Origin of the sequence: Microbacterium sp. NPDC091676, from assembly GCF_044756645.1 — a bacterium.
Taxonomy (GTDB): domain Bacteria; phylum Actinomycetota; class Actinomycetes; order Actinomycetales; family Microbacteriaceae; genus Microbacterium; species Microbacterium paraoxydans_D.
In genome coordinates, this window is record NZ_JBIVTI010000001.1 from 2,101,077 (window position 1) to 2,157,111 (window position 56,035).

Here is a 56,035-nt window from a genome sequence, read left to right on the forward strand (position 1 = left end):
GCTCGTCGTCGACACCACCGCGAGCATCGTGGCCGAGGACTGGGACGACGGCTCTCCGAGGCTCGACGGTGTGCGCGCCGACGTGCGCGCGCTCGTGGAGGAGTACCCCGGAGCCCGCTTCGCCCTCCTCACCTCGGATGCGGCAGCCCAGCTGCGGATCCCGCTCACCACCGACACCACCGCCCTGCTCGGCTCGCTCGACGTGCTGCGCCCCGAGGTCACGAGCCAGTCGCGCGGCAGCTCGATCGGCGTGGCCGCTCCGCTGCTGAGCGAGACCCTCGCCGCCGCGGCGGAGTCGTCGCCGGACCGTTCGCGCATGGTCTTCTACTTCGGCGACGGCGAGCAGACCACGGGGTCCGCCCCGGAGTCCTTCGCCGACAGCGCTCGCTACACCGACGCGGGTGCCGTCTTCGGGTACGGCACGGCGGAGGGCGGTCCCATGCGCGTCACGACGGGCGGGCTCGACCAGAACGGCTCCGAGTACATCCAGTACCAGGGCGCCGATGCACTCTCCGTCATCGACGAGGGGAACCTCGAGACGATCGCCGGGCAGCTCGGCGTCGGGTACGAGCACCGGGAGGCGGACGCCGCCCCGACCCTCCCCGCCGCACCGTCGAGCACCACCGCCTACGCCGACGCCGGCGAGGTGGGGAACGTGATCGAGTTGTACTGGATCGCCGCGCTGGTCATCCTCGCCGCGCTCGGCGTGGAGCTCACCCGCGCGACGATCCTGGTCGCCCGGCTCCGCGGGCTGCGCGCTCCCCGCTCGGCACGGCCCGCTCCCCTCGACACCCCCTGACAGCCTCCGAGACCCCGGGCATCCGTGCGGGTACGGCGTGTGCTCCGCGCCCGGCGATGGTATTGTGTTACCCGCCGGAGGCTTCTGTGCCTCCGGCGGGGGTTCGTCGGAACGAACCGCCGCGGTCCGAGCATCTCTGGGGGAGCTCTCGCGGTCGATCGTCCGGCGATGTCGTGCCGACGTGGGGTCGGCCATCGAATGACTGGGGAACACACATGGGGAACAGTGCTGTCTGGAAGCGCGCGCGCATGAGCGTGGCCGGAGTGATCGCGGGGGTGATGGTCACAGCGGGGCTGGTCGCCCTCGGTGGCGGCGCTGCCGCAGCGGCCGAGGGCGACGGCCTGCCTCCGCTGCTGCAGCGGGACGAGAACGTCGTCACGTCCGATCCGATCCCGACCGTGCAGATCGACAACGGGTACGTCTGGGCGCAGACGACGATCGGCTCGATCGTGTACGCGGTCGGCAAGTTCGACAACGCCCGGGAGCCGAAGGCCGCCCCCGGCACCGCACTGACGGCACGCTCGAACGTGCTCGCCTACGACATCGACACCGGTGCGCTGCTGCCGTTCGCCCCGCAGGTCAACGGCGTGATCAAGGCCGTCGCCGCCTCGCCCGACGGCTCCCGCATCTACATCGGCGGCTCGTTCACCAAGGTCAACGGCAAGGACCGGTGGAACATCGCCGCGATCGACGCGAAGACCGGCGAGCTCGTCCCGGGCTTCGTGCCCTCCATCGGCGGATCCGGCGTCTACGCGCTGGCGACGTCGGGGACGACCGTCTACGCCGGCGGCCTGTTCACCCAGGCCAACGGCACGCCGCGGAAGAACCTGGCCGCCTTCGACACCACCAACGGCGCCCTCCGTCCCTGGGCTCCGCAGACCGACCTCCAGGTCGATGCCATGGTCATGGACCCTGCCGGCGCGGACACGATCGTGGGCGGACGCTTCTCCCAGGTCAACGGCAACACCGAGATGCGGGGCAGCGCCTCCGTCGACAAGACCACCGGCGCCCTGAACACCGAGTGGGAGCTGGCGAAGACGGTCAAGAACGGCGCCGGATCCGGCATCTACGCCGGCAAGGCCGGGACGTTCGGTCTCGCCGCCGACGCCACCGGGGTGTACGGCACCGGCTGGGGCTTCGCCGACGCCGCGACCGGCAGTCTCGAGGGCACCTTCGCCGCCGAGGCCGGTACCGGCAAGGTGCGCTGGATCGCCGACTGCATCGGCGACCACTACGGCGTCTACTCCACCGGCAAGGTCGTTTACACGACCAGCCACACCCACACCTGCGAGACGTTGGGTCTCCACCCCGAGCAGGCACCGCGCGTGCACCGGTACTCCGAGGCGTACACCGCCGACGCCCGCGGCACGCTGGCCCCCCAGCCCGCCGCGCCCGGCCGGAAGGACTGGGGCGGTACGGCGGCGCCCTCGCCGTACGCCTGGTCTCCGGACTGGGCGGTCGGCGTGACGACCGGTCTGGGTCAGGCCGGTCTCTCCATCACCGGCACGGGGAACATGATCTCCATCGGCGGCGAGTTCCGCTCGGTCAACAACGGCCAGTTCGAGGGCCTCGTGCGGTTCTCGACGACTCCTCCCGGTGGCGCGAAGGACGGCCCCCGCCTTTCCGGGGACAAGTGGGCGCCGACGGCGACCGCGCTCCCCTCGGGTGCCGTGAAGGTCTCGATCCCGGCCAACTGGGACCGAGACGACCTCACGCTCACCTACGAGCTGCGCCGCGCCGGCTCGACCACTCCGCTGTTCACCACGAAGGCAGACTCCACCTGGTGGAACCTGCCCGCCGTCACGTTCGAGGACACGACGGCTCCGGCCGGCTCGCAGCAGACGTACACCTTCACGGCCACCGACAGCAACGGCAACACGGTCACGAGCAGGACCGCGACCGCCACCGTGGGCGCGGCGACACCCGCCTACTCCCGGGCCGTGCTCGCCGACGACCCTCAGCTGTACTACCCGTTGGGAACAGTGGCCCAGGACCTCGCCGGCACGAACAGCCCGATCTTCCGCTCGGGAACGAAGCCGCTGTCGTCGGACGGGGGCGCTACGGCGCTCGACGGCACCGAGACCGGACGCGTGGACACCACCACGAAGATGCCCGCGCCGACCACGTACTCGGCCGAGATGTGGTTCCAGACGTCGACGACCACCGGCGGGCTGCTCTTCGACTTCGAGAGCTCGGCCGCGGGCTTCTCGAGGAACCACGATCGGAACGTCTACCTGTCGAACGACGGGCGCCTGAACTTCGGGGTGTACGACGGCGGCACGAGGGTCATCACGACAAAGGCCGCGTACAACGACGACAAGTGGCACCACGTCGTCGCGTCCGTGAGCCCCGAGGGGATGAAGCTCTTCGTCGACGGGCAGCTCAACGACCAGATCACCGGTGTGACCAAGGGTCAGGACTACCAGGGCTTCTGGAAGATCGGCAGCGGGAAGCTCGCCAACTGGCCCAACGCCCCGAAGTCCGTGTCCCTGACGGGCAACGTCGACGAGTTCGCCGTCTACCCGTACGGGCTGAGCGCCGCGCAGGTCAAGACGCACTACAGCGTGGGCAACGGCTCCACCGCCCCCGTCGCCGCCTTCACCGCCACCGTGAATGGCGTCGATGCGGCCTTCGACGCGAGCACGTCCGTGCCGCCCGGCTCCACCACGATCTCGGACTACCTCTGGGACTTCGGCGACGGTTCCACGCGCACCGGCAAGACGCCCGCGCACACGTACGCGAAGCCCGGCACATACGCGGTCAAGCTCACGGTCACCGACAGCCAGAGCCTCATGGGATCGGTCACGAAATCGGTCGTCGTCCAGGGCGCCAACACGCCGCCCACGGCCTCGTTCCCCCTGTCGGCCTCGGGACTCACGGTGTCGGCCGACGCGTCGGCATCGACGGATGCCGATGGCACCATCCGCAGCTACCGCTGGGACTGGGGCGACGGCACGACCGGTGAAGGCGCGTCGACGACGCACACGTACGCGACGCCCGGGACGCGGACGGTCACCCTCACGGTGACGGACGACGTCGGCGGCTCGACGACCACCACGCGGGAAGCCGTGATGGCGGAGCCCGCGCCGCTCGCGAGCGACGAGTTCGACCGCACGGCCGGTCCCGGCTGGGGCGAAGCCCTCGCCGGCGGCGCCTGGAAGATCGCCGGCGGGTCCGCGGCCGCGGCCAGCGTCGCCGACGGCTCCGGGCAGCTGAAGCTGGCCGCGGGAGACACCCGCCACGCGACGCTGAACGCCCCGTCGGTGCTGAACCCGGCGCTGGAGACGACCTTCCGCGTCGATCAGCCGTCGAGCACGGGAGGCTCCTACATCGGGGTCATCGCCCGCGACTCGTCCGCCGGTCGGTATCTCGTCCGCGCGTGGCTCCGCCCGGACGGCACGGTCTGGCTCGTGGCACACCGCGACGGCACCGTCCTCGCGACCCGGGCACTGAACGGCGTCACGATCACCCCGGGCACCACCTACACGCTCAAGGCAGCCGTGACGGGGACGGACAAGGCCTCCCTCGTCGCGAAGCTCTGGGCGACCGATGCCGCGGAGCCCGCCGACTGGCAACTGCGGGCGACCGACGCCGCCCCGCTGCCGGCGGGTGGCGTGGGTCTCAGCGGCAGCCGCTCTGCGAGCGCGACCGCACCGCTCGGCGTGTCCTTCGACACGTTCCGCGTCAAGGCTGCGCAGTAACCGGACCGCACAAGCGACGGACGCCGACCTCGATCAGCCGGGGTCGGCGTCCGTCGCATCGCCGTATCCGTCGCGCCCGATCGTCGCGGATAGGATGTTCAGACGCCGACGACAGGGGAGGAGGTGCGTCGTGACGCCTGCGCAGGACGACACCGCCGCAGCCCTCCTCCGCTCGAACCGCCGGCGCCGGCTCATCCGCCGCTGGGTCGCGATCGGCACGATCCCGCTCACCCTCGCCGCGCTGCTCTTCGTGGGCAAGCTGCTGAGCATGTACGCGTTCGCCCATCAGGCCATCACCGCCTACGTCGTCGACGACTTCGCGGGCTCCGAAGCCTCGGCGCGCGGACAGGACGTCCTGAACTGGTTCGAGCCGTACAAGGCCCCCTACAACATCGGCACCGCACTGGCTGGGGCCGACGAGCTCCCCGCGTCCCGCGCAGAGCTGGAGCGGGCCCTCGACCTCGCCACCGGGCTCGAGGTCTGCCCGGTCCGGATCAACCTCGCCCTCGTCATCGAGCGGATGGGCGACGCCGCCAGGGCCGAGGGCGACGGCGCCGGGGCGACCGCCCTCTACGGCGAGGCGCTGACGATCACCGTCGAGACCCCGGAGGAGTGCCACAGCGAGGAGGCGCAGCAGCAGTCGCCCGATCCCGAGCGCGACATGTCCGACACCCTCGACAACACCGAGGACCGCCTCAAGCAGAAACAGCAGGAGCAGGAACAGCAGCCCCAGGAGGAGCAGGAGCAGCAGGAGGAACCCCAGCCGTCCGAGGACAAGCTGCAAGACCTCCAGGACAAGCTCGAGCAGGGGACGCAGGAACGCGATCAGCAGCAGGGCGACGAACCCGGCGGCACCGGGACGGACAAGCCATGGTGAGCGACCACGAGCGACAGCGCGCCCGTTATGTCGGCGGTACCGAGGGTGCCCCGCCGGTCCCGCCGCCCGGGGGCTATCGTGGCGCGCGGCGACAGCAGCAGGTCGGTCCCACGCCGCCCGTCCTCTCCCCGCTGCCGCCCGAGGAGAAGAAGCCCTCGGCGAATGCCCTGGGCTGGATCGCGCTGGTCTCCGCGATCCTCTTCGTCCTGATCCTGTTCGGCACGCTCGTGGTCGGCGGCACCGACCTGCTGTACGGCGTGACGATGATCACGCTGCAGCTCCTGGTGCTGGGAGTGATCGTGGCCGCGCTCTTCACCCCGGGAGGACGGCGGCTCGGGATCATCGCGCTCGTCCTCACCATCCTGTTCAACGTCGCGACCGTCGGGGCGCTCAGCGCGCTGCGCACCTCGGCATCCGGCGACTACGAAGGCGTGAAGACCGCGGAACAGCGGCACGCGGAGGCCTACCCGGGCATCAAGGGCACGGCCCCGCAGGAGGCGCTGACCCAGCAGTCCCTGGAGGAGGTGCGCGCCGAGGCCGACGCGCTCTTCACCGACATCCGCGACCGGCTCACTGCGGACTTCGGGCTCACGTGGGTCCGGGTGGGAGACGAGGACCTGCGGCCGGAGCGCAACGGCTACGGCGGCGAGTCCATGCTGTCGGAGTACACGTCGGCAGCCTGGGCGACCGAGCAGCCCGTCCAGGGGTACGCCCTCAAGCTCGAGGTGATGGCCGCGATCGACGAGGTGGTGGCGGCCCACGGCCTCTGGAACCTCTACTCGTTCAACGACCCCGCGAACTCCGGCATCGACCCGTCCATGATCGCCAAGCTCTACGGCAGCGACGACCCGCAGACGCAGACGACGTGGGAGTACTACACCGAGAACTACCCCGACCCGCTGCGCTTCTACGCGAACATCTACGATCTGTCGAACGATACCGACGGCGGCTTCCGCACCTCACGGGAGGCGCAGAGTGCGCGCACCGGCGAACCGATCGAGGGGCTCCAGCTCGTGGTCATCGCCGGCAAGGTGTTGAGCGAGGCCGACCGCGCGGAGTTCGAGAAGCGGCTGCAGGACTACCCCGGCTTCGAGTGACCGCCCGCCCGGTGCGAGGATGACGGCATGAAGTAGGGTGCGGTCGGCGCGGTGCGGCTCGTCGAGCGCGGCGGACGCCGACTCGTCGAGAAGCGCCTCTCCGATCCGGCGCGGCACGACAACGAGCTGCGGGCCCTCCGCGGACTCGTCGGCTCCGGGCTCCCCGTACCCGAGGTCGTCGAGGAACGGCCGGGGGCGATCCTCATGACGGCGCTCCCCGGCTCCCGCCTCGACGACGGCGACGCCGACACCCGGATCGCCGGCCTCGGGTCGTCGGCACCGCTGCTCCGTGCCCTGCATCGGCTCGACCCTCCGGACGATCTTCTTCCGGCACCCGACGACGCCACGATCGTCGAGCGGTACCGCGCCGCCGGCGCGCCTCGTCTCCCGCTGCGCATCCCGCCGTCGTCCGGGGTCGTCTTCTGCCACGGCGACTGGACCGACGGCAACCTGCTCGCGCAGCACCGCCGCGTCTCCGGGATCGTCGACTGGGAGGCCGCGCACCGTGGCGATCCACTGCGGGAGCTGGCCCGAGCGGCGTGGGGAGCCTCCCGGAAGGACCCGCGGTCCGAGCGGGCGCTCATCGACGGCTACGGCGCCGATCCCGCCCGTGTCCGTGCGTGGTATCCGATCATCGCCGCGGAGCTGTGGCTGTGGTTCGCGGAGGCCGGCCCTCCCGAGTACCTCGCCGCTCTCCGCGTCGAGCTGGAGGCGTGGTCGCCCTGACCTCACCGGGTGATTCCCGGTCGGCACCCTCGATGATCCGCGGCGCCGTGGCTACACTGGCGGCACACGGGGAGGGAGTGTCCGCATGATCCACGAGCTCGATGAGCAGCAGTCCTACGAGTTGCTGGCGACCACCACGGTGGGCCGGATCGGATTCGTCGACGACGGCCGGGTGGAGATCCATCCGATGAACTTCGTCGTCTCGGGGCACGACCTGCTGCTGCGCACGTCACCGGACGGTCACCTGGCCGCGCTCTCCCGCGAGTCGGCCGAGGTCTCGTTCGAGGTCGACTACCACGATCCGATCGGCGGCCTGGGGTGGAGCGTGCTGATGCACGGCACGCTGTCACGGGTCCCGGAGGAGGAGGCGGCCGGCGCCGCCGCGCGGGTGCATCCGTGGGCCGGCGACGACCGGGATCTGCCGCTGACGTTCCGGATCGAGCGCATCACGGGGCGCAGCGTCCGTCGCGACGCCCGCAACAGCGGCCTCTGAGCGGACGCGCCGCCGATCCTTTCAGGAGGCGAAGGCGAGACCCGCGGCGAGCGCGAATCCGAGGACGGTCGCCAGCCCCGTGGACTCCTTCGCCTTCGACTGCGCCTCCGGGACCATCGAGTCCACCAGCATGACGAGCAGGGCGCCCGCGGCGAAACCGCTCGCCCCGGAGCGGAAGACCTCGCCGGTCACGCTGGCCAGCGCGAATCCGGCGACGGTGGCGAGCGCGCACACCACGGCGACCCCGGCCCACAGCAGCAGCACCCTGCTCCGTCGCATGCCGCCGTCGAGCAGGTCGGCGGCGGAGCCGATGGACTCCGGGAGGTTCGAGACGAGGATGGCGACGACGAGCGCGATGCTCACCGGCTCCCCCGAGGCGAGACCGATGCCGAGCACGAGCTGCTCCGGGATCCCGTCGAGGAGGGCCCCCACCGCGAGCTGACCTCCCCCGGCCTCGCCCTTCTTCCTCGCGGCTCTGGCGTCGAGGATGCGGGCGGCGATGTAGTAGCTGAGGGCTCCGAGTGCGACGCCGGTGACGAGCGGGATCGGACCGCCGCGGTCGAGTCCCTCCTCCCAGAGCTCGAAGGCGATCGAGGCCATCAGCGCACCGGCGCCGAACCCCAGGACGATGCCCAGCCACCGCGGCGGCCAGGTGCGCAGCATCGCGAGCACCGCGCCGACGAACAGCGGAGCCGCCGCGACGGCTCCCCACAGAATCGCTCCACCCATGCGCCCATCTTCCCGTCGACCCACCCCTTTTCGCGCGAGCCACCCCTCTGCGTGCGTGCGAAAGGGGCCGGAACACACGAAAGGGGGTGGGTCGCGCGCCGATAGACTGGGAGCCATGTCCAAGGTCCTCCAGTCCCTGCCCGTCGGCGAGCGCGTCGGCATCGCCTTCTCCGGAGGACTCGACACCTCCGTCGCCGTCGCCTGGATGCGCGACAAGGGCGCCGTCCCCTTCACCTACACGGGCGACCTCGGCCAGTACGACGAGGACGACATCGCCTCGATCCCCGGGCGCGCGCTGGAGTACGGCGCCGAGGCCTCGCGTCTCATCGACTGCAAGACGGCGCTGGTCGAGGAGGGCTTCGTCGCGCTCTCCTGCGGCGCCTTCCACATCCGCTCGGGCGGCAAGACCTACTTCAACACCACGCCGCTCGGCCGCGCGGTCACCGGCACCCTGCTCGTGCGCGCGATGCGCGAGGACGGGGTCGACATCTGGGGCGACGGCTCGACCTACAAGGGCAACGACATCGAGCGGTTCTACCGCTACGGTCTGCTCGCCAACCCCCGCCTGCGCATCTACAAGCCCTGGCTCGACGCGGACTTCGTCACCGAGCTCGGCGGTCGCCAGGAGATGAGCGAGTGGCTCGTCGCGCACGGCTTCCCGTACCGCGACTCGGCCGAGAAGGCGTACTCGACGGACGCGAACATCTGGGGTGCGACCCACGAGGCGAAGACGCTCGAGCACCTCGACGTCTCGCTGGAGACCGTCGACCCGATCATGGGCGTGAAGTTCTGGGACCCGTCCGTCGCCATCGAGACCGAGGACGTCTCGGTGACGTTCGAGGGCGGCCGTCCGGTCGCGATCAACGGCGTCGAGTTCAGCGACCCGGTGGCCCTGGTGCAGGAGGCGAACGCGATCGGCGGGCGCCACGGCCTCGGCATGAGCGACCAGATCGAGAACCGCATCATCGAGGCGAAGTCGCGCGGCATCTACGAGGCCCCGGCCATGGCGCTGCTCTTCATCGCGTACGAGCGGCTCGTCAACGGCATCCTCAACGAGGACACCCTCGCCACGTACCACGAGCAGGGTCGCCGCCTCGGCCGCCTCATGTACGAGGGCCGCTGGCTCGAGCCGCAGTCGCTCATGCTCCGCGAGTCCATCCAGCGCTGGGTCGGCTCGACGATCTCGGGCACCGTGACGATCCGCCTGCGCCGCGGTGACGACTGGACGATCCTCGACACGGTCTCCCCGAACCTGTCGTACGGGCCGGAGAAGCTGTCGATGGAGCGCGTCGGCGACGCTGCGTTCGGCCCCGTGGACCGGATCGGTCAGCTCACGATGCGCAACCTCGACATCGCCGACTCGCGCGCCCGCCTGGAGCAGTACGCGGGCCTCGGCCTGGTCGGCGGCGCGACGGGCGAGCTCGTCGGCCGGGTGACCGCGGGCGAGTCGGCCGAGATCACCGAGTCGGTGCACGGCTCGATCTCGGAGGCCGACGAGAACCTCGCGGACGCGGTCGACACCGCCTCCGAGCGCGCGGCCTTCGACTCCGGCACCGACTGAGAGCACCGGGCGGCGGGCGTGGCGGACCACCGCGCCCCCGTCCCGCGGTGCGCCCTCAGGACGCCGCGGCCAGCGGACGCGCCGGCGTCACCGCGCGGTCGACGATTCCCGGCAGCACGTCGTCGAACAGGACGATGAGGGCGCCGCGCATCGCCGTGGCATCGCGGCTCGGGAGCGCGACGGCGATCCGTGCGACCGCGCTCCGCACATCCGACCAGTCGAAGACGCTCCCCGCGCGCCGGGCGACGCACTCGAGGAGCGCTCCCAGGCTCCCGAGGAGCTCGGCCCGATCCGCATTGCCCTCGATCCGGGCGAACGCGATGGCGAGGGCGCGCAGGCCGACGCCGAACGCGGACCCGTCGCGCATCCGCACCGCCAGCGCCACATCGTCGACGAGCTCGGCCAGGTAGGCGAGGTCGTCGGCATCGAGCCGAGCGATGGTGTGCCGGACCGCGCCGATCCAGACGTCGCCGAACATCGCCACCACGTCCCGCGCACGATCGCCGTCGAGGGCCGTCACCCGGCGCGAACCGTCGCGGCGCACCGCGATGAGGCCGGCGTCGGCGAGGGCGGCGAGGGCACGACGGACCTCTGTCGCCTCCGCGCCGAGCGCGGCGGCGAGCCAGCGCTCGTCCACGCGCTCCCCCGGAGCGAGCGCCCCCGTGAGGATCGCGTCCGTCAGCCTGCCCTGCAGCCCGCGGCTTCGATCGTGCTCCGCCGCAGCCCCGGTCTCCGCGTGCACATCGTCGTTCTTCTCGATCATGGCGCCCCCCGCCGTTGCCTGGACCGATCGCACCGGAGCCTCCGGTCCGGACCGGTCTCTCCCCTGAGTGCGCGCCGAAGCGCGACGCGTAACATAACACGGTAGGTCCGTGAGAAACCTCCACACCGCGATCGCGAAAGCCCTCGCTGCGAGGTTGCTGAATATCTTGCACAGCGCTGTGCATGTTATTACCATGGAGGGATGACCACCCGCGCCCTCCGTCGAGACGCCGTGGAGAACCGCGCCGGCATCCTCGCCGCGGCCCGCGCCGCCCTCGCCTCCGATCCGCACGCGTCCGTCGACGCGATCGCCCGCGCCGCCGGCCTCTCCCGCCGCACCCTCTACGGCCACTTCGAGGATCGGGACGCCCTGATCCGCGAACTCGTCTCCACCGGCGCCCAGCGCTTCAACGCGATCGCCGCCACGATCGACGACCCGGACTCCCGCCTGGCCCTCGCCCGCCTCGTCTCCCGGCTCTGGGAGGAGGCGGCGCACATCCAGGTCGCCGCCGCCCTCGCCCTCGACGAGGCCCACGTGGAGCACACGGCCGCCGCGCTCGCCCCGTTGCGCCGGAGCGTCGCCGCCCTCGTGCGAAGAGGACAGGAGGACGGCAGCTTCCGCACCGACCTCGCGGGCCCCGCCCTCGCGCGCCTCATCGAGGAGATCGCGCGCACCGTCGTCTCCCGCACGGACGCGCAGAGCAGCGGCGCCGCCAACCTCGCCGTCCGCGCCGTGCTCAGCATCGCCGGCCTGTCCTGGCGGGAAGCCGACGAGCTTCTCGCCCTCCACCCGGACATCGTCGCCGACGACCAGGAGGTCCGCGCATGAGGATCACGCTGCACGACGTCAGCAAGGGCCGCGCCGGCGAGGCGCTCCCCTCCATGAGTCTCGAGTTCCACACCGGTGCCGTCCGCTATGCGCTCGCGGAGACCGAACAGCGGCCGACCGTGCTCGGCCTCATCGCGAGCGGGCGGATGCGTCCGGACACGGGCCGCGTCACGATCGATGCGGCAGCGAGCCCGAAGGAGCTGCGTCGCCGCGTCGCCCTCGTGGACGCGCCGGACGTCAGCGACCCGCACCCGGACATCACCCTCGCCGGGGTGGTGGGCGAGGAGCTGATGTTCGCCGGACGTGGCGCGACCCCGCTCCACGCCCGCCGCTGGCTCGGCCGGGTGGGGTACCAGGAGCTCGCCTCCGTCCCCATCGGCTCGGTCGACCCGGCCGCCCGCGTGCGCATCCTGTGCGAGCTCGCCGTGCTCCGCGAGGGCGTCGAGGGCATCGTCCTCGTCGCCCCGGATCGTCACGGCGGCAGCCCGGACGGATGGTGGCGCATCGCGGCCGAGTTCGCGGACCGCGGGTACGCGATGCTCGTGATCGTCGGCGGTTCCGCCGCCGTCGCCCTCGAGCGCATGCACGAGTTCGACGCGATCAACGCGTCCGGCCCCGTCGAGCCGCTGATCCTGGAGCGCCCGGAACCCGCGACCGACACGTCGGAGGAAAGCCCGTCCGAAGAGGAAGGAGAAGCGCGATGAAGGTTCCCGCCATGATCGCCGCCGAACTCCGCCGCCTGACCGCGAGCCGGATGGGCATCCTCGCCCTCGTGGCCCTGATCTGCGTCCCGATCCTCTACGGCGGCCTCTACCTGTGGGCGAACCAGGACCCGTACGCGAAGTTCTCCGAGGTCCCCGTGGCCCTCGTGGTCGACGACGAGGGCGCCCCCGCCCCCACGACAGGTACCGAGCCGGCGACCGATGAGACCGTCAACTACGGCGAGGACGTGGCGGAGAACCTCATCGAGGGCAACGCCTTCGACTGGCAGCGCATGACCGAGGACGAGGCCGCCGACGCCCTGCGCCACGGCGTGGTCGACTTCACCGTGACGATCCCGTCCGACTTCTCCGCCGCCCTCACCTCCGCGGCAGGCGACGACCCCCACCAGGCCCGGATCGAGCTGGAGACGAACGACGCGAACAACTACCTCGCCTCGTCGATGGGATCGCAGGCCGTCGAGAAGATCCGCAGCTCCGTCGCCGAGATGGTCGGCAGCGAGGCCGCGGAGAGACTGCTGACCGGCCTCAGCGAGGTGCGCGACAACCTCGTCACCGCCACGGACGGCGCCACGCAGCTCGCCGACGGCGCGAGCACCGCCGCCTCCGGCAGCACATCGCTCGCCGAGGGGACCGCGCAGCTCGCCGACGGCTCCGCGCAGCTCGCCTCCGGGGCTCAGAGCCTCGCCGACGGCGCCCAGCAGGTGAGTGCAGGCAACCGCCAGCTCGCCGACGTCGCCGACCGGGCCGGAGCCGCGGTGCAGGAGGCGACGAACGCGCTGCCGCAGGTGCGCGCGGACATCGCCGACGTCCTCACCGAGCAGGGACTCGCGCCCGAGGAGATCGATGCGGTGCTCGCCCGCCTGGATCCGCTCGGCGCCCGGATCGAGGAGGGCAACGCCCAGGTGCAGGACGCTGTCGGCAAGGTCGACCAGCTCGCCGCCGGTTCCGCCTCCCTGGCCGCGGGGGCGAACGATCTCGCCGGCGGCGCCGGCACCCTCGCGACGGGCGCGGCTGCGGCGAACGCGGGCGCGGCCCAGCTCCGCGACGGGCTGCAGACCCTGTCCTCCGGGACCGCGGAGCTGCGGGACGGCCTCGCCGACGGCGTACAGGCCATCCCCGCCTCCACCCCCGATCTGCGCTCACTGCAGGCCGACACGATCGCCGACCCGGTGAAGGTCTCCAGCGACAAGGTCGCCTCCGCCGAGGACTACGGCGCGGGCCTCGCCCCGTTCTTCGCCGCGCTGTCCGCATGGATCGGCATCTACGCGCTGTTCCTCATCGTGAAGCCGATCTCCCGCCGCGCCGTCACGGCGCTGCACTCCCCGATCCGGATCACGCTCGCGGGCTGGCTGACGCCGGCGATGCTCGGCGCGGTGCAGATGCTCGGGCTGATGGGCATCCTGGCGCTCACGCTCGGCTTCACGTTCGATCATCCGCTCGGCACGCTCGGGGTGATGATGTTCGCCTCGGCCACGTTCGCCGCGATCATCCTCGCCCTCAACGTCTGGCTCGGCTCCGTGGGGCAGTTCCTCGGGCTCGTGCTCATGGTGCTCCAGCTCGTCACCGCGGGCGGGACGTTCCCGTGGCAGACCCTGCCCGCCCCCCTCGCCGCGCTGCACCATGTGCTGCCCCTCGGCTACGTCGTCGACGCCATGCGCCAGCTCATGTACGGCGGCGACTACTCCCGGGCCGGCTGGGACCTCGCCGTGCTGGGCGCCTGGCTGGCGGGGGCCCTGCTGCTGGCGATGATCGGGGTGACCCGCATGACGCATCGCCGCACGCTGCGCGATCTGCAGCCCAGCCTCATCGGTTGAGCCTCCCGCTCGCCGCGGTCCGTCCCGCGGCGAGCGCGGGAGGGCTATGATGCGAGAGCGCGTACCCGTGAAACGCGTACTGGGGCTCGGTGGGACTGAGTCCCACCTGGCTACCCGAAAGAGTTCTCGACGATGATGACCGATTCGCCGGCGTCCGCCGTTCCCCCGCGCCCCTCCCTGGGTGCCCGCATCGGACGCATCGCGTTCCTCGTGGTCGCCGCTCTCGTGATCGTGGCCGTCGCCGCCGCGTTCTTCGTGACGTGGACGATCCAGCGCTCCTTCCCGCAGACCTCCGGCACCACGACGCTCGACGGCCTGAAGGCGGACGTCACGGTGCAGCGCGACGCCAGCGGCGTGCCCACGATCACGGCCGACTCCTCGGACGACCTCTTCTTCGCCGAGGGCTTCGTGCACGCGCAGGACCGGTTCTTCGAGATGGACTTCCGCCGCCACGTCACCTCCGGTCGGGTCGCCGAGCTGTTCGGCGCCTCCCAGGCCGGCACCGACGCGTTCCTGCGCACCCTGGGCTGGCGCACCACCGCCGAGGCCGAGGTCGAGGCGATGGACGACGTCACCCGCGGCTACTACGAGGCCTACGCGGACGGTGTCAACGCCTACCTGTCCTCGCGTTCGGGTGCGGAGCTCTCGCTGGAGTACGCCGTCCTCGGACTGCAGCACCCCGATTACGAGCCGGAGCCGTGGGAGCCGGCGGACTCGGTGGCGTGGCTGAAGGCGATGGCCTGGGATCTCCGCACCAACGTCGAGGACGAGACCGAGCGCGCACTGCTCGCGGGGCAGCTCGCCGACGACCCGGACGCCGACGTGGAGGCCCTGCTCGGCACGCTCTACCCGGACTACCCCTTCGACCGGAACCCGGTGATCGTGCCCACCATCTCCACCGTCCCGCCGCTGGAGCCCGGCGCCGAGCCTGCGGCCTTCCCCACGACTCAGGGCGACGGCGAGGCGCAGCAGGCGCTCACCACGGTGGAGTGGGAGGAGACGTCCTCCGTCATCGAGGCGGCGAGCATGCTCGTCGGCGACGTCGGCGAAGGCATCGGCTCCAACTCCTGGGTGGTCTCCGGCGACCTCACCGAGTCTGGCATGCCGCTGCTCGCCAACGACCCGCACCTCGGCGCCTCGCTCCCGTCGGTCTGGTACCAGGTGCAGCTCAAGTGCTCGACGGTGGACGAGGACTGCCCGTTCGACGTCGGCGGCTTCTCCTTCTCCGGCCTGCCCGGCATCGTCATCGGCCACAACCAGCGCGTGGCGTGGGGCTTCACCAACCTCACCACCGACGTCACCGACCTGTACGTCGAGCGCATCGAGGGCGACTCCTACTGGCGTGACGGCGAGCTCGTGCCGCTGGAGGAGAGCACGGAGACCATCGAGGTCGCCGGCGGGGACGACATCGAGCTCACCATCCGGTCCACCGTGCACGGACCGATCATCTCCGGCCTCACGGACGACTTCACCGCGATCGCGGACGACCCGACGCCCGGGCTCACGGCGGAGGGCACCGTGCCCGATGCCCCCGGGTCCGACGATGCCGAGTACGCCGTGAGCCTGCGGTGGACGGCGCTCGACCCCGGCACCACCGCGACGGCGATCTTCGCGCTGTCGACCGCCCAGGACTTCGAGGACTTCCGCCGCGCGGCCTCCCTGTTCGACGTCCCGGCGCAGAACCTCATCTACGCCGACGTCGACGGCAACATCGGCTACCAGACCCCCGGCCGCCTGCCGATCCGCGGGGCCGGCGACGGCTGGATGCCGCAGCCCGGCTGGGACAGCAGCTACGACTGGACCGGGTACATCCCGTTCGAGGAGCTGCCGGTGTCCTACAACCCGCGCTCCGGATACATCGTCACGGCCAACAACGCCATCGTCACCGACGACTACGAGCACTTCCTCTCGCGGGACTGGGACCAGGGCTACCGCGCCGGCCGCATCGCCCACCTCATCGAGCGCCGGGCCGCCGCCGGGCCGCTGACGGCCGACGACATGCGCGAGATCCAGATGGACGGCGAGATGTGGATCGGCACGCAGCTCGTGGCCGCGATGGCCGACGTCGAGGTCGAGGGAGCGGGTCCGCAGCGCGCGGTGGAGCTGCTGCGCGGGTGGGACGGGCAGAACAGCGCGTCGTCCGCCGGGGCCGCGTACGCGAACGTGCTGTGGTCGAACCTCGTGCAGAACATCTTCGCCGAGCGCGAGCAGCCGCTCCCGATCGACGGCCAGGGCCGCCTGTTCACCGTGGTCGGTGCGATGCTGGAGGACCCGGACGACCCGCTGTGGAGCAACCCCGAGCTCGGTGTCGACGGCAGGGACGAGATGCTCGCGCTGTCGGCTGACGAGGCGTACGACGAGCTGTCCGGGATCCAGGGCACGGACCTGAAGCGATGGAACTGGGGCGACCTGCACGCCCTCACCCTCACGAGCGACACGTTCGGCTCCTCCGGCATCGCCCCGATCGAGGCCCTCTTCAACCGGGGGCCCTATCCGGTCGGCGGCGGGGCCTCCGTGGTCGATGCGACGGGATGGCAGCTCGGCGTCTCGTACGCCACCACCACCGTCCCCTCCATGCGCATGGTGGTCGACCTCGCCGACTTCGACGACTCGACCTGGATCCACCTCACCGGAGCCTCCGGCCACGCCTTCCACGCGCACTACGTCGATCAGACGAAGGACTGGTCGACGGGGGTCCAGCGTCACTGGGCGTTCACGCCGAAGGCCGTGAAGGCGGCCGCGGTCGACACCCTGACGCTCACCCCCGCCGGCTGAGAGGCGCGTGGAGGGTGCTCGGCTAGCGTGGACAGGTGCCCACCAGCTACCTCGCCCCGAAGGGGACGCCGGCCACCCTCCTCGAGTTCGAGCACGGCGGTGCGACCCTGATCGCCGAGACCTTCGGCGACGGTCCGCCCACCTACCTGCTGCTGCACGGCATCGGCATGGGCCGCAGCGTCTACCTCGACCTCACCCAGCGGCTGCAGGGACGGGTCATCGCGCTCGACCTCCCCGGCTTCGGTGAGGCCCCCGAGCCCACGCGGACGCTGACCATGCAGCGGCACGCCGACCTGGTGGCCGCCTATCTCCGCCACGTCGATGCGGATCCGGTCGTGGTGATCGGGCATTCCATGGGAAGTCAGATCGCCGCGGAGCTCGCGGCCCGGCATCCGTCCCTCGTGGCCGGAGTCGTGCTGGCGGGCCCGACCGTCGACAAGGCCGAACGGAACATCGGCGCCCAGGCCCGCTACCTCCTCCAGGACCTCCTGGGCGAGCGCCCCCTGGTGATCTGGCGCGGTGCCCGCGAGTACCTCCGCGGCGGCCCGCACCTGATCCGCAAGATGCGGGCGACCATCGTGCATCAGCCGGAGAAGGCCTTCGTGCGCATCGCCTGCCCGGTGCTGGTGCTGCGCGGCGAGGACGACCCGCTGGCCCCGATGAGCTGGTGCCAGGACATCCTCGACGCGATCCCGGGGGCGGAGCTCGCCGTCATCCCCGACCACGGCCACGGCACGCTCATCAGCGACTCCGAGCCCGCCGCCCGCCTCATCGAGGCCTTCGCCGCCCGCACCTAGCCCTTCGAATCGCTCACTGTGCGGCATCTGCGGCCGAGATGGAGCACAGTGCGCGACTCGAAGCGGTCAGCCGGCGGCGGGAGGGGTCTGCTTGGACTCGGCGAGCTCGTCGACGACGAGACCCCGCTGCTCGATCGTGCCGTTGCGGTAGGCCTGACGCCCGACCATGTGCGCGGACAACGGCGCGGTCGCGAACTGCATGAGCACCACGGGGGCGACCAGCACGAGGCCGAACAGCACGCCGCCGACGGACCGCTGCGACAGCGCGATCGCCACGCAGATCAGCAGCAGCCCGAGCACCTGCGGCTTCGTCGCGGCGTGCAGTCGCGTGGGCACGTCACGGAAGTGCAGGAGCCCCACGGAGGCGGAGAGGCAGAGGATCGCCCCCAGCAGGATGAGCACGAGCACCGCCACGTCGACGACGGCGTCAGGGATCATCAGACCGAACACGTTCATGGTGTCGTGTTGTCCCTTCTCGCGACGAACCGGGCCACCGCGATCGATCCGAACACGCCGACCGCCGCGATGATGAGGAGCACGGGGATGTTGCGGGTGTGGCCGTTGATGGCCATCTCGGCGCCGAGCACGCACATGACCTCGGTCAGCAGCACGTCGGCGGCGACGGCACGGTCGAGGATCGACGGACCACGCACGATGCGGATCACGGCGAGGATCGCGGCCACACCGAACACGGCGAGGATGATGAGGAGCAGGGTGTTCATCGGGCACCGCCGATCGTCGCGGGGTCGATGCGGCCGGCACGTTCGTCGGCCTTCAGCGCCCGGTACTGGGTCGGATTGCCGAGCGCCCGGACGATGCGCTTCTCCCACCCGAGCACGCCCTGCCGCTGCGTCTCGACATCCTCCTTGCTGCGCACGCCGATCACGTGCAGGTAGAGGATTCCGCGGTCTCGATCCGCCTCGACGACGAGGGACCCCGGGATGAGCGACGACACCACGGCGACGTGCGTCAGGACGAGGTCGTCGGCGTAGCGGAGGGGCACCGCGATGATGGCCGTGCCGGGCTGCCGGCGGAAGTCGAACACCTGCACGGTCACCGAGAGCGCGCCCCGGAGGATCGCGAACAGGAACTGCACGACGAACAGCGCGCCATACCAGAGGTTGATGCGCCCGGAGAGCTCGACCGTGGGCAGGCGGAACACCCGCGTCACGAAGATGGCCACCACGAGCCCCGTGAGGAAGGACAGCACCGTGAACTGCGCCCACAGCAGCATCCACAGCACGATCAGCCAGGCGAGGAACGGCAGCTGCATGCCGATGTCCCGCCAGACGCTCTTGGTATCGGGGCTCATCCCTCCACCTCGTCTTCCAGCTGGACGAGGTTGACCGGCTGCAGCAGGCCCGCCCCGATACGGTCGCACAGAGCGTACAGCGGTCCGGCGAAGATCGTCAGGGCCAGTGTGACGGTGACCATGCCGGCGGTGGCGACGGTCATGATCTTGGGGATGTGCCGACGCTCCTGCTGCTCGTCCGCGGCGGGCGCCCCGGTGAGGTAGGAGATGCGCCCCTCGGTCTCGGTCGAGTCCTCCTCCTCGCGCCAGAACGCGAGGTTCCAGGCCCGCATGAGCGCGTAGAGGGTGAGCAGCGACGTGATGATGCCGCCGAAGATGAGCACGATCATGAGCGGGGTGCCCACGGAGGCCGCGGCCTCGAACAGGGCGAACTTGCCGATGAATCCGGAGAACGGCGGCAGACCACCGAGGTTGATCGCGGGGATGAAGTACAGCAGCGCGATCACCGGGGCGATCTTGAGCAGACCCTTGACCCGGAGGATGGAGGTGCTGCCGGCCCGACGTTCGATGAGTCCCACCGCGAGGAACAGGGTGGTCTGCACGACGATGTGGTGGACGATGTAGTACACGGTCGCGCCGATCGCCGCCGGGGTCGCGATCGCGAGACCGAAGATCATGTAGCCGACGTGGCTGACGAGCGTGAACGACAGGATCCGTTTGAGCTCGGCCTGCGCGACGGCGCCGAGGACCCCGACGATCATCGTCGCCAGCGCGATGATGAGCAGCAGCGTGTCGATGCTGTTCGAGGCGAAGAGCTGGGTCTCCGTCCGGATCAGCGCGTACACGCCGACCTTGGTCAGGAGGCCGGCGAACACGGCGGTCACCGGCGCGGGGGCCGTCGGGTACGAGTCGGGCAGCCAGAACGACACGGGGAAGATCGCGGCCTTGATCCCGAAGGCGACCACGAGCATGAGGTGCAGGACGAGCTGGGTGTCCTGCGGGAGCTCCGCCATCCGCTCGGCGATCTGGGCCATGTTGACCGTGCCGAGGGCGCCGTAGATCATCGCGATCGACGCGAGGAACAGGATCGACGACACCAGCGAGACGACGATGTAGACGGCACCGGTGCGGATGCGGGACTCGGTGCTGCCCAGGGTGATGAGCACGTACGAGGCCACGAGCAGGATCTCGAACCCGACGTACAGGTTGAACAGGTCGCCGGCGATGAAGGCGTTGAAGATGCCGGCGGCGAGGATCAGGTAGGAGGGGTTGAAGATCGAGATCGGGGTCTCGTCCGCGCCGTCCGCGACGCCCTGACCGATGGAGAAGAGGAGGACCGCGAGCAGCACCACGCTGGAGACGAGCACCAGGAGTGCGGCGAGGCGGTCGACGTAGAGGACGATGCCGAAAGGCACCGGCCACCCGCCCACGGAGACCGCGAGCGGGGAGCCCGCGTCGACGACGACGAGCAGCACCGCTGCGATGACGGACACGACGGCGAGCGTCGCGACGGTGACGAGGACCTGCAGGCGCGCGTTGCGACCGAAGACGAGGGTGATCGCCGCACCGAGGAGCGGCAGGGCGACGAGGAGCGGGACGAGCGTGGTCATGGCCTGCCCTCCCCGTCTGTCGTGTCGTCGTCCCGGTCCGCAGCGCCGTCGGCGGCGCTGTCGGGTTCGGGCTCCGGCTCAGGCACGTAGGGCGCGTCGTACGGCGCGTCATCGTGGATCGCCGGGTTGTCGCGCATGTGCAGGACGGTGATGGGAGCGGTCTGCACGCCCACGAAGTCCGTCGTGGCGTCGTCGTCGTCCGTCTCCGACTCGTCGTCCATGAGGTCTTCGTCTTCGTCGGTGCGCTCGCGCAGCGCGATGTCGGCCTCGTCGTCCTCGACCGTGTCCGCCTGGCCGAGCTGCCAGGACCGGTAGATGAGCGCGAGCAGGAAGGCCGAGACGGCGAAGGTGATGACGATCGCGGTGAGCGTCAGGGCCTGCGGCAGCGGGTCGCTCAGATCGCCGTCGGTGCCGAAGAACGGCGCGTTGCCCGGCACGCCCATGACGATGAGCAGCAGCAGGTTCGTGGCGTTGCCGAGCAGGAGGAAGCCGATGAGGACCCGGGTGAGGCTGCGCTCCAGCATCGCGTACACGCCGCAGGCGAAGAGCACGGCCATGATCGCGATGAGGGCGAGCGAGACGTCCATCAGCCGTTCCCCCCGGTCCGCGAGGAGAAGTCGACGGCGGTGCTCTCGCCGGGGCGGAGCGCCGCCTGCCGGTCGACCTCCGCGCCGAGGCTGCGGAGCACGTCGAGGACGAGTCCGATCACGACGAGGTACACGCCGATGTCGAAGATGGTCGAGGTGACGAACTCCATGTGCCCGATACCGGGGATCTCCCACTCCCAGAAGGTGCTGGTGAGCGGCGCGAGGCCGAAGAACAGCGGCACCACCGCGGTGCCGACGGCGAGGATCAGACCCGCGCCGAGAAGGCGACCGGCATCGGTCGGCGCGGCGGCGCCCAGCTCCCAGCGTCCTCCGGCGATGTAGCGCATCACGAGGGCCATGCCCGCGACGAGCCCGCCCGCGAAGCCGCCGCCGGGGAGGTTGTGCCCGGCGAAGAGCAGGAAGATCGACACCACGATGATCGTGTGGAACAGGATGCGGACGATCACCTCAAGCAGGATCGACCGATTCTCCGGCTTCATCCTCTGGCCGCCCACGAGCCAGGCGCGCGGGGCGGAGCGGTTCTCGGCCGTCTGGAAGCGCACGCCGTCCGTGGTCTCCACGAGCGGCCGGCTCCGGGCCGACTTGCGCACCGAGCGCGGCAGGGTCTTCGTGGCGGCGAGGAGGTCGGCGCGGTGGGTGACGAACACGAGCGAGGCGACACCGGTCGCCGCGAGCACGAGCACGGAGAGCTCGCCCATCGTGTCCCAGCCGCGGAGGTCGACCAGCGCCACGTTGACGACGTTCTTGCCGTGGCCGATCTCGTAGGCGATCTCGGGGAAGATCGCGGAGATCGGATCGGCCACGCGGGACTGGGTGGCGACGACGGCGACGAACGCCATCGTGAGACCGACGCCGATGCCGAGCAGCGCGCGCGGGATCCGGCTGACCGATTCGTTGTGCTCGCCCATCCGCGCCGGAAGGCGGCGCAGCACGAGCGCGAAGGTCACCATCGTCACCGTCTCGACGAGGATCTGGGTGAGTGCGAGATCCGGTGCCCCGCTGGTCGCGAAGAGCACGACCATGCCCAGGCCGGTGACCGAGGCGAGCACGACGCCGGTGTAGCGCTTGCGCGCACGCACCGCCACGACGCCCGCGACGGCCATGATCGGGGCGACGGCGAGCTGGGCAGGCGTATGCCAGAGCGAGAGCTGATAGCGGTCGATGTCGCTCGCCACGAGCGCGGTGACCTCGGCGGCGACGAAGACGACGAAGATCGTCCCCACGTACACGGGCAGCGAACCGCGCTGGGTGAGCGTCGTGCTCAGCACCGACAGCCGGTCGATGCCGCGCATCACCACGTAGTAGGCGTCGGCCGCCGTGAACGGCAGCAGGCGCGGACGACGGTCCCATCCGGTCCGCCTCGTGAGGAGGAAGAGCCCGATGCCGAGCAGGATCGAGAGGATCGAGATGCCGAGGGCGGGCTCGAGGCCGTGCCAGAGCGCCAGGTGCCCCGGGCCCTCCACGGCTGCTCCCTCGTGGTCGAGCCCCGGCGTGGCGGTCAGCGCGTAGGGCTGGAGGGCGACGTCGAGGGCCGGGGCGCCGATGCCCGCGGCGAGCGTCACGCCGGCGAGGATGATCGGCGCGGAGAGGAAGCCCACGGGGGGATCGGGCCAGACCGTGTCCGGCTGTCGCTGGCCGTCCGCATCGCGCTTGGTCCAGAACGCGCCCCAGAGGAAGCGGACGCCATATGCCGCGGTCAGCATGGATCCGAGGACCACGCCGATCAGGGCGACGAGGCCCCAGACGGAGCCGCCGAGCGCATCGTCCAGGAGCGCGGTCAGCGTCGATTCCTTCGCGACGAATCCGATGGTCGGGGCCACCCCGGCCATGGACGCCACGGCGATGAACGCGGCGGTGGCCATGACCGGCGCCTGCCGGCCGACGCCGGAGAGCTCGGTCACGTCACGCGTGGAGAGCTGCCGGTCGATCACGCCCACGATGAGGAACAGCGCCGACTTGAACAGTGCGTGCCCGATCACCAGCGCGAGGCCGGCGAGGGCGGCCGCCTGCGTGCCGTAGCCGACGACGACCGCGAAGAAGCCGAGCTGGCTGACGGTGCCGAACGCGAGCACGCGCTTGAGGTCGGTCTCGCGCAGCGCCTGGATGCCCCCGAGGAGCATGGTGAGGATGCCGAGCGTGAGCACGATCGGCCGCCACGTCGGACTGAACGCGAAGATGGGCGCGAAGCGGGCGATGAGGTAGATGCCCGCCTTCACCATGGCCGCGGCATGCAGGTAGGCGCTGACCGGGGTCGGGGCCGCCATGGCGCCGGGGAGCCAGAAGTGGAAGGGGAACAGCGCCGACTTGCTGATGGCGCCGATCAGGAGCATGACGATCGCCGCATCGACGATCGGACCGGTCGGCGCGATGGCGAGGATCTCCCGGATGCTCGACGTCCCGGTGTCGACGACGAGCAGCACGACGCCGACGAACATCACCAGTCCGCCCAGCGTGGTCACCAGGAGCGCCTGCAGCGCGGCGCGACGGCTGGCGGCGCGGCGACGGTAGTGCCCGATGAGGAGGTAGGAGAGGATGCTCGTGGCCTCCCAGAACATCACGAGCATCACGAGGTCGTCGGTGAGGACGAGGCCGTACATCGCGCCGGCGAAGGCGAGCAGGACGCCGGCGAACTGCCCGATGCCCGCCGCCTCGTCATGGAAGTACCAGCGGCAGTAGAGGAGCACGAGGGCGCCGACGCCCGTGACGATGAGCGTGAGCACCCACCCGAGGACGTCCATGTTCATGGACAGGTTCAGCCCGAGCTGCGGGATCCACGGCACGGAGACGAACGGGACGGGGCCGTCGAGCACCTGCGGCGTGAGCACGAGCGCGTGCACGAACGCGGCGGCCGGGATCAGTGCGGCGACGGCGAAAGCCTGAGCTCCCAACCAGCGCACCAGGACGGGCATCAAGAGCGACCCGAGAAGGAACACTGCGAGGAGCATCAGCATATACGCGGCTCCTCGGGGCTCGTCGGCCGTACGGCTCAGGCGGGCGGTGTCCGACCAGTTTACCGGGCGGAGACGCCTGTCGGCGCCGCGGGCTTCGAGATCGCGTGTCAGAGTGGTCGCATGCGGCGGGTCTGGGGGCGCGAACTGGCGGGCTGGGCGGCCGCGCTGGCGCTGGCGCTCCTCGCCATCGGGCACCTCGCCTCCTCGCCGCGCTCGGCCCTGATTTTCGACGACGGGGACTCGCTGATCGTGGCCCTCGTCGGCCGATCGATCCTCGACGGGGGCGGGGGCGACTGGGCGTTGTCCAGCGTGCTCTTCCTCCCCGAGATCGCCGTCTTCGCGGCTCTCGACGCCGTCCTGCCTCTCAACGTGGACGGCGTGCTCGCGGCCAACGCGGTGGTCAACGTCCTCGCGCTCTACGGGGCGATCCGGCTCGTCGCCGGGCGGCATGCCGTCGGCAGGTCCCCCGTCGCCTGGTCTGTCGCGGCCCTCGCGGCGTTCGCGGTGCTCGTCCTCACCGAGTCCGGGCCGTCCCGCGACGCCCTCGAGCTCGCGTCGCTGATGCTGACGACCACGTACTACTCCGCGACCGTCGTGGGCGTGCTGCTCGCGGTCGGTCTGTGTCGGCGTTTCCTCGATCGCACCCGCGCGGGTGTGGCACTGCCGGTGACCCTGGGGCTGATCGCGGCGGTGGCGACCCTGAGCAATCCGCTGTTCGCCGCCTGGGCCACGGTGCCCCTCTCCCTCGTGCTGGGCGGCCTCTGTCTCACCACGCCCGCGGTCCGGCGCCGGGGTCTCGCGCTGATCGCCGCGGTGGTCGGGGGCAGCATCCTCGGCTTCCTCGGTCGCATTCCCTTCTCGGCATGGATTGCGAACTCCGGCGCCGGCTACATCCAGCCGGCGGAATGGATCCACTCCGCCGCGTACTACGCCGACCTCGCGATCGATCGGCTGTCGTCCCCCGGCGGGGTGCTCGGCACGGTCGCCGTGCTGGCGCTGACGGTGCTCGCGGTCGTGCGGACGGCCCACGCGTCGGACGCCGGTGACCGCTTGGTGGCCACGGCCGCCTGGGCACTCCCGCTCGTCGTGCTCATCGGCGGCATCGCGGCGGGGACGCATGCGGCGCGATACCTGCAGCCGCTCGTCTTCGCCCCGATCCTCGCCCTCGTGGCCCTCCCGTCCGTCCGCTCGCGATCCTCCGTGCGCACCCGCGTCGCCGGCGCCGTCGTCGCCGTCGTCCTCCTCGTCGGTGGCGCCGTGGCGGTCCCGCGGATCGTGCAGGCGGCGAGCGCTCCCGACCCCGACCTCACCTGCGTTACGGACTGGGTGGACTCGTCGGGGCGCACCGGGGCAGGACAGTTCTGGACCGTGCGGCTGCCGAAGCTGCACGCGACCGACCCGACCCGGCTCGTGCAGGTCGACCACGAGCTCCACGGGTATGCGTGGCTGGTGGACCGCCGCGACTTCGCGGTGGGCGAGGTGTCGTTCCTCATCGAGGACGCGCAAACGGTGGCGTGGAACCTGCCGACCGCCGCGGCGCCGACGGCCGTTGTCGCGTGCGGGCGCTACCGCATCCTCGACTACGCGCCGGCGACGCTTCCCCTCGGGCCGGCGCGTTCCTGACCGGTGCGCCGTCAGCGCGACGGGGGCGGCGCGGTCGTCGTGCCGGCGCGGAACACGCAGTGCAGGTCCTGCGTGACGCCGGGCTCCCCGCGGAGCATCCTGGCGACCTGCTCCCCCGCAGCCCTCCCCTTCTCGACCGCCGGCTGCACGCTCGTGGTGAGGGTGAGGTCGCCGAGGCCGTCCAGCGGGATGCCGTCGAATCCGGCGACCGAGAGATCCTCGGGAACCCGGAGCCCGAGTTCCTCCGCGGCGCGGATCACGCCCACCGCCAGCAGGTCGCTCTGCGCGAGCACGGCGGTCGGGCGCGTGGCGGGGTCGGTCAGCAGCATCCGCCCGACGAGGATGCCCTCGTCGATCAGGCTGCCGGAAGCCGAGATCGCCGGAGCGTCGGGGAAGATCTCGCGCATTCCGGCGAGGCGATCGACGGTCACGTCGACGGTGGCGTTCGCCAACCGCTCCGGTGTGATGAGGGTGCGCTCGCGTTCGGCGTCCAGCGACAGCGTGACGAGGGCGACGTCCCGATGCCCGAGGTCGCGCACGTGGCGCGCGATGTCGGCGGAGGCGGCGACGTTGTCCAGGGTGATGCGGGGGACGTCGAGCCCCGCGTCCCCCTCGATGACGACGACGGGGAGACCGCGTCCGAGCACGATCTCCAGGGACGTACGGGTGCGTCCGGAGCATCCGATCAGCACGACGGCGTCGACGGGGGCGCTCGCGATGGCCGAGCCGTCCTCGCCCGGCTCGTCGCGCATGAGGAGGATCCCGGCACTGAGATCGGCGAGCCCGTCGGTGAGTCCGTCCATCATCGCGGTCGTCACCGGGTCGAGGAAGGCGGCGCGCAGATGTCCCTCGAGGACCACCGCCACGATGCCGCTGCGTCCGCGACGGAGGGAGGCGGCGCGCGGGTCGGGCCCCGTGTAGCCGAGGTCGGTCGCGGCGGCGAGCACCCGGTCGCGGGTGGCGGGTGCGACCTTGGCCTTGCCGCTGAACACGACGGACGCAGTCGAGGTGGCGACCCCCGCCTCGCGAGCCACATCGGCGATCGTGGGCCGGCGCGGCGTCTCCCTGGTCATACTCCGAGGATAGCCCGGTTCGGTCGCGAACGGTCGAATCGATTCGATAGACTCTCCGCCATGGACACCGCCCTCACCCGTTCGCAGTTCGTGCGCTGGCGCACCGCGATCTTCGCCATCTTCCTCGCCAGCGGCCTCTCGATCGCGACCTGGGCCTCCCGCGTGCCCGGGATCAAGGAGGCGCTCGACCTCGACAACGCGCAGGTCGGCCTGATCCTCCTGGGCATGGGCGTCGCGTCCATCCTCGGCATCTCGACGAGCCCCGCCGTCATGGCGCGGACCGGTGCGCGGCGCGGCATGCTCCTCGCGATGCTCACGTTCGCCTCGGGCATCGCCCTCGTCGGCCTCGGCGCGACCGTCTTCGGGTCGGTGCCTGTCGTCCTCATCGGCATGGTGCTCTTCGGCTTCGGCAACGGCTGCGTCGACGTGATGATGAACGTCGAGGCCACCGCCATCGAACAGCAGATGGGCCGCACGATCCTGCCCGTCTTCCACGCGTTCTTCAGTTTCGGCACCGTGCTCGGCGCCGGCATCGGCGCCCTCGCCGCGGCCCTCAAGGTCGACGTCGGCACGCACGCGGTGTCGATGGGCGTCCTCATCGCCGTGATCGCCGTCGTCTGCTTCTTCCAGGTGCCCGTGCGCGAGGCCGCGCTCGACCCCGAGGACCACGAGAAGCCTCCGTTCCGCCAGCGGATGCACACGGCGCTCGAGGCCTGGCGCGAGCCGCGCACGTATCTGCTGGGGACCGTCATGCTCGGTATGTCCTTCGCAGAGGGCGGAGCCAACGACTGGATCGCCCTGGGCACGGAGCAGGGGCACGGCTTCGCGGAGGGCACGGGCGCCGTCGCCCTGGCGGTGTTCTCCGTCGGCATGACGGTGGTGCGTCTCTTCGGCGGACCGCTGGTCGACCGCTTCGGCCGGGTGCTGGTGCTGCGCATCCTGGCCGCGACCGCCGCCACCGGAATCCTGCTGTTCATCCTCGCGCCCACGCTGCCGCTGGTCCTCGTCGGCGCGGCGCTGTGGGGCATCGGTGCGTCGCTCGGCTTCCCCCTCGGCATGTCGGCTGCGGCGGACGACCCGGCCAAGGCCGCCGCACGGGTGAGCGCGGCGGCGACCATCGGCTACGTGGCGTTCCTCGGCGGCCCGCCGGTGCTCGGGGTCATCAGCGAGCACATCGGACTGCTCAACACGCTCTTCATCCTCGTCGCGCTCGTGGTGCTCTCGGGTCTCTTCTCCGGCGCCGCCCGACCGCTGCGCTCCGAGGAGAAGGCTCCGGCGGTTCCGACCGTCGAGCGCTGACTCAGTCCTCGACCCCGCGGACGAGCGCGGCCGCGTGCGACCGGCTGCGCGCGCCGAGCTTGGTGAGGACGTTCGAGACGTGCGTCTTCACCGTCGGGACGGAGATCCGCAGGCGCGCGGCGAGCTGGGCGTTCGACCATCCCTGCAGGATCCCGTCGAGGACGTCGCGCTCCCGGGGCGTCAGCTCCGGCAGCGCGAACGTCGTCATCGGCGTGGGCTCCGGAGCGGACGCCGCCACTGCGGCGAGCGCGCGGCGGGTGACCCGCGGGTCCAGCGCCCCGTCTCCGACGGCGACGGCGCGCACCGCTTGGACGAGAGTCGGCGCGTCGACGGTCTTCAGGAGGAATCCGACCGCTCCCGCCCGGATCGCCGCAAGCACGAGCTCGTCCTCGTCGAAGCTCGTCAGGACGAGCACATCCCCCAGTCCGCGCTCGACGATCTCGCGGGTGGCCGAGACCCCGTCGCGTCCTGGCATGCGCAGATCCATGAGGACGACATCCGGCCGGAGGGCTGCGGCATTGCGCACGGCCACCTCGCCGTCGGCGGCCTCCCCGACGACAGTGATGTCGTGCGTCTCCAGCATGATGCGCAGGCCGGCCCTGATCGCACCGTGGTCGTCGGCGAGCAGCACGGTCGGGACGGTCATACCCGCCCCCCTGCCGGCAGTCGGGCCTCGACCAGCCAGCCGTCGGCCTCCGGACCGGCCCGGAACGTCCCGCCGAGGGCGGTGATGCGCTCCCGCAGCATCTGCAGCCCCCACCCCTCGCCATCCTGTCCGGCGGTCGCGGTCGGTGTGCCGCCCCGCGACCACACCGCGACGCGGGCCTGCGCGTCGACCGGGCCGATGGTCACCTCGACCACGGCACCGTTGGCATGACGGACACAGTTGCCCAGTGCCTCGCGCACCACCCGCACGACCGCCTGCTCTCCGCCGCCGCCGAGCACACCCGGGTCCTCGACGGCGAGGCGCACGTCCAAGCCCGAGCGTCGGGCCTCCGCGGCGAGACCTTCGAGGTCGGCCCATCCCGGGGTCGGCGCGAGCGCCCCGTCGCCGCGGCGCAGCACCCCGATCATGGTGCGCAGGGCTCCGTGCGCGTCCAGCCCGGCATCGCGCACGGCCTGCAGAGCGGCGCGATCGTCCGCCCTCGTCGGCGGCGCGGCGAGCGCCGCCTCCGCCCGGATAGCCATGGCCATCACGTGCCCGGCCACCACGTCGTGCAGTTCGCGCGCCATCGCCTCGCGCTCGCGCTGCACGGCCTGCGCCCGGTCCCGGGCGGCGGTGGCTGCGGCGTCCTCCGCACGCTGACGATGCAGGTCGGCCAGCTCGTGCGCCTGCGACACCGCCACCGCCCACCAGTAATCCGTCCCGAAGATGGCGCCGAACTGCACCGCGAACAGCACCGCGACAGCGGGTGCCGCCGCCGAGGAGAGCAGGGCCCCGAGGAAGAGCGCGACGGTCGCCGCGCCCAGCAGCACCAGCAGCACGCGGCGCCCGCGCGGGCCGGCGACGAAGGCCGCCGTCCACAGCACGTCCAGCAGGACCACGAGGGTTCCGACGCCGCCGACCGTGAGCAGGTCCGCGACGAAGAGCACGGCGACGAGGGCGAGCACGGTCCACGGGCGACGGCGCTTGCCGAGGGCCAGAGCGCAGGCCGGGATCGCGAGGACCAGCGCCCACCACGGCGAGACGTCTTCCGACAGCAGGGAGAAGGGCCCCCAGAGGCCGTGGAACCCGAGAGCCGCCATGACCGTCGCGAGGACGGCCATGGCCAACGGGTCGACCCACCACCGATGCCCCCGGTACCAGGCGGCGGGCCCTCCGTCGGCGGGATCGTGCATGCCCTCATGCAACCACGGCGCGGACGGCGTCGCATCCGACCAAAGGATGAGGGCATCCGGACGACCCCGACTTTCGCCCGATCCGCGCATGCCGAGCCGTCGCAATCGTGGAGGCATGGAACTCTTCGGCGGGCTGCCGCTGCCCCTCTCCCTCGCCGTGCTCGCGCTCATCGATGGTCTGAGCGTCGGGACGCTGCTCATCCCGGTCTTCCTCCTCCTGCACCCCGGACGCGTGCGCGCCGGGCGGATCCTCCTCTACCTCGCGACGATCGCAGTGTTCTATCTCGTGGTCGGCCTCCTCTTCCTCTGGGGCCTGGTGAACCTCGTCGACGTCGCCTCCGACTTCCTGAGCTCTCCCGCGGGCATGGTCACCCGTCTCGTCGTCGGCGCCGCCCTGCTCGTCACCGCCTTCGTGATGCCGACGAAGCCTGCGGAAGCGGCGCCGGTCGGAGCGCCCGCGGCCACCAGCCCCGGCGTGCCGGGCAGCGAACCGCTGGCCGGGTCGATCGCCCCGGCACGCCCACCCGTTCCCTCGACCGCCGCCGCGACGACCGCACCGCGTCCCGGTCGGATCGCTCGATGGCGGGAACGCCTGCTCGACCCGCAGACCCGGGGGTTCGCGGTCATGGCCGTCGCCATCGCCGCGGGGCTCGTGGAGGTCGCGACGATGCTCCCCTACATCGTGGCGATGACGATGCTCGCGGACGCCGGCGTCGACACGCCGCTCCGGGTGCTCTCCCTCGCGGGATACTGCGCGCTGATGATCCTCCCGGCGCTCGTGCTCCTCGTGCTCCGACTCGTGGCGGCCCCGCTCGTGCAGCGTCCGCTGGAGCGCTTCGCCGCCTGGATGGAGCGGACGGGCGCCGAGAACACGGCGTGGATCATCGGCATCATCGGCTTCCTCATCGCCCGCTCCGCCGCGACCGAGCTCGGACTCTTCGACGCGTTCCTCTGACCGCGTGACCGGCGACGACGAAGTAGGCTCGTCGGGTGCGTCTCGTCATCGCCCGCTGCTCGGTCGACTACACCGGTCGGCTCAACGCCCATCTTCCGCTCGCCACCCGCCTGCTCGTGCACAAGGGTGACGGGAGTCTGCTCGTGCACTCCGACGGCGGCAGCTACAAGCCGCTGAACTGGATGAGTCCGCCGTGCGTGCTCGCGACCGAGGAACCGGGCGAGGAGGAGGCCGGCGCCGGCGTCGTCGAGGTGTGGCGCGTGACCCACAAGAAGACCGGCGATGCCCTCCGCGTGCAGATCTACGAGGTCATCCACGACTCCAGCCACGAGCTCGGGATCGACCCCGGTCTGCAGAAGGACGGCGTCGAGGCCGACCTGCAGCGCCTGCTCGCGGAACAGGTGGACCGCGTCGCCGAGGGTGCCACCCTGGTCCGTCGCGAGTACCCCACGGCCATCGGCCCGGTCGACCTGCTCGTGCGCGACGCCGACGGCGTGGCGATCGCGGTCGAGGTCAAGCGCCGCGGCGACATCGACGGCGTCGAGCAGCTCACCCGCTACCTCGAGCTCCTCGGTCGCGACCCCCACCTCGCCCCGGTGCAGGGTGTGTTCGCCGCCCAGGAGATCAAGCCGCAGGCCCGCGTCCTCGCCGAGGATCGCGGCATCCGCTGCCTCGTGCTCGACTACGACGACATGAAGGGCATCGAGTCGGGCATCCCCCGCCTCTTCTGACCTCAGCGCGTCGAGACCAGGCGGGGCCTCGGGCCCTCCAGCCGCGCGATCGCGATCTTCACCTCGGTGAGCTCGTGCTCGATCCGGTCGAACTTCGTGTCCTGGATCGCGAACCTCGCGTCCACCGCGGCGAACCGCGTGTCCATCCGACCGATCATCCAGCCGAATCCGCTGATGATCGCGACGAGAGTCGTCGCGGCCGTCGCCAGCATCGTGATGACTTCCACTGACACGTACATGGCCCCCCATTCTCACCCGTGATCCCGCCGCTGTCACGACCCTAGATCGGCGTGAAGGGCCTTCCCGCGTTCGGTGGATGAACCCGTTTCGTGCACACCTGTGCAGGACGGGCGGGCACCCGTTCGCGGGACCCTAGGCTGGAGGCATGCCCTCTTCGCCTTACTCGTGTGTGCTCTGGGACGTCGACGGGACCATCGTCGACGCCTCGGTCGGGATCCTGCGTCGCCTGAACATCGCCCTGACGCACTTCGGCCACCCGGCGCCGACGCGCGAGGAGCTCGTGCACTGGATCGGCCCTCCCATGTTCCAGTCCTTCCAGGACCAAGCCGGGATGACGCCGGAGCAGTCGGCCGAGGCGGTGGCGTTCTACCGCACCCTCGGCAAAGCCGACGGGTACACGACCGACGTGCAGACGTATCCGGGCGTCGCCGAGCTGATCCATGACCTGCACGCCGCGGGCGTGCCCCAGGCGACGGCGAGCTCGAAGCCCGAGAATCAGGTCGACGCCCTGGTCGATCACTTCGGACTCCGGCCGTCGTTCCTCACGACCGTGGGCGCCACGCCGGACGAGGCCACGCTCGCGTCCAAGACGGACATCGTGGCCGAGGCGCTGCGACGGCTGCGCGCGCTCGGTGCCGACACCTCCCGCCCGGTCCTCGTGGGCGACCGGCACCACGACGTCGAGGGTGGTCTCGCCAACGGCGTGCCCGTGATCTTCGTCGGCTGGGGCTTCAGCGACCCGCACGAGGGCGACGACGCGGCGTTCCGCGTCACGACCGTCGACGAGCTGCGCGCACTCCTGCTGCCCTGACCGGCTCCAGGGCCGTCAGGGAAGACGAAACTCCCCGCCGGGTCAGCGCCTGCGCGTGGATCCGACGGGGAGTTCCCGGTGTTGCTTCCGCCTCAGACGGGGCGGATGTTCTCTGCCTGCAGGCCCTTGGGACCCTGCGCCACATCGAACTCGACCCGCTGGTTCTCTTCGAGAGAGCGGTAGCCGGATGACTGGATGGCGGAGTAGTGCGCGAAGACGTCAGCGCCTCCGTCGTCGGGGGAGATGAAGCCGAAGCCCTTCTCCGAGTTGAACCACTTGACCGTGCCCTGGGTGCTCATGTACTGCCTGTTCTGCTGATGTAGAAGCCGACGCAGGGGTGCACCGACATCGCTAACGCTAGTGGAGGGGACCCCCGGCGGAATAGCCGTTGCGAGAAGGTAATCCAAATGTTGCATGAGCGGACGCGCCCGGAAAATGGTGTGGCCCTCACCGCGGGGGGAGCGATGAGGGCCGAAGACGACCGGAGGGTGCGTCAGAAACAGCCTAACCCCTCCGCGAGCTTCTTGTCCCCCTTTTGGGGGACAAATCTGAAAAAACTTCGTGGCGAGTAGCCGGAGAGCGGCCCTCTCGAGGAGTCCATTGGGGACTGAACTGCTCGAGAGGGCCCAATCGCATGCACGGATCGTCCGGCCCGTGGGGAGGGCCTCCGCCTCCTGGGGAGAGGCGTAGACGATCGATCCCCTTGCATGCACTTTCACCATAGGGGAGGAGGCGATCTCCCGCCATGGACCTTGACAGACTCGGGGGTAGCCTGATTCGGTGACCATGCTGAACAAGGACATGACGCTCTGCATCTCGCTGTCGGCACGGCCGAGCAACAACGGCACGCGCTTCCACAACCATCTGTACGAGGCCCTCGGTCTGAACTGGATCTACAAGGCCTTCGCCCCAACCGACCTGACGCAGGCCATCGCGGGTGTGCGCGGTCTCGGCATCCGCGGGTGCGCGATCTCGATGCCCTATAAAGAGGACGTCATCGCGCTCGTCGACCGCATGGACCCCTCGGCGCAGGCCATCGACTCCGTCAACACGATCGTGAACGACGACGGCGTGCTCACGGCCCACAACACCGACTATGCGGCGATCGCGCAGCTGATCGCGGAGAACGACCTCGACCCCGCGTCCTCGGTCCTCCTCCGCGGCTCGGGCGGCATGGCGAAGGCCACCGCGGCCGCGTTCCGCGATGCCGGCTTCACGCATGTGACGCTCGTCGCCCGGAACGAGTCCGCGGGCCGTGCCCTCGCCGAGCTGTACGGCTTCGCCTGGCGTGCGGAGGTCGGAGACGCGACGGCCGACGTGCTGGTGAACGTCACCCCGATCGGCATGGCCGGGGGCACGGAGGCGGACGCGCTCGCCTTCCCGGAACCGGCCATCGCCGCCGCCGCCGTCGTGTTCGACGTCGTCGCCCTGCCCGCCGAGACGCCGCTCATCGCCGCCGGTCGGACCGCGGGCAAGGCGGTGATCACGGGCGCCGAGGTCGCGACGCGGCAGGCACTGGAGCAGTTCGTCCTGTACACCGGCATCCGTCCGTCCGCGGACCAGGTGCGCGCCGCCGAGGAGTTCATGCGCGCCGGAGCGTGACGCGCTGAACGCGTGTCAGGACGCGCGGCCCTCGGCGAGGTAGCCGAGCCGGTGCAGCGTCTCCGCGTTCCGCCAGCGGAGCATCGGCGTGGTCAGGAACCGGGGCAGGATCGTCGCTGGGCCCTTGACCGGCTCCTCGTCGATGCGCACCTGGCACCCCGTCGGCGTCGTGCGCGCACGGATCGTCACCTGCGCCTCGCCCACCGGCCAGCCGCGTGCCCGCATGACCGCACGGTGCGGCGGGTGCCACTCCACCAGCTCGGTCGTGTCGTCCAGGAGCGCGGGCCACGTGCCGACCGAATGGTGCAGCTGGGCCCCCGCCGCCGGCCAGGAGTCGTCGACGTCGCGCATGCGGGAGGCGCCGACCACCCACGCGGGGTAGAGCCAGCCGTTCGCCAGCACGCGGAACACGTCATGGGTGGTGCACGTCAGGTCGCGGGTGTTGGTGGCCATGGTTCCTCCGTTCTGCTCCCATCCTGCGTGCCGCGAACCTCGCTCTGGCAGGTGCTTGACATCGGCGCCACCGACCGTCCCGGCTAGCACAATCGGTCCGAGGACGCCTCCCCCTTGGGCTGCCTCGCGGGCGCGTGACAGGGTCGGATCATGCTTCAGCGACTGACTTCCCGACTCTCCGACGGCCTCGACGCGGTCCTGCACGAGGATTCGCCGTCGCTGCTCACCCGGGGCTACGACTTCGGCGAGCGCATCTGGCGCCGAGCCCGCCCCGGCGCCCGGTCGGCTCCGATGCGCCTCCTCGGGCACCCGGCCGCGTTCGTCCGCGGCGTCGAGGGTGTGGAGCTGTTCTACGACGAGAGCCGCATCGCCCGCGCCGGCGCCATGCCGGGGATCGTCCGGGAGCCCCTGTTCGGGCACGGGTCGGTGCACGCGCTCGACGGCACCGCTCACCGCCACCGCAAGGCGACGTTCGTCGAGGCGGCGTACGAGGATGCGCAGGTCGAGCGGCTCACGCCGTTCCTCGAACGGGAATGGGCGGCCGAGCGCGAGGACTGGCGCGCGGGCGGCACCCGCAGCGCCTACGACGCGGCCGTCGGCGCGTTCGGGCGCGCGATGATGCGCTGGGCCGGGCTCCCGGGCACGCCGGCGGCGCAGACCCGCTGGGCCGCGCGGCTGGCGCAGATCGTCGACGGTTTCGGAGCGCCATACACCCCCGCCTACCTCGAGGCCTTCGCGAACCGGATCTTCTCGGACCGGCATGCGCGTCGCCTCATCGAAGCTGTCCGTGCCGGCGATCTGGCGGCGCCGGAGGGCACGGCGCTTGCGCTGTGGGCCGCGCATCGCGACGAGAACGGCGAACTGCTGCCCGCCCGGGTCGCCGGGGTCGAGCTGCAGAACAGCATCCGTCCGATGATCGCCGCCGCGAGGTTCGTGGCCTTCGCCGCGAAGCAGCTGCACGACCACCCCGAATGGCGTACCCGGATCGCGGCGGAGACCGCCGAGCGGGGATCGCTCGTGGGTGGAACACTCGCGACGATGTTCGCTCAGGAGGTGCGGCGGACCGGACTGTTCGTGCCGATGCTGCCTGGTCGCACCGTCGCCGAGGTCGAGATCGACGGCGTCACGGTCCCGGAGGGCGGCCGGGTCGTCCTCGACATCCTCGGCACGAACACCGACGAGCGGTCGTGGTCCCACCCGGAGCGGTTCGCCCCCGAGCGGTTCACCGACGTGGACGACTACGAAGACATCACGACCTTCGTCCCCCAGGGCGGGGGCGACGTCGCCACCGGCCATCGCTGCCCCGGCGAGAAGCTCGTCATCGCCGGCCTCTCCGCGGCCGTCGCCGTGCTGAGCGATCCCGAGCTCACGGTGCTCGATGAAGGGCTCGACGTGAACCGCCGCCGCCTGCCCACCAAGCCCTCCTCCGGAGCGCGGGTGCGCGTCGCCGGATCCGGGCGCGGCTGCCCCTTCCACTGAGCCACCGGATCTCACGTCGGCCACGACCTGTCAACCGGGTGGCCGCGCCGCCGCTCGCCCGAGAGGGTGAAGCAGACGACAGACATCGAGACGTGGAGGACATGATGAAGGCACTCACCTGGCAGGGCAAGCGGAACGTGACGGTCGAGGAGGTCGCCGACCCGGTCATCCAGCAGCCGGCGGACGCCATCATCCGGATCACCTCGTCGGCCATCTGCGGCTCCGATCTGCACCTCTACGAGCTCCTGGGGCCGTTCCTCGACCGCGGCGACATCCTCGGACACGAGCCGATGGGCGTCGTGGTGGAGGTCGGCGCGAACGTCACGAAGCTGAAGCCGGGCGATCGCGTGGTGATCCCCTTCAACATCGCCTGCGGCGTGTGCTTCTTCTGCCTCCGCGGGCTGCAATCGCAGTGCGAGACGACCCAGGTGCGCAAGTACGGCAGCGGCGCGGCTCTCTTCGGCTACACCAAGCTCTACGGCCAGGTCCCCGGCGGGCAGGCGGAGTACCTCCGCGTGCCGCTGGCCGACTACAACCACATCCCGGTCGCGCCGGACCTGCCCGATGAGCGCTACCTCTTCCTCAGTGACATCCTGCCGACGGCCTGGCAGGGCGTCGAGTACGCGCAGCTTCCCGAAGGCGGGACCCTCGCGGTGATGGGCCTCGGCCCGGTCGGACAGTTCGTCAGCCGGATCGCCCGGCACCGCGGCCACCGTGTCATCGCCGTCGAGCCGGTGGCGGAACGACGGGCGATGGCCGAGCGGCACGGCATCGAGACCCTCGACCTCACCGACACGACCGTGGAGGAGATCCGCGACGCGACCGAGGGACGGGGTGCGGATGCCGTGGTGGATGCGGTGGGCCTGGAAGCGCACGGCAACAGCGGTGTGGAGTTCCTGCAGAAGGCGGTCGGCCTGCTGCCCGATCCCGCGGCGCGGCAGATGCTCGACAAGGCCGGGGTCGACCGGCTCGCGGCGGTGTACGCCTCGATCGACGCCGTCCGCCGCGGCGGCACCATCTCGCTGAGCGGCGTGTACGCGGGCGACGCCGACATCCTGCCGATGAAGACCCTCTTCGACAAGCAGATCAGCCTGCGGATGGGCCAGTGCAACGTGAAGAACTGGATCGACGATCTCCTCCCGCTCGTCGAGGACCCGGCGGACCCGCTGGGCGTGATGGATCTGACGACTCATCACGCCCCGCTGGAGGACGCCCCGGAGCTGTATCAGACGTTCCAGGAGAAGAAGGACGGCTGCATCAAGGTCGTGCTGCACCCCTCCGCCGCCTGACGGGTCGGTCGAGGGGCTCTTTGAGCAACCCCGGTTGACAATCCGCGCGGCAGCAACCTAGGTTGACAGCATGGAGTCCCTCGACATCGCCCGCACCGCTGCGGACACGACCGATCCGCGCGCCGGCCTCCGCGCCGTCGCCTCCCTCCGGACCCTCGCCGACGCGCTCGAGCTGCGTCAGGTGGAGGCCGCCCTCCGATCCGGGATGAGCTGGCAGGCCATCGCAGACGCCCTCGGTGTGACGCGCCAGGCCGTGCACAAGAAGCACAGTCGTCGCATCGACCCCACCATCCCGGTCCCCCGGCGGAACGCATGAGCCGCTTCACGGACGCCGCCGCGACCATGCACACCCTCTCGCTCGCGGCGATGGAAGAGGCCTCACGCCTCGGACTGCGCGACGCGGACATCGACCACCTCCTGCTCGCGCTCACGATCGACGCCGACACCGGCGGGCAGGTGCTCCGACGGGCCGGGATCCGCCTCGATGCCGCCCGGGCCGCTGTCGAGGCGCAGCACGCGGGGCAGCTCCTGGCCGTGGGCATCGATGCCCCGGCGGTGGGCCCGGGTCGCATCGTGTTCCACGAGACCGACGGCTACGACTGGACCGAGCGTGCCCTCGCGGTGCTCCGAGCCGCGTCCCAAGGAGGTCGGCGCGGGGACTCCGCCGCCGTGCTTCGGGCCCTTCTCGCGGAACCCAGCGGCCTGATCGCCGCCATCCTCGCTCGGCTCGCCGTGACGGAAGACGACCTCACGGCGCAGCTTGACGAGGTCGAGGGCACCGCGCGCTCCCGGCGACCGGGTGGACGACCGGCGGCCAGGGGGATCACCGGGTCCCGCTCCATGTTCGTGCCGGCCGCGGAAGCCGCGGTCCGGGCGGTGCTCACCGACGCCGAGCGGCTCCCGGAGTGGGAGCAGAGCGTCGCCACCGTCCTCCCCGCCGGGACTGACGGTCCCTGGGAGGCGTTCGCCCCGACGACGACCCCGGACGGACGACCCCTTCGTCGCAAACCGGAGTTCCATCGCCTCCACGTGACGCGGGAGGAGGAGGGGTCTGAGGGGGTCACCTGGCGCTTCGAGTACCCCGACGCGCCCCGTGCGAATCCGCGCGTCCTCACGATGGCACTCGAACCGGCCGCGGGCGGGACGCAGCTCCGCGCCACGATGACGTGGGAGACCAGGCCCCGCGGTCCGGTGCGACGGGTGCTGCGGGCACCGCTGCGTCCGCTCTGGCGGGGTCTCGTGTTCATCCAGCTCGCGCAGGTCGAGAGCGGGATCAGCCGGATCTTCCGCTGAGCCGCGGCTCAGTCTCCCTCGTGCCGCGGACCGACGCCCGGCTCCTTGCTGTGGGTCGACTCGTAGGCGGGTTCGGGCGGGTTCTTCGACGCGGGGTCGACGCGGGCCGCGTTTCCGGCCCCGGCGTCCGCACCGGCGCCGCCGGCCGGCACATCCTGCAATGCGTCGGGATCGTCGCCGCCCCGTTCGGCGAGGTGTGCCGCGACGCCCTCGCGGGACGGTTCCTCGTCGGGCTCGGCGGCGTCCTCCTCCGCGAGCCGCAGAGCCTCCTCCGACAGCAACGGCTCATCCGGGTACATGAAGGCTTCCGGGTTCGACATGACGCGCTCCTCTCGTGGCGGAGTCTCCAGAGTGCGCCAGATCCGCGCTCAGGACAAGGCCCGTTGACAGGCCGCCGTCGCCCCGGTATCCCCGGTGGGCGCAGCGGAGGACCGCCACCCCCACCGGGCCGGAGTCCTCAGCTCTTCGCGCCCTTGCGAGGCTTGAGGAACTCGTCGGGTGCGTTCTTCGCGCGCTTCGCCGCCCGCTTCTCCTTGAGCGAGAGCTGCGGCTCCTTCTTCCCTGCGCGACCCGGTGTGGACTTTCCTGACATGGCGCTTCCCCTTTGTGGCTGGCTGGCGTAACCCCCGACCATACCCGGAAGCACAGGGAAGTCAAATTTCCCGCTGAACGGGAGAAAAACGGTCGCGGGAATCGCTCAGCACCCCGCGCGTCGCGGTGCACGCTCTCCCACTTCTTTTGAATGACTCAAAATAACGTGATACGGTCGGAGGACAGCAACCGGCCAGGCCGACCGCTCCGCACACCCCTCACCGGGCCGCCTGCGGAGCTCGCCACCGCACCACGCGCACCGACCCCGGGGAGACCACCCCGCCGTCCGACGTGCGCCTCGCGAGGGACCCCCGTCCCTCGGCGCGAGCCTGCCCATCCGCCCCGAGAGAGGAACACTCATGCCAGAGACACGACCCACCGACCAGCGCAGCACGGGGTTCACCTCGATGCCGCACGCCCTCGGCCGCGGCGGCCGCGAGGACATCGTCTGGGAGGCGCTCGAGCGGGTGGACGGCAAGCCGGCGCCCGCGATCGGCGTCATGCAGGCGGCGATGGGCACGGAGGCGCAGATCCGCCTGACCGCGGACGTGATCCGCGCCTACCTCGATGTGCACGGCCTCCGGGACACCCGGGAGTGGACGGCACGCCAGGGCGGTGCCGCATGAGGCGCCGGCTCCGCACGGAGACCCAGGAACCCGCCGACACCGTGCTGCGGCTGCAGCCGGCGGAGCTCCATGACACGGCGCCGTTCACCCCCGGCGACGACCGCTTCGTCGCCGAGCTCGCCTCCCCCGGCCTCGGGGCGTGCTCGTTCGTGCTCGGCCCGCAGGGCACGCCCCCGCCCGCGTGGATCGTGCTCGACTACGCCGACGGGCAGCAGCGACGGTGGCGGCGCGCGCGGCGCGCGGGCGGTCGGCACTTCTTCACGCTCGCGGAGGACACGGCCAGCGCGGGATACATCACAACTGTTGCCTGAGGCAACTTTGAGGCGTACCCTGGACACATGACCACCGGCGAAGACGTCGCCGGCATCCACCTGGCCCTCGTCCGCGTGGTGTCGGAATGGAGTGAGAGCGACCTGCAACGCCAGGTCGCGGAAGCCGTCGACGTCGCCCTCGATCCGTCCGCCATCCGCGCGCTCTACCTGCTCGGGATGAACGGCGGTGCGATGGGCTTCGGCGACCTGGCCGCGCACGCGACACTGTCGCGGCCGACCACGTCGAAGCTCGTCGCCCGCATGGCGACGCAGGGCGTCGTCGACCCCGTGCGCTCGGGACGCACGGTCGAGGTGCGCCTGACGGACGCCGGCCGGACGGCCTATGCGCGCCTGGTCGAGGCCGGCCATCGCATGGTCGACGATGCGCTCGCAGGCTGGTCACCGGACGAGATCGACGGATTCCGCCGCCAGCTCGGCCGCTTCGTCACCGCACTGTCCGGCACGCCGCCGGTCGTGTCCATCAAGGAGGAAACCTCATGACCCGCACCTATGTCGTCACCGGATCCGCATCCGGCATCGGCGCCGCCACCGCCGAGCTGCTCCGCTCTCAGGGCCACACCGTCATCGGCGTCGACCTCGCCGGCGTCGAGGTCGACGGAGATCTGTCCACCCACGAGGGGCGGCTGGCTGCGGCGAGCGCCGTGGTCGAGGCGGCCGACGACGGGATCGACGCCGTCATCGCCTGCGCCGGCATCTCGGCTCCGATCTCGAAGACGATGTCCATCAACTTCTTCGGCGTGACCGAGTTCCTGACCGCGCTCCAGCCCACGCTGAGCCTGGCCGACGCACCCCGCGCCGCCGTGGTGTCGTCGATGGCCTCGCTGCAGCCGGTGTCGCCCGAGCTCGTCGACGCCGCCCTCGCCGGCGACGAGGCGCGCGCGATCGAGATCGGCGACCGCCTGGCCGCGACGCCCGAGGCCGGGTTCCTCAACTACTCGTCCAGCAAGCGCGCCCTGTCGCGCTGGGTCCGTCGCGAGAGCGTAACCCCGGCGTGGGCGGGAGCGGGGATCCCGCTGAACGCCGTCGCCCCCGGTACCGTCACCACGGCGATGACGGCCGGCCTGCTCGACTCGCCCGAGGGCCTGGCCATGGTGGATGCCGCCGTGCCGATGCCGCTGAACTACCACCAGCCGGCGTCCTCCATCGCCGAGCTGCTCGTCTGGCTGACCAGCCCGGCCAACACGCACATGGCGGGGCAGACGATCTACTGCGACGGCGGGGCAGACGCGGTGCTGCGCGGCGACGACATCTGGTCCTGGAACGACGCCCCGCAGGGCTGAGTCCGGCTCTGCTCAGCCGCTGTTCCGGGAGCGCGGGTATCCTGGAGGTGTCTCCGGCACCCGGAGCAGCGGACGAGGGAGCAGTACCCGCACACGACGACTGACTCATGAAGGAGTCCGTCATGATCCGGTCGTTCATCACCCGCACCGACGTGCTGCGTGTAGCCCTGGGGTGGGGGGCGTTCGCCGCCCTGCTCGCCCTGCACCCGCTGCTCGCGCCGCCGGTGCCCGGACCGCTCCTGGTCGTCGCGCTCCTCGCGATCGTCGCCGTCATCCTCGTCTGCGCCTTCGGCGTCGTGAAGCAGGCCGAGGCCCTCGCCCACCGACTGGGCGACCCCTACGGCTCTCTGGTGCTGACGCTCTCGATCGTGCTGATCGAGGTGATCCTCATCTCGGCGGTCATGCTCGGCCCGGGCGAGCATGCCACGATCGCGCGTGACTCGGTCATGGCCGTGTCGATGATCATCCTCAACCTCGTCATCGGCCTGGCCCTCCTCCTCGGCGGTCTCCGTCACCGGGGGATGGCGCACAACCGCACCGGCACGTCCGCGTACCTGTCGATGCTCGTGGTCCTCGTCGCCCTGGCCTTCGGTCTCCCCGGCCTCATCGGCGACGGCGGTGCCTACACGATCGGGCAGGAGATCCCGATCATCGTGCTCACCCTCGCCCTCTACGCGTTCTTCCTGTTCCGGCAGATGGGTGCGCAGGCCGACGACTTCACCGAGGTGGACGAGCGGCTGCGGTCGGGGGCCCGCGCGACGGAGAGCGCGGCGGCACCGCGGACCCCCATCCGCGAGGTGCTCGCGGCCCACCGCGTCGAGGTGCTGACCCGCCTCGTGCTCCTCGTCGTCACCGTCGTCCCGATCGTGCTGCTGTCGCACGACATGGCGGCCCTGCTCGACGACGGTCTCGGCCGGCTCGGCGCCCCCGTCGCCTTGGCGGGACTGCTGATCGCAGGCATCGTGTTCCTCCCGGAGTCGATCACCTCGATCCGCGCCGCCCTGAACGGCGAGGCGCAGCGCGTGAACAACCTCTGCCACGGTGCGCTCGTGTCGACGGTCGGTCTGACCATCCCGGCGGTCCTCCTGATCGGCATGCTCACCGGGCAGGAGGTGGTGCTCGCCGAATCGCCGGCGAACCTCCTCATGCTCGCCGTGACGCTGCTGCTCTCGCTGACGACGTTCGCGGCGAAGCGGGTCACGGCGATGCACGGGGCGGCGCACCTGGCGACATTCGCGGTCTACGTCCTCATCCTCTTCAGCTGAGCCGCCTCAGCGGGTCAGCTCGGCGTGGACGGGCTTCGGGATGAAGAGGGAGAACGTCAGCGCGCCGGCGAGCACCACGGCACCGGTGAGGAGCGCGGCGACGTATCCACCCGCCGCGTCCCCGCTGCCACCGAACGACGTCTGGGCCGCGTAGATCACGACGAAGCTCAGCCCGGCCCCGAGGTTGATCGCACCGGTGTTCAGCCCGGGGAGCGATCCCGGCTTCTCCCGGGGCGACAGCACCACTCCCAGGCCGTTCAGCATGATGTTGCCGATGCCGGCGTAGGTGATGCCGGCCGCGACCGAGAGGAGCAGCAGCGTGATCCGCGACGAGGTCCCGACGTTCGCGACCATCAGCACGAGCACCACGATCGTGCCGACCAGCCCGATCCGCAGCATCGCGCGGTAGCCCACCGTCGCGGCGAGCCGTCCGGTGAGGGGTCCCATCAGCAGGCCCGCGAGGGCGTACGGCATCAGGATCCAGAACGACACCTCCTCCGCGCTCATCGCGAGACCCATCGCGGTGTCCTGCGCCAGCGCGGGGACCACGCCGTTCATCACCGCGAAGATCCCGGAGAGGGTCAGCAGCGATGTCGCGGAGAGCGCCCAGGTGGCACGCTGCTTCAACTGGGCGGGCGAGACGAGCGGATCCCGCAGCGCACCCTCGAGCCTCCAGAACGCGAGGAAGGACACCACGGAGACGACGGCCAGCACGATCACCAGGAGCAGGTCCGCCTCGGCGAGCTTCCCGAGCTCGTTCAGGGCGATGAGCATGGATCCGACGGAGACGACCAGGAGCAACGACCCCCACCAGTCCATGCGCGGGCGGTCCTCCGCCATCGTCTCCGGCGCGAGCAGGCGCACGACGAGCGCCGCGGCCACGGCGACGCCGGCCATGGTCCAGAAGATCGAGGCGAACCCGTGGTTGGTGGCCAGGTAGCCGCCGAGCAGCGCGTCACCGCCCGCGATCCCGCCGTTGACGGCCGTGACGACCCCGAGGAGTGTCCCGTACATCTTCGGGTCGGCGACGGCCGCGCGCAGCATGATGAGGCACAGCGGGACGACGGGACCGGAGACGCCCTGGATGAGGCGGCCGACGAAGAGCATCGGGACGTTCGTCGCGAGCGCGGCCACCACGCAGCCGACCGCCATCACCACGAGCATGCCCACGAGCACCCGGCGCCGCCCGATGAGATCGCCCAGCCGGGGGAGGAAGAGGGTGAAGAGGGCGGCCGCGGTGAAGAACACCGTCTGGGTCGCCGCGATCTCCGAGGCCGTCGCGTCGAGCTCGCGCTCCATCGTGACCAGGGCCGGGCTGAGCATGCTCGCGTTGAGCTGGAACGCGAGGCAGGCCGCGAGGAGGGCGACCATCAACGGGGCGACGCCGGAGCGGCGCCGGAGGGCGGTGGTGTGCATGTCGTTCTCACTTCTTCGTGTCGGTGCGGGGGCGCCGGGGTGCGTAATCCTTTACGCGCGGCCTATCTTGGGAGTCGAGGCGCCGGTGGCGGTGCCCGTCGGGAGTCGAGGTGCGGATGAAGAAGCCGTCGGTGACGCTGCATGATGTGGCAGCCGCGGCCGGGGTGTCGATCGCCACGGTGTCCCGCGCGCTGAACGGCAAGGAGCGCGTCTCGGGAGCCACCGCGGAGCATGTGGCCCGGGTGGCCGAGCAGCTCGGCTACCGGGTCAACCTCATCGGACGTGGGCTGCGCGAGGGCACGGGCGCGACCATCGGCGTCGTCGTCCCGGTGATCGGCAATCCGTTCTACGGCGAACTCGTCCACCGGCTCGAGGATCACCTGCAGCGCCGGGGTTTCGACCTCGTCATCGCGGACTCGCACGGCGAGGTGGACCGCGAGCGCGCCCGCCTCCGCATGCTCGTCGAGCGCCGCGTGGAGGGGGTCTTCGTGGTCCCGTCCGACGCGGAGCTGTCGTTCGACGCCGTCGCCGACACCGCCCAGCGCCTCCCGCTCGTCCAGGTGGACCGGCGGGTGCTCGATCTGGAAGCCGACTTCGTGGGGGTGGACAACGATCATGGCATCGGGCTCGCCGTCGACCATCTGGTCTCCCGTGGCGCCTCCCGCATCGTCCTCGTGTCGGGCAACGACGTGACCTCGGTCGGCCGCGAGCGGCGTGCCGCGTTCGAGGCGATCGTCCGTGCGCGGTCGCTGCCGGTCGAGGAGAACGTGTTCGGCGAGTACCTGCTCTCGTTCGGCGAGTCCGCCGTCGCGCAGCTCCGGGCCCGCGGACCGCTTCCGGACGCGATCGTCGCGGGAGACGACCTCGTCGCCGCGGGCGCCGTCGCCGCGCTGAAGCGCGCGGGCCTGCAGGTGCCGGGCGACGTCCTCATCACGGGGTTCGACGGCACCATGCTCGCGGACGTGTGCGAGCCGCGGCTGACGACGGTGGTCCAGCCGTTCGACGAGCTCGCCGCGGAAGCGGTGGAAGCGCTCGTGCGGCGGATGGAGGATCCGGAGGCCCCGTACGCGCTGCGTCGCCTGGCCCCGACCCTGCGGGTGGCCGAGTCGACGTCTGCCGTACCGGAGGCGTGACCCTCAGGCGAGTGCTGCGACGGCATCCGTCACCAGGTTCCAGAACGCCGGCACGTCGAGGGTCAGCGCGACGTCGGCGTTCGGCTCCTTGCCCAGCATGTCGTGGAGGTCGACGCAGGTCGCTCCGGCCGTGAACTCGCCGGCCGTCTCGATGTCGACACGGCAGCGCTGCACGGTGGCGACGGCGCGGTCGATCGCGATGGCGACGGTGATCGGGTCATGCAGCGGCCCCTCTGGCATGCCCTCGGCCCTGTCGTACGACGCGGAGAAGAAGCGCAGCAGTTCCACGCCGAACGCCGCCGTGCGGTTGCCGACCGCCGCGATCCGCTGCACGACCTCCTCGGTGATGAGGGCCTGGTGCGAGATGTTGAGGCCGACCATGGTGAGCGGCAGCCCGGAGGCGAACACGACGGCGGCCGCCTCGGGGTCGGCCCAGGCGTTGAACTCGGGGTAGGCGCCGACGTTGCCGCGCCCGGTCGATCCGCCCATCCAGATGATCTCCTTGATGTTGCGGGCGGCCTCCGGGTGCTGCTGGAGCAGCAGCGCGATGTTCGTCAGGGGGCCCGTGGGGATCACCGTGATCGGCTCCGCGGACGCGTTCAGGGTCTCCGCGAGGAAGTCGACGGCGTGCCGGGGGTCGAGCGGCACCGTGGGCTCGGGGAGGACGGGTCCGCCGAGGGCGTTGTCGCCGTGGATCCAGGCCCCCGGCGTGAGCTCACGGCGGAGCGGCTTGTCGGCTCCCGCCGCGACGGGCACGCCGGTCACGCCCGCGACCGTCAGGGCGATCTGCGCGTTCCTGGTGGTGTGCTCCAGGTAGCCGTTGCCGCCGACGGTGGTGACGCCGCGGAGTTCGATGCGCTCGTTCCCGGCCGCCAGCCAGATGGCGAAGACGTCGTCGTGGCCGGGGTCGCAGTCGAGGAGGACGGGGACGGGCATGGGGTGCTCCTTTGCAATCGGGTCTGCGTAAACGTTTACACTCTTTCTCATGAACGTCAAGCCGGACGCCGTCCTCGCCCCTGCCCTCGTCGTCGTCGGAAGCGCCAACGTCGACCTCACCGCCTTCGTCGACCGGCTCCCGACCGCCGGGGAGACCGTCGCCGGGGGCCGGCTCTCCCGCGACCTCGGCGGCAAGGGCGCCAACCAGGCCGTCGCCGCCGCCAAGCTGGGCGGCCGGGTCCGGATGGTGGGGGCGGTGGGAGCCGATGCCGACGGCGCCTGGATGCGGGACGAGCTGGATCGGGCGGGCGTCGACACCACCGACCTCCGCCGGGTCGAAGCTCCCACCGGGACCGCGCTCATCGTCGTGGACTCCGAGGCCGAGAACCAGATCGCGGTGTGCCCCGGCGCGAACGAGCTCGTCTCCCCCGAGGGAGTCGCCTTCGCGCCGGACGAGGCCATCCTGTTGCAGTTGGAGATCGCACTGTCCGTCGTCGAGAGCGTGGTCGCCCGCGCCGAGGGGTTCGTCGCCGTCAACGCGGCCCCCGCACGGCCCCTCCCCGACGCACTGCTCCAGCGGGTGGATCTGTTCATCGTGAACGAGACCGAGCGGGAGCTGATGCCGGAGCTGGCCGATGCCGCCCTCGTCGCCGTGACCTACGGCGCCGCAGGAGCGGCCCTGTTCCGTGGCGGCGAGGAGATCGCCCGGGCGGACGGCGTGCCCACCCGTGCCGTCAACACCGTGGGCGCGGGCGACGCCTTCTGCGCCGCGCTCGTGCTCGCCCTGCAGAGCGGACTCTCCCCGCGGACGGCCCTGCAGACGGCCTGCGCGGTCGGCGCGGCCGCCGTCGCGGACCTCTCCTCCCAGCCGCCCTTCGAGCCGCTCGCGCGCTACGTCCCCGCGTCGTAGCGGCCCGGCGGCCGCAGGCGGTTCAGGACGCGGCGCCGGCTCCGCGGAGTGCGCAGCGGAGATCGCCCGGCGGCACGAAGTCCGCGGTGAGGGACCAGTCGGCCTCCTCGCCGGCGGGGACCTCCACCGTCGCCTGACCGGACCCGACGACCGTGGCCGCATCGGTGGTGAAGAACACCGTCACGACGTAGGTCGCATCCTCGTCCGTGGGATTGCCGACGACCCCCTCCGCCGTCCCGCCGCCGTCCTCGGTACTGCACACCGTGATCTGGGTCCCGGCGCGCACCTCCGGGGCATCCGGCACGTCCTCCGGCACGCTCGTCGCTCCGACGACCCCCTCGTCCTCACCGGGGATCTGCGGCGCCCCCTCCGCGGCCGTGCGCGTCGGGGCCGGCTCCTCGGCGGCGGAGGAGCAACCGCTGAGCAGGAGACCGAGGATCAGGATCGGTGCCGCGAGGCGCGCGGTGCTGCGGTGGCGTGTGGACATCATGCTCCTCCTTCGACCCGGACCGTCCGTGGCGGGTGGCCGCACCCGCCACGGACGACCTGTCGGTCAGCGCTGTTCCTGTTCTTCCTCTCGCCGTCGCATCCGCGTGAGGCCCAGGCCCAGGCCGGCGAGGATCATCACGCCGCCCAGCAGCAGGCCGCCGGCGGCGAGCGTGCCACCCGTGACCGCGAGCCCGGTCGGCGGCGTCGGCACCACGCGGGTGACCGTCTGCGAGGTCGGCGGATCGATCGGCCCGCCCGGCGTGTTCCCGCCCACGGTCGCGACGTTGCGCACCTCACCGCGACGCACGTCGGCGGCATCGATGGTGTGCGGCGGCACGGTGCACGTCATCCGCTCCCCAGAGGCGAGGCTGGTCGCCGGACACGTCACCGCGCCCGCGGTCGGATCGGACACGACGATGTCGGAGACCGTCTGCGCCCCGATGTTGCTGACCACGATCGTCCACTCCACCCGGTCGCCGAGGTCGACGATCCCGTTGCCGTTCACGTCGACGGTCGTCGCCCGCTTCTCGATCGCGAGCTCGTTCGTCCCCTCGAAGGGCACCTCGACGGTCGACGGCGGCGACACGGGCGGCGTGCCCGACGGCGGTGTGCCGGTCGCCGTCGCCGTGTTGGTCAGCCGCCCGGAGTCCACGTCCGCCTGCGTCGTCGTGTACGTCGCCGAGCACGTCACGGTCTGCCCGGGGATGAGGCGCGCGGCCTCATCGGGGCAGGTGATGGCCGAGAGGTCTCCCTCGCCGGAGAACGCCGTCTCCTGGACCGCCACGTCGGCCAGCGTCACGTTACCCGTGTTGGTCACGACGAAGGAGTACTCCAGACCCTCCCCCACGGCGGTCATCACGGCCGGAGTCGCGGACTTCACGATGCTGAGTCCCGGGGTCGGCAGCGCGGGGACGCGCGCCTCGGACGGCGGCGACACCGGGGGCTGCAGGTCTCCGGGCGGCACACCGGTCGCGGTCGCGGAGTTCGTCACCTGGCCGGCGTCGATGTCCTCCTGCGTCAGCACGTACGTCGCCGTGCAGATGAGCTGGGCACCGGGGGCCATCGACGCGGTCCCGGCCGGGCAGTCGACCGCCGACAGCGGTCCCGTCCCGGAGAAGTCCCCCTCGTCGACGGTGACGTCGGTCAGCGTGACGTTGCCGGTGTTGGTCACGACGAACGAGTAGGTGATGTCCTGGCCCACGACGTAGGCTGCCGCCGTGTCGGGGCTGGCCGACTTCACCACGGCGATCGCCGGGTTCCGGTCACCGGGCACCTCCACCGTCGACGGAGGCGTCAGCGGCGGCTCGCTGGTCGGCGGACCCGTCGGCGGCTCTCCCGTCGCGACGGCCGTGTTCGTGAGCCGCCCGGCATCGACATCCGCCTGGGTGACCACGTACGGCGCCGTGCAGGTCACGGTCGCGCCGGGGGCCAGCGAGGCCGCCGCAGCCGGACACGTGATGGCCGGCGCGGTTCCCGTCCCGGAGAACGACACCTCGTCCACGCCGACATCCGTCATCGTGACGTTGCCCGTGTTGGTGATGAGGAACGAGTACGTGATCGTCTGCCCTGCGGCGCTGATCCGCGTGAGATCCGCGGTCTTCGCGACCGTGAGGGCCGGCGTTCCGTCCGAGGGCACCTCGACCGTCGACGGCGGCGAGACCGGCGGCTGCCCCGACGGCGGTGTCCCCGTGCCGATGGCGGTGTTCGTGACGCCACCCGCATCGACGTCGGCCTGCGTCACGACGTACGGCGCGGTACACGTCACCTCCGCTCCCGGAGCGAGCGACTCCGCTCCCGCGGGACAGGTCACCACCGGCGCCGTGCCGGTACCGGTGAACGACACCTCGTCCACCCCGACGTCCGTCAGCGTGACGTTGCCCGTGTTGGTGAGGAGGAAGGAGTACGTGATCGTCTGGCCCGCCGCGGTGATCTCCGTGCGGTCCGCCGTCTTCGCCACGGTCAGCGCGGGTGCCGGGTCGCCGGGGACCAGCACGGTCGAGGGCGGTGACACCGGGGGCTCACCCGAGGGCGGCGTGCCGGTCACGGTCGCGGTGTTCGTCACCCCGCCGCCGTCGAGGTCGGCCTGCGTGACGACGTACGGCGCGGTGCAGGTGACCTGGTCTCCCGGCGCGAGCGACGCGGCCCCCGCCGGACACGTCACGACCGGCGCCGTGCCGGTGCCGGTGAAGCCCGTCTCCTCGACCGTCACGTCGGCGATCGTCACGTTGCCCGTGTTGGTGACCAGGAAGGAGTAGGTGACCGTCTGGCCGGCCGCGGTGATCGTGGTCCGATCGGACGACTTCACCACCGACAGGCCCGGCGACGGCTCCGACGGCACCTCGACCTCGGACGGCGGCGACACCGGCGGCTCCCCCGACGGCGGAGTACCGGTCGTCGTCGCAGTGTTCGTCACACCACCCGCATCCACGTCGGCCTGCGTGACGACGTACTCCGCCGTGCAGGTCACCTCGTCCCCGGGGGCGAGCGACGCCACCGCGGCCGGGCACTCGATGACCGGCGGGGTCCCGGTGCCGGTGAACGAGGCCTCCGTCACCTCGACGTCCGTCAGCGTCACGTTGCCCGTGTTCACCACGAGGAACGAATAGGTGATCGTCTGGCCGGCGGCCGTGATCTCGGTCCGGTCCGCCGTCTTCGACACCGTCAGGCCCGGCGACGGCTCCGACGGCACCTCGACCTCGGACGGCGGCGACACCGGCGGCTCCCCCGACGGCGGCGTGCCCGTCACCGTGGCGGTGTTGGTCACCCCACCCGCGTCGATGTCGGCCTGCGTGACGACGTACTCCGCCGTGCAGGTCACCTGCGCACCGGGAACCATCGTGGCGGCTCCCGCAGGACAGGTCACCACGGGAGCAGGGCCCGTTCCGGTGAAGGTGCCCTCCTCCACCGTGACGTCGCGCACCGTCACGTTCCCGGTGTTCGTCACGAGGAACGAGTAGGTGATCGTCTGACCCGCTGCCGAGATCTCCGTCCGATCAGCGGTCTTCGCCACGGTCAGCGCCGGGGCCGGGTCGCCGGGGATCTCCACCGTCGTCGGCGGCGACACCGGCGGCGTGCCGGAGGGCGGCGTGCCCGTCGCCGTCGCCGTGTTCGACAGCTGCCCGGCATCGACGTCGGTCTGCGTCAGCGTGTACGTCGCGGTGCACTCGACCTGCGCTCCCGGCGCGAGCGATGCCGCCCCCGCGGGACACGTGATCGACGACAGCTCGCCGGAGCCCGTGAAGGCCGTGTCCTGCACCGTCACGTCGGTGAGGGTCACGTTGCCCGTGTTCGTCACGACGAACGTGTACGTGATCTCCGTGCCGACCGTGTAGCCGGCGGCGGTGGAGGGATCGGCCGACTTCACGACGGTGATGCCGGGCGTCTCGATCGAGGGCACCTCGACCTCCGACGGCGGCGACACCGGCGGCTCGAGGGTTCCGGGCGGGTCGCCCGTCACGGTGGCGGTGTTCGTCACGCCACCCGCATCGATGTCGGCCTGGGTCACCTCGTAGGTCGCGGTGCAGGTCACCTGAGCTCCGGGTTCGAGGGACGCGGCCGCTGCGGGGCAGGTGACGACGGGAGTCGCACCGGTACCCGAGAACGACACCTCGTCCACGGTCACGTCCGCGATGGTCACGTTGCCCGTGTTCGTCACCAGGAACGAGTAGGTGATGACCTGCCCCGCGGCGGTGATCTCCGTCCGGTCGGCCGTCTTCGCCACCGTGAGGGCGGGCGCGCCGGGCACCGTGACGATCGCCGTGGAAGGCGCCGACACCGGCGGTTCGAGGTCGCGGGGCGGCGTGCCCGTCGCGGTGGCGGTGTTGGTCACCTGACCCGCGTCGACGTCCGCCTGCGACGCCTCGTAGGACGCGGTGCAGGTCACCTGGGCGGCCGGAGCGAGTGTCGCCGCGGCGGCGGGGCAGGTGATCTCCGGCGCCGTGCCGGTGCCGGAGAACGCGGTCTCGGTCACGGTGATGTCGGTGAGGGTCACGTTGCCCGTGTTCGTCACGAGGAACGCGTAGTCGACGGTCGCCCCGACCGCGGCGATCGACGTCGGATCGGCGGTCTTGACGAGGGTGATCGCGGGCGTCTCGTCCGCGGGGACCACCACGGTCGACGGCGGCGACACCGGTGCTCGCCCGTGGGCGGCTCCCCGGTCACGGTCGCGGTGTTGGTCACCCCGCCCGCGTCGATGTCCGCCTGCGTCACCACGTAGGGCGCGGTGCACGTCACCTGGGCGCCCGGGGCCAGCGATGCGGCGGCCGCGGGACAGGTGATGACCGGAGCGGTGCCCGTTCCGCTGAACGTGGTCTCCGTCACGCCGACGTCGGCGATCGTCACGTTCCCCGTGTTGGTGATGAGGAACGAGTAGGTGATCGTCTGGCCCGCCGCGGTGATCTCCGTGCGGTCCGCCGTCTTCGCCACCGTGAGCGCCGGAGCGGAGGTGACGGGGATCTCGACCGTGGACGGCGAGGAGACCGGTGCCGTGCCCGTCGGCGGCGTGCCCGTCGCGGTGGCCGTGTTCGTGAGCGCCGAGGTGTTGTAGTCCGCGGCCGTCACGGTGTAGCTCGCGGTGCAGGTGACCTCGGCCCCCGGCGCGAGGGAGGCGGCGCCGGCAGGGCAGCTCACGTCCAGGGCCCCGGTGCCGGAGAAGGACTCCTCGTCGATGCCGACGTTCGTCAGGGTCACGTTCCCGGTGTTGGTGACGAGGAACGAGTAGTCGATCGCCTGTCCGGTGCCCGTGATCGCAGTCGTCTCGGAGCTCTTCTCCAGCGAGATCGCCGGAGCCGGGTCGACCGGCACGCGCACGGTCGACGGCGGGGACACCGGAGGCGTCAGCGACCCCGGCGGCACGCCGGTGGCGGTCGCGGTGTTGCTGACCGATCCCCCGTTCACGTCCGCCTGCGTCAGGGTGTAGCTCGCGGTACAGGTCGCCTGCGCACCCGGGGCGAGCGGGGCCGTCGGGCACACGGCCGCCGAGAGCGTCCCGGACCCCGTGAACGCCGTCTCGTTCACCGCGATGTTCGAGACGGTCACGTTGCCCGTGTTGGTGACGATGAACGAGTAGTCGATCACCTGTCCGACCGTGAAGTCGTCCGGTCCGGACGGGTCGCCGACTTCACGACCGTGAGGGCCGGGGTGCGGGTCGTGGTCACCGTCGCGGTGCTCGGATTGCTCTCCACGCCGGTGTTGGCCTCGGATGTCCCGGTCGCGAGCGCGGTGTTCGTCACCGTGCCCGCGTCGATGTCCGCCTGCGTCAGCGTGTACGCCGCCGTACAGGTGGTGTTCTGCCCCACGGCGAGCGTCGTCGCCGCGCAGTTCACCGCCCCGAGCGTGCCCGTGCCGCTGAACGCGGACTCGCGGATGCCGAGTCCCGAGACGGCGACGTTGCCGGTGTTCGAGACCGCGAACGAGTACGTGACCGTGTCCCCCGCCGCGGTGGCGGTGGTCGGCGTGACCGTCTTCGTCAACCCCAGAGACGGCGCCGGAGCCGTGATCGTGACCGCATAGTCCTCCACCTCACCCGGACCGCCGGTCCCCGTCGGCGTCGCGGTCGTCAACCCCGTCCCGCTCTGGATGCGGAACCGCGCGAACGTCTGCCCGCCCACCGTCTGCGAGGCGATGCCGGACCAGTTCAACGTCACGGATGAGCCGTCCGCCGTGCCCGCAGGGACCGTCGCGGCGGCGCCCTCGTTCGCATCGAACACGCCGTTGCGGTTGAAGTCGATCCAGCCGACCAGGGTCGCCGGCACTCCCGGCACCTTGTTCGACGCCAGCACCGACACCGAATAGGTGTTCGTCACGCTGGCCATGATCGGCCCGAACGACGCCACCCCCGTCTCGTCGTTGATGGTCTGGTTCGGGGCCGTGCCGCCGACCGCGTTGTCACCCGTCGCATTCGCGCTGTACTGCATCGCGCTCTCGGCATCGGCCGACCACCCCAGATACGTCGCCGCATTCAGCTCCTGGGAGACCGAGCCGTAGCTGGCCGGCGCATCGCCGAAGTCGTCAGGGATGGTCGTACAGGAGGGGTTGAACCCGTCGATGCCCTCGCCACCGCTCTGCGCCCGGTAGCCGCGCACGACGACGTCACTCGTCCCGGTCGTCCCGGCGGGCCCGCATCTCGGCGTCGGCGTGTCCAGACCGCCGTTGGTGTTGAAGTTCTCGCCCGCGGTGAGGACGGTGGGGGTGGCCGCGAGATTGATCCGCAGCTCCCCCGCGGCCGTGAAGGTCATCGGACGGCACGTGATCTGCACGGACGAGGGCCAGCGTGCGCCGTTGTCGCCGACGAAGGTGGTGCCGGTGATGCGGTGCACGAAGGTGTTCGCCGGACACGTCGCCGTCTGCACGTTCCCGCGACCCTGGTCGTAGACCGGACCCTCGATCCAGGTGGGGTTCACCGCCGAGGTGACGACGCCCGCGTTGCTCACGGTGATCGTCGAGCACTGCAGGCTGAAGCGCGTGAGGATGGAGTTGCCGGTCGCCCCGGGGGCTTCCGCCGTCCGGTTCTCCGTACGCACCGCGGTGAGGACCGAGTTCGCCGGGCACTCCGTGGGGGCCGTCAGATCCTTGTCGGAGCCGACGACGGGACCTTCATACGAGACGCCGAGGTACAGCTGCGCCGGATCGCCCGGGGCCGCGGTCGCCGGAAGCACGGGCGCGACGAGCGATCCGAGCACGAGGGCGAGCATGGTCGCCACCGCCCACGGGCGCCGCGGCGACAGCAGCCGCCGTCGCGTTCTCCGGTCCTTCTTCTCTTCGCGCTCGGAATTCGTGTGCAGTGAGAACTGCATGAACACTCCCCTGTTCCGTGCCCAGTCCACCCACCCGCCGAACTGGGATACGGCTGAGAGTAGGGCGGCGCTGGAGGGATCTCCAGGGAGACTTTCGTCGCTACAGGATGAGGACCGGAGTCAATGCTCGGGGGTGGAAGGCGCCTCGAGTCGACGGCGCAGAGCCGTCGCGCGTTCCTCGAGTTCCGCGCGGATCTCGTGGGCGGCGAGCGAGCCGCCGGAGAGGAAACCGGCCTCCAGCGCCTCCCGCCACCGGCGGTTCACCTCGTCCAGCTCGCGGGTGAGGCGCTCCCTCTCCTCGGCCGAGATCGGCTCGGGCGGGACGGCGTCCTCCTCCTCGCCCTCCGGCACGACGTACCACCGGAAATCCTCGCGAGCGCGGGCATTGTTGAGTCGCCAGAGGAGGAAGAGGGAGAGAAGGAACCCTGCTCCCCCCGTCCCGATCATCACCCAGGCGAACCCGGGCGCGTCATCCCGCTCGAGCGTGCCGACCCAGAGCAGAAGCCCGCTGATCAGGGCCAGTGCACCGGGGAAGACGATGCGGACGAGGACGAGTCCGGCGGTGTGCATCCAGGGGCTCATGCGGCAGACCGTTCGATAGGCGTTCGCGGGGAAACAGAAAGAGCCGGTCAGACTCTGACCGACTCTTTCATGAATGTCTCGCTGTGCGCGAGGGGGGACTTGAACCCCCACGTCCATAAGGACACTGGCACCTGAAGCCAGCGCGTCTACCATTCCGCCACTCGCGCGAGCGTCTCGTTCCGAAGAACTCAACTTTCCGAGGATATCACGCGTTTTCGCCCCCGTTGCACACCCCCGGGAGGGGCGGCGGCGGCGTTCCCCCAGGTCACCTGGCTACGATGTCCCTACCGGTCGGCATGCCAGAGGAGCCCAGTGGGACTACTTGACAGCTTTGAGAAGGGTCTCGAGCGCGCAGTGAACAGCGCGTTCGCGAAGACCTTCCGCAGCGGCATCCAGCCCGTGGAGATCGCTTCGGCGCTGCGACGCGAGGCGGATACCACTGCGGCCGTGGTGAGCCGTGACCGCATCATCGCGCCCAACAACTACGTGGTGCGCCTGAGCCCCGACGATGCGGAGCGCATGCGCGGGCTCGGCGGCGCGCTCACGGACGAGCTGCACGCGCTCCTCACCAAGCATGCGAAGTCGCAGGGCTACAGCTTCGCCGGCCCGCTGTCCCTCACGCTCGAGGCGGACGACAAGGTCGCCACCGGCACCGTGCGCGTCACCTCGGGCACCGTCGAAGGACGCGTGAGCTGGCAGGCCGTGGTCGACGTCGACGGACGCCGGCACACCCTCACCCGTGCCCGCACCGTGATCGGCCGCGGCTCCGACGCCGACATCACCATCGCCGATGCGGGATCGAGCCGTCGTCACGCCGAGATCCTCTGGGACGGCGAGCGCGCCATGCTCCGCGACATGGGATCCACGAACGGCACGAAGGTCGACGGGCAG

General features: G+C 71.2%; 53 protein-coding genes and 1 tRNA gene (2 of these 54 only partly in view). 30 read left to right on the plus strand and 24 right to left on the minus strand.

What is annotated here, in order from left to right; translation table 11 throughout:
* From ACIQID_RS10200 to ACIQID_RS10225, 6 genes are all read left to right on the plus strand, one after another.
* Positions 1-799, plus strand: partial view of a VWA domain-containing protein gene (locus tag ACIQID_RS10200; protein ID WP_400284507.1) — the 3' portion only. Its footprint begins 254 nt before the window's first position; 799 of the gene's 1,053 nt are visible here — the last part of the coding sequence; its start codon lies beyond the left edge, outside the window; the stop codon is at positions 797-799.
* Between the two features lie 215 nt (positions 800-1,014).
* Complete coding sequence (locus ACIQID_RS10205) at positions 1,015-4,500, plus strand: PKD domain-containing protein (protein ID WP_400284509.1); 3,486 nt, start codon at positions 1,015-1,017, stop codon at positions 4,498-4,500.
* 130 nt (positions 4,501-4,630) lie between these two features.
* Complete coding sequence (locus tag ACIQID_RS10210) at positions 4,631-5,377, plus strand: hypothetical protein (protein WP_312674311.1); 747 nt, start codon at positions 4,631-4,633, stop codon at positions 5,375-5,377.
* Positions 5,371-6,474, plus strand: a complete 1,104-nt coding sequence (locus ACIQID_RS10215) for a hypothetical protein (protein WP_400284513.1) — start codon at positions 5,371-5,373, stop codon at positions 6,472-6,474. The genes ACIQID_RS10210 and ACIQID_RS10215 overlap by 7 nt, the downstream gene beginning before the upstream one ends.
* A 51-nt stretch (positions 6,475-6,525) precedes the next feature.
* Complete coding sequence (locus ACIQID_RS10220) at positions 6,526-7,200, plus strand: phosphotransferase family protein (RefSeq protein ID WP_400284516.1); 675 nt, start codon at positions 6,526-6,528, stop codon at positions 7,198-7,200.
* Between the two features lie 85 nt (positions 7,201-7,285).
* Positions 7,286-7,693, plus strand: a complete 408-nt coding sequence (locus tag ACIQID_RS10225) for a pyridoxamine 5'-phosphate oxidase family protein (protein WP_312674314.1) — start codon at positions 7,286-7,288, stop codon at positions 7,691-7,693.
* A gap of 21 nt (positions 7,694-7,714) precedes the next feature.
* On the opposite strand, the gene ACIQID_RS10230 is transcribed toward ACIQID_RS10225, so the two are convergent.
* Positions 7,715-8,422 carry a ZIP family metal transporter gene (locus tag ACIQID_RS10230; RefSeq protein WP_062637612.1) on the minus strand — a complete coding sequence of 236 codons (708 nt, stop codon included), beginning with the start codon at positions 8,420-8,422 and terminating at the stop codon, positions 7,715-7,717.
* Between the two features lie 115 nt (positions 8,423-8,537).
* Between ACIQID_RS10230 and argG the strand changes: the two genes are divergently transcribed.
* Positions 8,538-9,983 (plus strand): argininosuccinate synthase, encoded by a 1,446-nt coding sequence (gene argG / locus ACIQID_RS10235; RefSeq protein WP_025105204.1) that lies wholly within the window; start codon positions 8,538-8,540, stop codon positions 9,981-9,983.
* A 55-nt stretch (positions 9,984-10,038) separates the two neighbouring features.
* Here the strand turns inward: argG and ACIQID_RS10240 are convergent, their stop codons facing one another.
* A complete protein-coding gene (locus tag ACIQID_RS10240; protein ID WP_400284521.1) occupies positions 10,039-10,746 on the minus strand; it encodes a GntR family transcriptional regulator in 708 nt (235 codons plus the stop codon).
* A gap of 201 nt (positions 10,747-10,947) precedes the next feature.
* Here ACIQID_RS10240 and ACIQID_RS10245 point away from each other — a divergent pair, with 201 nt between their 5' ends.
* The 5 genes from ACIQID_RS10245 to ACIQID_RS10265 all read left to right on the plus strand — a co-directional run bounded on the left by ACIQID_RS10245 (position 10,948) and on the right by ACIQID_RS10265 (position 17,682).
* Positions 10,948-11,574, plus strand: a complete 627-nt coding sequence (locus ACIQID_RS10245; RefSeq protein WP_312674320.1) for a TetR family transcriptional regulator — start codon at positions 10,948-10,950, stop codon at positions 11,572-11,574.
* Positions 11,571-12,278 (plus strand): hypothetical protein, encoded by a 708-nt coding sequence (locus ACIQID_RS10250; RefSeq protein ID WP_400284525.1) that lies wholly within the window; start codon positions 11,571-11,573, stop codon positions 12,276-12,278. Before ACIQID_RS10245 ends, ACIQID_RS10250 begins: the two co-directional genes overlap by 4 nt.
* Positions 12,275-14,110: a YhgE/Pip family protein gene (locus ACIQID_RS10255; RefSeq protein WP_400284528.1), complete on the plus strand. Its 1,836-nt coding sequence runs from the start codon at positions 12,275-12,277 to the stop codon at positions 14,108-14,110. Before ACIQID_RS10250 ends, ACIQID_RS10255 begins: the two co-directional genes overlap by 4 nt.
* A gap of 132 nt (positions 14,111-14,242) precedes the next feature.
* The gene (locus ACIQID_RS10260; RefSeq protein ID WP_400284531.1) at positions 14,243-16,885 is read left to right on the plus strand and encodes a penicillin acylase family protein; all 2,643 of its coding nucleotides are present in this window, start codon (positions 14,243-14,245) and stop codon (positions 16,883-16,885) included.
* A gap of 35 nt (positions 16,886-16,920) precedes the next feature.
* Positions 16,921-17,682, plus strand: a complete 762-nt coding sequence (locus ACIQID_RS10265) for an alpha/beta fold hydrolase (protein ID WP_249521394.1) — start codon at positions 16,921-16,923, stop codon at positions 17,680-17,682.
* Positions 17,683-17,748: 66 nt separating this feature from the next.
* On the opposite strand, the gene mnhG is transcribed toward ACIQID_RS10265, so the two are convergent.
* Genes mnhG through ACIQID_RS10295 form a run of 6 tightly spaced genes read right to left on the minus strand, consistent with a single transcriptional unit; the run spans position 17,749 to position 24,103 of the window.
* On the minus strand, positions 17,749-18,138 hold the full coding sequence (mnhG, locus tag ACIQID_RS10270; RefSeq protein WP_025105197.1) for a monovalent cation/H(+) antiporter subunit G: 390 nt from the start codon (positions 18,136-18,138) through the stop codon (positions 17,749-17,751).
* A complete protein-coding gene (locus ACIQID_RS10275; protein WP_025105196.1) occupies positions 18,135-18,404 on the minus strand; it encodes a monovalent cation/H+ antiporter complex subunit F in 270 nt (89 codons plus the stop codon). Before ACIQID_RS10275 ends, mnhG begins: the two co-directional genes overlap by 4 nt.
* On the minus strand, positions 18,401-18,994 hold the full coding sequence (locus tag ACIQID_RS10280) for a Na+/H+ antiporter subunit E (protein WP_400284535.1): 594 nt from the start codon (positions 18,992-18,994) through the stop codon (positions 18,401-18,403). Before ACIQID_RS10280 ends, ACIQID_RS10275 begins: the two co-directional genes overlap by 4 nt.
* Complete coding sequence (locus tag ACIQID_RS10285; RefSeq protein WP_312674327.1) at positions 18,991-20,544, minus strand: Na+/H+ antiporter subunit D; 1,554 nt, start codon at positions 20,542-20,544, stop codon at positions 18,991-18,993. The genes ACIQID_RS10280 and ACIQID_RS10285 overlap by 4 nt, the downstream gene beginning before the upstream one ends.
* Positions 20,541-21,131 (minus strand): Na(+)/H(+) antiporter subunit C, encoded by a 591-nt coding sequence (locus ACIQID_RS10290; protein ID WP_400284538.1) that lies wholly within the window; start codon positions 21,129-21,131, stop codon positions 20,541-20,543. Before ACIQID_RS10290 ends, ACIQID_RS10285 begins: the two co-directional genes overlap by 4 nt.
* Entirely contained in the window at positions 21,131-24,103 is a 2,973-nt protein-coding gene (locus ACIQID_RS10295) for a Na+/H+ antiporter subunit A (RefSeq protein WP_312674329.1), read from the minus strand. The genes ACIQID_RS10290 and ACIQID_RS10295 overlap by 1 nt, the downstream gene beginning before the upstream one ends.
* Positions 24,104-24,223: 120 nt before the next feature.
* Here ACIQID_RS10295 and ACIQID_RS10300 point away from each other — a divergent pair, with 120 nt between their 5' ends.
* Complete coding sequence (locus ACIQID_RS10300) at positions 24,224-25,726, plus strand: hypothetical protein (RefSeq protein WP_400284542.1); 1,503 nt, start codon at positions 24,224-24,226, stop codon at positions 25,724-25,726.
* Between the two features lie 11 nt (positions 25,727-25,737).
* Here the strand turns inward: ACIQID_RS10300 and ACIQID_RS10305 are convergent, their stop codons facing one another.
* Entirely contained in the window at positions 25,738-26,799 is a 1,062-nt protein-coding gene (locus ACIQID_RS10305) for a LacI family DNA-binding transcriptional regulator (protein ID WP_312674331.1), read from the minus strand.
* A 60-nt stretch (positions 26,800-26,859) separates the two neighbouring features.
* Here ACIQID_RS10305 and ACIQID_RS10310 point away from each other — a divergent pair, with 60 nt between their 5' ends.
* Positions 26,860-28,098, plus strand: coding sequence for an MFS transporter (locus ACIQID_RS10310; protein WP_400284545.1), 1,239 nt, complete (start codon positions 26,860-26,862; stop codon positions 28,096-28,098).
* A gap of 1 nt (position 28,099) precedes the next feature.
* Here the strand turns inward: ACIQID_RS10310 and ACIQID_RS10315 are convergent, their stop codons facing one another.
* A complete protein-coding gene (locus ACIQID_RS10315) occupies positions 28,100-28,744 on the minus strand; it encodes a response regulator transcription factor (RefSeq protein WP_312674333.1) in 645 nt (214 codons plus the stop codon).
* A complete protein-coding gene (locus tag ACIQID_RS10320) occupies positions 28,741-29,937 on the minus strand; it encodes a sensor histidine kinase (RefSeq protein WP_400284548.1) in 1,197 nt (398 codons plus the stop codon). Before ACIQID_RS10320 ends, ACIQID_RS10315 begins: the two co-directional genes overlap by 4 nt.
* A gap of 115 nt (positions 29,938-30,052) precedes the next feature.
* On the opposite strand from ACIQID_RS10320, the gene ACIQID_RS10325 reads away from it, so the two are divergent.
* Complete coding sequence (locus tag ACIQID_RS10325) at positions 30,053-30,892, plus strand: GAP family protein (protein ID WP_400284551.1); 840 nt, start codon at positions 30,053-30,055, stop codon at positions 30,890-30,892.
* Between the two features lie 35 nt (positions 30,893-30,927).
* A complete protein-coding gene (gene nucS / locus ACIQID_RS10330; protein WP_060923428.1) occupies positions 30,928-31,623 on the plus strand; it encodes an endonuclease NucS in 696 nt (231 codons plus the stop codon).
* Between the two features lie 2 nt (positions 31,624-31,625).
* On the opposite strand, the gene ACIQID_RS10335 is transcribed toward nucS, so the two are convergent.
* Positions 31,626-31,862 carry a response regulator gene (locus tag ACIQID_RS10335; RefSeq protein ID WP_312674337.1) on the minus strand — a complete coding sequence of 79 codons (237 nt, stop codon included), beginning with the start codon at positions 31,860-31,862 and terminating at the stop codon, positions 31,626-31,628.
* Positions 31,863-32,008: 146 nt separating this feature from the next.
* Between ACIQID_RS10335 and ACIQID_RS10340 the strand changes: the two genes are divergently transcribed.
* The gene (locus ACIQID_RS10340; RefSeq protein ID WP_060923430.1) at positions 32,009-32,674 is read left to right on the plus strand and encodes an HAD hydrolase-like protein; all 666 of its coding nucleotides are present in this window, start codon (positions 32,009-32,011) and stop codon (positions 32,672-32,674) included.
* 92 nt (positions 32,675-32,766) lie between these two features.
* Here the strand turns inward: ACIQID_RS10340 and ACIQID_RS10345 are convergent, their stop codons facing one another.
* Complete coding sequence (locus ACIQID_RS10345; RefSeq protein WP_017203899.1) at positions 32,767-32,973, minus strand: cold-shock protein; 207 nt, start codon at positions 32,971-32,973, stop codon at positions 32,767-32,769.
* A 481-nt stretch (positions 32,974-33,454) separates the two neighbouring features.
* On the opposite strand from ACIQID_RS10345, the gene ACIQID_RS10350 reads away from it, so the two are divergent.
* Positions 33,455-34,276: a shikimate 5-dehydrogenase gene (locus ACIQID_RS10350; protein WP_312674352.1), complete on the plus strand. Its 822-nt coding sequence runs from the start codon at positions 33,455-33,457 to the stop codon at positions 34,274-34,276.
* Positions 34,277-34,291: 15 nt separating this feature from the next.
* On the opposite strand, the gene ACIQID_RS10355 is transcribed toward ACIQID_RS10350, so the two are convergent.
* Positions 34,292-34,729, minus strand: a complete 438-nt coding sequence (locus ACIQID_RS10355) for an SRPBCC family protein (protein WP_060923431.1) — start codon at positions 34,727-34,729, stop codon at positions 34,292-34,294.
* Between the two features lie 150 nt (positions 34,730-34,879).
* Between ACIQID_RS10355 and ACIQID_RS10360 the strand changes: the two genes are divergently transcribed.
* The 4 genes from ACIQID_RS10360 to ACIQID_RS10375 all read left to right on the plus strand — a co-directional run bounded on the left by ACIQID_RS10360 (position 34,880) and on the right by ACIQID_RS10375 (position 38,790).
* Positions 34,880-36,208 (plus strand): cytochrome P450, encoded by a 1,329-nt coding sequence (locus ACIQID_RS10360; RefSeq protein WP_400284561.1) that lies wholly within the window; start codon positions 34,880-34,882, stop codon positions 36,206-36,208.
* 104 nt (positions 36,209-36,312) lie between these two features.
* Positions 36,313-37,497, plus strand: a complete 1,185-nt coding sequence (locus tag ACIQID_RS10365; RefSeq protein ID WP_400285733.1) for a zinc-dependent alcohol dehydrogenase — start codon at positions 36,313-36,315, stop codon at positions 37,495-37,497.
* A gap of 70 nt (positions 37,498-37,567) precedes the next feature.
* Positions 37,568-37,813 carry a hypothetical protein gene (locus ACIQID_RS10370; protein ID WP_312674354.1) on the plus strand — a complete coding sequence of 82 codons (246 nt, stop codon included), beginning with the start codon at positions 37,568-37,570 and terminating at the stop codon, positions 37,811-37,813.
* Positions 37,810-38,790 carry a Clp protease N-terminal domain-containing protein gene (locus ACIQID_RS10375; protein WP_400284564.1) on the plus strand — a complete coding sequence of 327 codons (981 nt, stop codon included), beginning with the start codon at positions 37,810-37,812 and terminating at the stop codon, positions 38,788-38,790. Before ACIQID_RS10370 ends, ACIQID_RS10375 begins: the two co-directional genes overlap by 4 nt.
* Before the next feature lie 8 nt (positions 38,791-38,798).
* Here ACIQID_RS10375 and ACIQID_RS10380 read toward each other — a convergent pair whose 3' ends face one another.
* Complete coding sequence (locus ACIQID_RS10380; RefSeq protein ID WP_400284567.1) at positions 38,799-39,110, minus strand: hypothetical protein; 312 nt, start codon at positions 39,108-39,110, stop codon at positions 38,799-38,801.
* Positions 39,111-39,247: 137 nt separating this feature from the next.
* Positions 39,248-39,382, minus strand: a complete 135-nt coding sequence (locus ACIQID_RS10385; RefSeq protein ID WP_256209374.1) for a hypothetical protein — start codon at positions 39,380-39,382, stop codon at positions 39,248-39,250.
* A gap of 358 nt (positions 39,383-39,740) precedes the next feature.
* On the opposite strand from ACIQID_RS10385, the gene ACIQID_RS10390 reads away from it, so the two are divergent.
* From ACIQID_RS10390 to ACIQID_RS10410, 5 genes are all read left to right on the plus strand, one after another.
* Positions 39,741-40,007, plus strand: a complete 267-nt coding sequence (locus ACIQID_RS10390) for a hypothetical protein (protein WP_400284570.1) — start codon at positions 39,741-39,743, stop codon at positions 40,005-40,007.
* The gene (locus ACIQID_RS10395; protein ID WP_400284573.1) at positions 40,004-40,318 is read left to right on the plus strand and encodes a hypothetical protein; all 315 of its coding nucleotides are present in this window, start codon (positions 40,004-40,006) and stop codon (positions 40,316-40,318) included. The genes ACIQID_RS10390 and ACIQID_RS10395 overlap by 4 nt, the downstream gene beginning before the upstream one ends.
* A 27-nt stretch (positions 40,319-40,345) precedes the next feature.
* Positions 40,346-40,819, plus strand: a complete 474-nt coding sequence (locus tag ACIQID_RS10400) for a MarR family winged helix-turn-helix transcriptional regulator (protein WP_062637668.1) — start codon at positions 40,346-40,348, stop codon at positions 40,817-40,819.
* The gene (locus ACIQID_RS10405) at positions 40,816-41,619 is read left to right on the plus strand and encodes an SDR family oxidoreductase (RefSeq protein WP_060923310.1); all 804 of its coding nucleotides are present in this window, start codon (positions 40,816-40,818) and stop codon (positions 41,617-41,619) included. Before ACIQID_RS10400 ends, ACIQID_RS10405 begins: the two co-directional genes overlap by 4 nt.
* A gap of 107 nt (positions 41,620-41,726) precedes the next feature.
* The gene (locus tag ACIQID_RS10410) at positions 41,727-42,884 is read left to right on the plus strand and encodes a calcium:proton antiporter (protein WP_400284577.1); all 1,158 of its coding nucleotides are present in this window, start codon (positions 41,727-41,729) and stop codon (positions 42,882-42,884) included.
* 6 nt (positions 42,885-42,890) lie between these two features.
* Here the strand turns inward: ACIQID_RS10410 and ACIQID_RS10415 are convergent, their stop codons facing one another.
* Positions 42,891-44,300: an MFS transporter gene (locus tag ACIQID_RS10415; RefSeq protein ID WP_312674367.1), complete on the minus strand. Its 1,410-nt coding sequence runs from the start codon at positions 44,298-44,300 to the stop codon at positions 42,891-42,893.
* 131 nt (positions 44,301-44,431) lie between these two features.
* Between ACIQID_RS10415 and ACIQID_RS10420 the strand changes: the two genes are divergently transcribed.
* A complete protein-coding gene (locus ACIQID_RS10420; protein ID WP_400284581.1) occupies positions 44,432-45,433 on the plus strand; it encodes a LacI family DNA-binding transcriptional regulator in 1,002 nt (333 codons plus the stop codon).
* Between the two features lie 3 nt (positions 45,434-45,436).
* On the opposite strand, the gene ACIQID_RS10425 is transcribed toward ACIQID_RS10420, so the two are convergent.
* Positions 45,437-46,369, minus strand: a complete 933-nt coding sequence (locus ACIQID_RS10425) for a nucleoside hydrolase (RefSeq protein WP_400284584.1) — start codon at positions 46,367-46,369, stop codon at positions 45,437-45,439.
* A 49-nt stretch (positions 46,370-46,418) separates the two neighbouring features.
* Here ACIQID_RS10425 and ACIQID_RS10430 point away from each other — a divergent pair, with 49 nt between their 5' ends.
* Positions 46,419-47,279 carry a ribokinase gene (locus ACIQID_RS10430; RefSeq protein WP_400284587.1) on the plus strand — a complete coding sequence of 287 codons (861 nt, stop codon included), beginning with the start codon at positions 46,419-46,421 and terminating at the stop codon, positions 47,277-47,279.
* A gap of 22 nt (positions 47,280-47,301) precedes the next feature.
* Here the strand turns inward: ACIQID_RS10430 and ACIQID_RS10435 are convergent, their stop codons facing one another.
* The 6 genes from ACIQID_RS10435 to ACIQID_RS10460 form a co-directional block, all read right to left on the minus strand.
* Entirely contained in the window at positions 47,302-47,769 is a 468-nt protein-coding gene (locus ACIQID_RS10435; protein ID WP_331201550.1) for a hypothetical protein, read from the minus strand.
* A 63-nt stretch (positions 47,770-47,832) separates the two neighbouring features.
* Positions 47,833-51,879, minus strand: coding sequence for a hypothetical protein (locus tag ACIQID_RS10440; protein WP_400285736.1), 4,047 nt, complete (start codon positions 51,877-51,879; stop codon positions 47,833-47,835).
* The gene (locus tag ACIQID_RS10445) at positions 51,774-52,844 is read right to left on the minus strand and encodes a hypothetical protein (RefSeq protein ID WP_400284590.1); all 1,071 of its coding nucleotides are present in this window, start codon (positions 52,842-52,844) and stop codon (positions 51,774-51,776) included. The genes ACIQID_RS10440 and ACIQID_RS10445 overlap by 106 nt, the downstream gene beginning before the upstream one ends.
* Positions 52,841-54,562: a GEVED domain-containing protein gene (locus ACIQID_RS10450; RefSeq protein ID WP_400284593.1), complete on the minus strand. Its 1,722-nt coding sequence runs from the start codon at positions 54,560-54,562 to the stop codon at positions 52,841-52,843. Before ACIQID_RS10450 ends, ACIQID_RS10445 begins: the two co-directional genes overlap by 4 nt.
* 120 nt (positions 54,563-54,682) lie before the next feature.
* Positions 54,683-55,144 carry a hypothetical protein gene (locus tag ACIQID_RS10455; protein ID WP_400285770.1) on the minus strand — a complete coding sequence of 154 codons (462 nt, stop codon included), beginning with the start codon at positions 55,142-55,144 and terminating at the stop codon, positions 54,683-54,685.
* A gap of 84 nt (positions 55,145-55,228) precedes the next feature.
* Positions 55,229-55,311, minus strand: a tRNA-Leu gene (locus ACIQID_RS10460).
* Positions 55,312-55,456: 145 nt separating this feature from the next.
* Here ACIQID_RS10460 and ACIQID_RS10465 point away from each other — a divergent pair.
* Positions 55,457-56,035: the 5' portion of a DUF3662 and FHA domain-containing protein gene (locus tag ACIQID_RS10465; RefSeq protein ID WP_025102897.1), read on the plus strand. It continues 147 nt past the right edge of the window; the window shows 579 of its 726 coding nt (coding positions 1-579); its start codon is at positions 55,457-55,459; its stop codon lies beyond the right edge, outside the window.

Bases quoted from the DNA above. Each gene is read 5' to 3' on its own strand.
- ACIQID_RS10255 (WP_400284528.1), top strand. From the start codon at position 12,275: ATGAAGGTTCCCGCCATGATCGCCGCCGAACTCCGCCGCCTGACCGCG.
- ACIQID_RS10290 (WP_400284538.1), bottom strand. From the start codon at position 21,131: ATGGACGTCTCGCTCGCCCTCATCGCGATCATGGCCGTGCTCTTCGCC.
- ACIQID_RS10400 (WP_062637668.1), top strand. From the start codon at position 40,346: ATGACCACCGGCGAAGACGTCGCCGGCATCCACCTGGCCCTCGTCCGC.
- ACIQID_RS10405 (WP_060923310.1), top strand. From the start codon at position 40,816: ATGACCCGCACCTATGTCGTCACCGGATCCGCATCCGGCATCGGCGCC.
- ACIQID_RS10315 (WP_312674333.1), bottom strand. From the start codon at position 28,744: ATGACCGTCCCGACCGTGCTGCTCGCCGACGACCACGGTGCGATCAGG.
- ACIQID_RS10230 (WP_062637612.1), bottom strand. From the start codon at position 8,422: ATGGGTGGAGCGATTCTGTGGGGAGCCGTCGCGGCGGCTCCGCTGTTC.
- ACIQID_RS10310 (WP_400284545.1), top strand. From the start codon at position 26,860: ATGGACACCGCCCTCACCCGTTCGCAGTTCGTGCGCTGGCGCACCGCG.
- ACIQID_RS10385 (WP_256209374.1), bottom strand. From the start codon at position 39,382: ATGTCAGGAAAGTCCACACCGGGTCGCGCAGGGAAGAAGGAGCCGCAG.
- ACIQID_RS10430 (WP_400284587.1), top strand. From the start codon at position 46,419: ATGAACGTCAAGCCGGACGCCGTCCTCGCCCCTGCCCTCGTCGTCGTC.
- ACIQID_RS10300 (WP_400284542.1), top strand. From the start codon at position 24,224: ATGCGGCGGGTCTGGGGGCGCGAACTGGCGGGCTGGGCGGCCGCGCTG.
- ACIQID_RS10225 (WP_312674314.1), top strand. From the start codon at position 7,286: ATGATCCACGAGCTCGATGAGCAGCAGTCCTACGAGTTGCTGGCGACC.
- ACIQID_RS10240 (WP_400284521.1), bottom strand. From the start codon at position 10,746: ATGATCGAGAAGAACGACGATGTGCACGCGGAGACCGGGGCTGCGGCG.
- ACIQID_RS10305 (WP_312674331.1), bottom strand. From the start codon at position 26,799: ATGACCAGGGAGACGCCGCGCCGGCCCACGATCGCCGATGTGGCTCGC.
- ACIQID_RS10325 (WP_400284551.1), top strand. From the start codon at position 30,053: ATGGAACTCTTCGGCGGGCTGCCGCTGCCCCTCTCCCTCGCCGTGCTC.
- ACIQID_RS10370 (WP_312674354.1), top strand. From the start codon at position 37,568: ATGGAGTCCCTCGACATCGCCCGCACCGCTGCGGACACGACCGATCCG.
- ACIQID_RS10450 (WP_400284593.1), bottom strand. From the start codon at position 54,562: ATGCAGTTCTCACTGCACACGAATTCCGAGCGCGAAGAGAAGAAGGAC.
- ACIQID_RS10365 (WP_400285733.1), top strand. From the start codon at position 36,313: ATGAAGGCACTCACCTGGCAGGGCAAGCGGAACGTGACGGTCGAGGAG.
- ACIQID_RS10205 (WP_400284509.1), top strand. From the start codon at position 1,015: ATGGGGAACAGTGCTGTCTGGAAGCGCGCGCGCATGAGCGTGGCCGGA.
- ACIQID_RS10295 (WP_312674329.1), bottom strand. From the start codon at position 24,103: ATGCTGATGCTCCTCGCAGTGTTCCTTCTCGGGTCGCTCTTGATGCCC.
- ACIQID_RS10390 (WP_400284570.1), top strand. From the start codon at position 39,741: ATGCCAGAGACACGACCCACCGACCAGCGCAGCACGGGGTTCACCTCG.
- ACIQID_RS10415 (WP_312674367.1), bottom strand. From the start codon at position 44,300: ATGCACACCACCGCCCTCCGGCGCCGCTCCGGCGTCGCCCCGTTGATG.
- ACIQID_RS10285 (WP_312674327.1), bottom strand. From the start codon at position 20,544: ATGACCACGCTCGTCCCGCTCCTCGTCGCCCTGCCGCTCCTCGGTGCG.
- ACIQID_RS10335 (WP_312674337.1), bottom strand. From the start codon at position 31,862: ATGTACGTGTCAGTGGAAGTCATCACGATGCTGGCGACGGCCGCGACG.
- ACIQID_RS10245 (WP_312674320.1), top strand. From the start codon at position 10,948: ATGACCACCCGCGCCCTCCGTCGAGACGCCGTGGAGAACCGCGCCGGC.
- ACIQID_RS10260 (WP_400284531.1), top strand. From the start codon at position 14,243: ATGATGACCGATTCGCCGGCGTCCGCCGTTCCCCCGCGCCCCTCCCTG.
- ACIQID_RS10320 (WP_400284548.1), bottom strand. From the start codon at position 29,937: ATGCACGATCCCGCCGACGGAGGGCCCGCCGCCTGGTACCGGGGGCAT.
- ACIQID_RS10280 (WP_400284535.1), bottom strand. From the start codon at position 18,994: ATGAGCCCCGATACCAAGAGCGTCTGGCGGGACATCGGCATGCAGCTG.
- ACIQID_RS10410 (WP_400284577.1), top strand. From the start codon at position 41,727: ATGAAGGAGTCCGTCATGATCCGGTCGTTCATCACCCGCACCGACGTG.
- ACIQID_RS10360 (WP_400284561.1), top strand. From the start codon at position 34,880: ATGCTTCAGCGACTGACTTCCCGACTCTCCGACGGCCTCGACGCGGTC.
- mnhG (WP_025105197.1), bottom strand. From the start codon at position 18,138: ATGAACGTGTTCGGTCTGATGATCCCTGACGCCGTCGTCGACGTGGCG.
- ACIQID_RS10275 (WP_025105196.1), bottom strand. From the start codon at position 18,404: ATGAACACCCTGCTCCTCATCATCCTCGCCGTGTTCGGTGTGGCCGCG.
- ACIQID_RS10375 (WP_400284564.1), top strand. From the start codon at position 37,810: ATGAGCCGCTTCACGGACGCCGCCGCGACCATGCACACCCTCTCGCTC.
- ACIQID_RS10345 (WP_017203899.1), bottom strand. From the start codon at position 32,973: ATGAGCACCCAGGGCACGGTCAAGTGGTTCAACTCGGAGAAGGGCTTC.
- ACIQID_RS10340 (WP_060923430.1), top strand. From the start codon at position 32,009: ATGCCCTCTTCGCCTTACTCGTGTGTGCTCTGGGACGTCGACGGGACC.
- argG (WP_025105204.1), top strand. From the start codon at position 8,538: ATGTCCAAGGTCCTCCAGTCCCTGCCCGTCGGCGAGCGCGTCGGCATC.
- ACIQID_RS10435 (WP_331201550.1), bottom strand. From the start codon at position 47,769: ATGATGTCCACACGCCACCGCAGCACCGCGCGCCTCGCGGCACCGATC.
- ACIQID_RS10380 (WP_400284567.1), bottom strand. From the start codon at position 39,110: ATGTCGAACCCGGAAGCCTTCATGTACCCGGATGAGCCGTTGCTGTCG.
- ACIQID_RS10455 (WP_400285770.1), bottom strand. From the start codon at position 55,144: ATGAGCCCCTGGATGCACACCGCCGGACTCGTCCTCGTCCGCATCGTC.
- ACIQID_RS10215 (WP_400284513.1), top strand. From the start codon at position 5,371: ATGGTGAGCGACCACGAGCGACAGCGCGCCCGTTATGTCGGCGGTACC.
- ACIQID_RS10425 (WP_400284584.1), bottom strand. From the start codon at position 46,369: ATGCCCGTCCCCGTCCTCCTCGACTGCGACCCCGGCCACGACGACGTC.
- ACIQID_RS10250 (WP_400284525.1), top strand. From the start codon at position 11,571: ATGAGGATCACGCTGCACGACGTCAGCAAGGGCCGCGCCGGCGAGGCG.
- ACIQID_RS10395 (WP_400284573.1), top strand. From the start codon at position 40,004: ATGAGGCGCCGGCTCCGCACGGAGACCCAGGAACCCGCCGACACCGTG.
- ACIQID_RS10355 (WP_060923431.1), bottom strand. From the start codon at position 34,729: ATGGCCACCAACACCCGCGACCTGACGTGCACCACCCATGACGTGTTC.